This is a genomic window from Curtobacterium sp. NPDC090223, from assembly GCF_044746585.1.
GTDB lineage: Bacteria > Actinomycetota > Actinomycetes > Actinomycetales > Microbacteriaceae > Curtobacterium.
Genome location: NZ_JBIVCN010000007.1, coordinates 1 through 56,382, shown reverse-complemented (window position 1 = coordinate 56,382; position 56,382 = coordinate 1). Strand labels below are relative to the sequence as shown.

Genomic DNA, 56,382 nt, shown 5'->3' with positions numbered 1-56,382 from the left:
CAGTTCCTGCACGACGCGTCCGAGCTGCACTTCCGCGAGATCCCGCCGGGGACCCGCGCGCAGAACACCGGGCTCGGCGGACAGCCCGCCGGGACGCTGACGCTGACGCTCCCGGTGGTGCGGCCGGACGTGGCGGTGCCCGTCGTCGAGCTGTTCCTCCGCGACTGATGCAGCGGATCCTCTCTCGCACCAGGCTGCGGGCGGGTCGCGAGGCCGCCTACGAAGAGGCGCACGCTGCGATCCCGCCCGAGCTCGTCGCGCGCCTCCGCGACGCCGGGGTGACGAACTGGAGCATCTGGCGGGACGGGCAGGACCTCATCCACCTCATCGAGGTGACGGACTACCGGGCGATGCGCCGCTCCCTGGCGGACGACCCGGTGAACGCCGCCTGGCAGGAGGTCATCAACCCGCTGCTCGAGGCGGACGACGACTACTCCGGGAACGACGACGGGGTGCCGCTCGTGTGGACGCTGTCGGGGCAGACGTCGTGACCGCGCCGTTCGACCTGGACACCGGTCCGTTCTGGTTCGGCGGCGCCGGCATCGGGAACCTGCTCCACCCGGTGACGGACGACGACGCCCGCGCCACCGTCGACGCCGCGTGGGACGCGGGCGTGCGCGGGTTCGACACGGCGCCGCACTACGGGCTCGGGTTGTCCGAACGGCGACTCGGTGCGGCGCTCGTCGACCGCCCACGATCCTCGTACCGGGTGTCGACGAAGGTCGGACGGCTGCTCGTGCCCGGCACCGGCGACGGCACCGACCTCGCCTCCGGCGGGTTCGCGGTACCGAACGACCTGGTGCGGCAGTGGGACCCGTCGCCGTCCGGGGTCCGTCGGTCGCTCGACGAGTCCCTCGAGCGCCTCGGGCTCGACCACGTCGACATCGCGTACCTGCACGACCCGGACGTGTACTCGCTGACGGACGGCCTGACCCAGGCTCTGCCGGCGCTCGCCGCGCTCCGGGACGAGGGAGTCGTGCAGGCCGTCGGGGTCGGGTCGAACTCGGTGTCCGCACTGTCGGCTGCCGTGGACACCGGGCTCTGCGACGTGGTCATGCTCGCCGGGCGGTACACGCTGCTCGAACAGCCCGCGGCCGAGCTCGTCGCCCGCTGCGCCGCGGTCGGGGTCGACGTCGTCGCGGTCGGCGTCTACAACTCGGGGCTGCTCAGCAACCCGCTGCCGGCGCCGGACACCACGTACGACTACGCCCCGGCGCCGGCATCGGTGCTGGAGCGGGCCCGGGCGCTCGCCGCGGTCTGTTCGCGACACGGGGTCACGCTGCCCGAGGCCGCACTGGCCTTCCCGCGCCGGGCTCCGGCGGTGCGCACGGTCGCGGTCGGCGCCCAGTCCGCGTCGCAGGTGCGGGAGAACGCGGCACGCGCTGCCGTGACCATCCCCGAGGACCTGTGGGCCGACCTGCGCGCCGAGGGCCTGCTCCCCGCCTGACGGCGAGGCGACGGCCCCTGCCGCGTCCGCGCTGCCAGCCGCGCGCCTGGTGTCAGACGGACCCGCACAACGAAAAGCGGCTCGCGCCACGGAGAACCGTGGTGCGAGCCGCTTCCGGTGGTGCGGCGCCGATCGGCACCGCTGCGCTGGTGTCAGCGGCGCGCGGCGCTCCGGCCGGCGAAGCGGGTGTAGATGAAGAGCACGATGACCGCGCCGATCACCGAGCCGATGATGCCGGCCGGCTGGAAGAAGCCGTCCATCGGGTCGTGCTGGAAGATCAGGAACCCGAGGAAGCCGCCGACGAACGAGCCGACGATGCCGAGCACGATGGTCATGAGGATCGAGATGTGCTGCTTCCCCGGGATGATCAGGCGCGCGAGCGCACCGGCGATCAGTCCGATGATGATCAAGCTGATGATGAGACCGAGCACGGTGTCCTCCTGGTGGAACGAACGAATCGGCACCGACGGGTTCGCCGGTGCCGAGGTCAGCCCCTGAGTGAACACGTGATCAACGGCGAGCGCGCACATGTGCGCAGAACGGATCAGTCCAGGGAGCGGCGGAGCCAGCGTTCGACACCCTCGACGTGCGCCACGACGAGGGCCTGCACGAGCTGGGGGTCGCGACGACGGATGGCGTCCACGATGGCGGCGTGCTCGTCGAGCGTGCGCTGGACGGATCCGTTCTGGGTGAGTCCGCGCCAGACCCGCACGCGGACGGTCTTGCTCGACAGGGCGTCGAGGAGTCCGGACAGGTACTGGTTCCCACCGATGCCGGCGATGGTGGAGTGGAAGAGCAGGTCGTGGGCGACGAGGTCCTCGACGCCGGTGTCGTCGTCGACGGTCGCCATCAGCGTCGCGAGCTCGTCGATCTGCTGCTCCGAGGCGCGGGCGGTGGCGAGCACGGCGGACGCTGGCTCCAGGATGCGGCGGACCTCGAGCAGGTCGACCAGGGAGCGGTCGTGGTGCATGTCGACGACGAACGAGACCGCTTCGAGCAGGACCGAGGGTTCGAGGCTCGTCACGTACGTCCCGTCCCCGCGGCGGACGTCGAGCACACGGATCAGCTCGAGTGCCTTCACCGCTTCGCGGAGGCTGTTCCGGGACAGCCCGAGGGACTCGCTCAGCTCCTTCTCCGGCGGCAGGCGCTGCCCGGGAGCGAGCTCGCCGGAGACGATCATCTGCTGGATGCGCGCGATCGCGTCGTCGGTCAGCGAAGCCATGGGGTGCCCTCTTCCTGAGCCGGCTGGGACGGGACCTCCCGACGATACCCGTGCCCAGCCTCCCGGCCGGTACGCCGGATGCGGCGGTGCCGCGAACCGGGCATCAGGCGGGCCGGAGCCGGAGCGCCTGCATGCCGCCGTCGACCGCCAGGTCGACGCCCGTCGTCGAGCGGGCGAGGGGGCTGGTCAGGTACGCGACGGCTTCGGCGACCTCCTCCGGCGCGACCAGCCGGCCGTGCGGCTGACGTGCTTCGAGGGCCAAGCGCTCGGCGGCCGGGTCGTCGGCGGTGGCGAGCAGCCGTCCGACCCACGGGGTGTCCGCGGTGCCCGGGTTCACGGCGTTGACGCGGATGCCCTCCCGGACGTGGTCGGCGGCCATGGCCCGGGTGAGCGCGGCGATGGCCCCCTTCGTCGCGGAGTAGAGCGCCCGCTGTGGCAGGCCGGCGGTCGCGGCGATCGAGCACGTGTTGACGATGCTCGCGTTGCTCGATCCGCGGAGGTGGGGGAGTGCAGCGCGGGAGAGCCGGACGGCGCCGAGGACGTTGACCTCGTACACGCGCCGCCACTCGTCGTCGGGGTTGTCCTCGACCGTGCCCTGGGCGCCGATGCCGGCGTTGTTGACGAGCACGTCGAGCCCACCGAGGGCCTCGACGGCGCTGGCGACCGCGGCGCGGACGCTCTCGTCGTCCCCGACGTCGCACGGGACGGCGATCGTGCCGTCGGTGACGCCGGACGTCTGCAGGTCGAGCACGGCCACCGTCGCCCCGCGCTCCTGGAGTGCCGCGGTGATCGCCGCGCCGATCCCGGAGGCGCCGCCCGTGACGATCGCCCGGAGACCGGCGTGCGTGCCGGGCATCAGGCTGCCCCGACCGTCTGGCGCTGCGAACCGAGGCCCTCCGCCGTCAGCTCGACGACGTCGCCCGGCTGCAGGTACGGGGCGTTGCCGGCGAGCGCGACGCCCGCCGGGGTGCCCGTGCTGATCACGTCGCCCGGGTAGAGGACCATGAACTGGGACAGGTAGCGGACGATCTCCGCCGGTCGGAAGACCATGTCGGCGGTCGTGCCGTCCTGCCGGACCTCGCCGTTCACGCTGAGGCGCAGCGGCAGCGCTGCCGGGTCGACCTCGTCCGGGGTCACGAGCCACGGGCCGAGCGGGTTGAACGTCTCGCAGGACTTGCCCTTGTCCCACTGCCCGCCCCGCTCCAGCTGGAACTCGCGCTCGGAGACGTCGTTCGCGATGGCGTAGCCGGCGATGTGGGTCGCGGCCTCGTCCTCGGACTCGCAGTACTTCGCGACCGACCCGATCACGACGGCGAGCTCGATCTCCCAGTCGGTCTTCGTGCTGGCGCGGGGCACGAGCACCTCGTCGTCCGGGCCGATCACGGTCATCGGGTCCTTCATGAACACGATGGGCTCGGTGGGGATGTCGGCGCCGGTCTCGGCCGCGTGGTCGCGGTAGTTCAGGCCGATGCAGACGACCTTGCCGGGGCGGGCGACCGGGGCGCCGCGGCGCAGGGCGTCGGCGTCCGGGACGGGCTTGAGGTCGCCGGCTTCGCGGGCGTGCCGGACGCGGCCGACGGGGTCGGACGCCAGGAACGCCCCGCTGATGTCGCTGGTGATCGGGCGGAGGTCCCATGCCTGCCCGTCGGTGTCGATGGCCACGGGGACCTCGCGTCCCAGGGGGCCGAGTCGTGCGAACTTCATCGTTCCTCGCTCTCTGTGCTGCTCAGTGCAGCTGTGCTGCACCGGTGCAGCGGAAACATCCTATGTCTGCGGATGGCCGCCAGCAAGGTAGACCCGGGCGGCCGTGCGGTGGAACACGGCGTCGCGCTCGTCGTCGCCGAGGTCCGCGAGGCCGTCCTGCATCGTGGCCAGCACGGTGCCGTAGTCCGCCGCCAGCGTCGACACCGGCCAGTCCGAGCCGTACATCGACCGCTCCGGGCCGAAGAGCTCGACGGCTTCGCGGGCGTAGTGGGCGACCGGACGGTGCTGCCAGTGGGGACCGGCCTCGGTGAGCAGCCCGGACACCTTGCAGCAGACGTTCGGGCGCGCTGCGAGGTCCTGCATGCGGGCACGCCACGCGGTGCGGACGGCGTCGTCGGGCTCGTGGGCGATCGCAGGCTTGCCGGCGTGGTCGAGCACGAACCGGCCCTCCGGGACGGCGTCGACGAGGGCCACGGCAGCGGCGTGCTCCCGGGCGCCGCGGACGAGCAGGTCGAACGCCAGGCCCGCGGCGGCGACCGTACGGACGCCGCGGACCACGGCGGGCCGCGCGAGCCAGTCCGGGTCAGGTTCGTCCTGCGCCTGGTGCCGGATGCCCACCAGTCGCGGGTGCTGCCGGAGCGCGGCGAGCCGGTCGGCCACGTCCGGGGCGGTGAGGTCCACCCACCCGACGACGCCGGCGACGGGAGCGGGCTGGGCGAGGAGCCACGTGGTCTCGCCGGGGTCGTGCACGGCCTGGACGACGATCGTGGCGGTGACGCCGTTGCGGGGGCTGCTGCCTGCGACACCGTCGACGGGTCCGCTGCCGGCGACGTCCCCGGTCGCCACCCCGGTCGCCGCCCCGGTCGCCGCGCGCAGGTCGTCCACGTCGAACCGCCGCCGGAGCGGGGCGACCGAGTCGTCCATCCAGGGGTACGGCCGGTCGGCGGGGTCCCAGAGGTGGTGGTGAGCATCGATGATCACGCGGCCATCATGCCCGATTCATCCGATGTCCGTCGGTCGGAGCATGGCGCCGCTCCGAGGGGTGGCCAGCCGACGAGAGCGACACCGTGCGGTCAGATGCGCCGCGCATTCGGCCGTTCGGTGTCGCTTTCCTCGCGAGCACCGCCGAAAGCAGCGCCCCGCGCCGCTCAGACCACGCCGGACGACTCCAGCTCCGCCTGCAGCTCGGCGTCCGAGGGCTCCACGAAGTGCTTGCCGTTCGGCAGCACCACGACGGGGATGTTCTTGCGCCCGCTGATCGCCTCGGCGCGGGACGCCCCCGACGCCTCTGCCTCGACGTCGACGTAGGTGTACTCCACGCCGAGCTTGTCGAGCAGCGCCTTGGAGCGCCGGCAGTCGCGGCACCAGTCCGCGCCGAACATGGTCACCTGGTCGAAGGTCTCGTCGCTCATGCTCACCAGTACAACAGCGGACCCCCGGACATTCCCGTGAGCAGTCGAGCGGCAGTCGCGGCACGATGGGCCCATGGCCGTGACCAGCGACGCACCCGTGGACCACCCGCACCACCGGCACGGCTGGTGGTGGAAGACGCTCGTCGTCGGATTCGTGCTCTGGGTGGTGACGATCGTGGTCACGGTGCTCACGAGCAACACCAACCTGGTGCCGACGATCATCCTGCTCGGCAGCTTCCTGGTGCCGTTCACCGTCGTCCTGTTCGTGATCGAGCGGGTGACCGGCACCGTGAGCACGATGCAGCTGATCACGGCCTTCTTCGTCGGCGGGATCCTCGGCGTGCTCGGGGCGTCCCTGCTCGAGTCGGACCTGCGGCAGGGCGCTGCGCTCTACCTGTTGGTCGGCTTCGTCGAGGAGTTCGTGAAGGGCGTGCTGCTCGTGGTCGTCGGCTGGCGGGTCCGCCCGAAGACCGCGAGACAGGGGGCGCTCCTCGGGGCGACGGTCGGTGCGGGCTTCGCCGCGTTCGAGTCCGCCGGGTATGCCTTCAACGCCGCCATCACCTCGCGTGGCATCGACCTGGTGTCGCTGCTGCAGACCGAGGTCCTCCGCGCGATCCTCTCCCCGGTCGGGCACGTGCTCTGGACGGCGATCCTGGGTGCCGTGCTGTTCGGCGTCGCGCACGGCCGGCCCCGGTTCCGGTGGACTTGGACCGTCCTGCTCACGTACGTCGTCGTCTCGCTGCTGCACGGGCTCTACGACTCGAACTCGACGATCTCCACGGTCCTGGCGTTCGTCCTCACCGGGACGCCGCTGTCCGCCGCGCAGAACGGGGTGGTGCCGATGTCGATCGCCGGGCTCGCGACGACGCTCTACCTGGTCGGGCTCGCGGTGGTGTCGGCGATCGGCGTCGCCGTGCTGATCGGCGTGCAGGTGCACTTCCGGCGTCGTGCCCGCCGCGAGACGACGGACACCCCCGCGCACACCGCCGGCTGGGACGACGCACCGCCGCCGCACGCGCTCGGCTGAACGCCGCAGCGGGACGCCGGGCCCTTCCTCGTGCGGCCCTACGCTGGGACCATGCCCCCAGGACCCGACGCCGCCACGCGAGCCTGGGCATCCGCGGCCGTCCGGCACTTCGCCAGGACCACGAACCTGCTCGTGGCTGCCCGGCGGTTCCGGATCGTCGGCGGCGAGCGCACGGACGCAGCCGTTCTCCGCGAGCTGCTCACGGGGCTCGGAGCACGGCAGGCAGCCGAACACGAGCACCCCGACCAGCTCTGGTGCCTCGGGACCCCCGAGGACAGCACCCCGGCGATCGAGCACGCGGCCGACCGCCCCCGCGGCAGCACCCTGGTCGTCGTCGACGCCGGACGACACGAACCCGCGGTCGACGAGGACGCCTTCGGCCCGGTCGCCCCGGCCCGCCCCGGCGTGCTCGCCGTCCCGATGCTCTCCGACGACGTCTTCCTCGTCTCCACGGGCCGCGACCCCGAGGACGACCCGGCAGCCGGAGCGCGCCTGCGCTGGGCACGCCGCTCGATGCCGGTCTCGCGCGCGGTCGCCGCGGAACTCCGCGACGGAGGGCTGCTCCGCGGCACCCGCATCGGCGTCGCGATGGTCCTGGAGCCGAAGACCGCCGTGCTCTCGCTGCTCCTCCGCGAGGCCGGTGCCGACGTCGTCGTCTACGCCCACGCCGACGAGACCGACGACGCCGTCGCGGACGCGCTGCGCGATGCCGGCCTGACCGTGCACGCGAGCAGCACGGCGACCATCACGCAGCAGAAGGAGCTCGCGCTGGCGATGCTCGACACGCGTCCGCACCTGCTGCTCGACGACGGCTCGCACCTGATCCGGCTCGCACATCAGGAACGGCCCGACCTGCTCGGGTCGATGCTCGGCGCGGCCGAGGAGACGACGAGCGGCCTCCGCCCGCTGCGGGTCCTCGCCGAACGCGGGCAGCTCGGCATCCCCGTGGTCGCCGTGAACGACGCCCGCACCAAGACGTTCTTCGACAACCGGTACGGCACCGGGCAGTCGACGGTGTTCGCCACGCTCGACCTGGTCGACGCGCTGCCGTCCGGCACGCACACGGTCCGGCCTGGAGGCCCGGCTGTCGTCGCCGGGTTCGGTCACGTCGGCGAGGGGGTCGCGCTGGTGCTCCGCGCGCTCGGCTTCCGGGTGACGGTCGCCGAGACGGACCCCGTCCGCGCCCTGCAGGCGCGCTTCGCCGGGTACGCCGTGGCGCCGCTGGTCGAGGCTGTGCGCGACGCCGCCCTGGTGATGAGTGCGACCGGCGTCCGCGACACGATCTCGGTCGCGGTGCTGCGCGCCTGCGCTCCCGACGCCGTCGTCGCGGTCGCCGGCGGGGTCGACCAGGAGATCGCGATCCACGACGCCCTGGCCGCCGGTGCCACCCGCACCACGGTGGGTCCGCAGACGGAGCGGTTCACGTTCCCCGGAGCCGACCACGGCGTCCTCGTGCTCGACGACGGCGGGTGCATCAACATCACCGCGGCCGAGGGCAACCCGATCGAGATCATGGACCTCTCGTTCGCCGTGCAGCTCGGCGCCGTCCGGATGCTGCTCGAGCACGGTGACGAGCTGCCGCGCGCCGTCGTGCCCATCGACCCGGAGGTGGACGAGGTGACCGCCCGGGCGGCGCTCGCCGCGTTCGGGAGCCGAGCCGAGCCTCCCGTCGGTCCGGCCGAGCACCCTGCGGACCGTGAGCCGGACGTCCGGACCCACCGCTTCGGAGACCCGTCGTGAGCGACCACCAGACGACCGTGCACTCGGCCCGCATCGTCGTCCCGATGACCGCGCCGCCGATCGCCGACGGCGCCGTCGCGGTGCGCGACGGACGGATCCTGCACGTCGGCGAACGCTCCTGGGTCGTGGACCAGCTGGACGGCACGCCGTTCACCGAGCGACGCTGGCGAGGTGCCCTGCTGCCCGGCCTGGTCAACGCGCACTCGCACCTGCAGTACACCGGCATGGCCAGTGTTGGACGAGGCCAGTACACCGGGTTCGAGGACTGGGCCGCCGCGTTCAACGCCGTGTACGCCGAACCGCACGACTGGCACGCCGAGGCGGCCGACGGTGCCGCGCGGTCGATCGCCGCCGGCGTGACGAGCATCGCGGACATCGTCACCGACATCGAGGCGGCGACCGCGCTCGAGGACGCCGGGCTCGGTGGCATCGCCTACTGGGAGGTGATGGACTGGGAGAACGCGGCCTGGCAGGAGCACGGCCGCGACCAGGTGCTCGACGAGCTCGCGCGCATCCCGACGTCACCGGGTGCCGGGCTCTCGCCGCACGCGCCGTACTCGCTCGACGTGGCCCCGCTCCTGGAGCTCCCCGACATCGTCCGGCAGCGCGGGCTGCGGCTGCACCTGCACCTCGGCGAAGCCGCCTTCGAGGGGGAGCGTCTCGCGACCTCGCTCGAACACGGCACCGACTGGCACCTGGCGAACGTGCCCTCGTTCCGGGCCATGCGCGCGCTCGGGTTCGGCGCGAGCGCGACCGTGTTCGTGGACCGGCTCGGGGTGCTCGGGCCGGACTGCCACATCGCGCACGGCGTGTACATGACCGTGGCGGACCGAGCCCTGCTCCGGGCGCGCGGCACCGCGGTCGCACTCTGCCCGCGCTCGAACGCCGTGATCGGACTCGACCCGCCGCCCGTCGCCGACTACCTGCGCGAGGGCAGTCCCATCGCGATCGGCACGGACTCACTGTCCTCGTCGCCGTCGCTCGACCTGATGGCCGACGTGACCGCGCTGCACCGGATCGCCCGGGCACAGGGCTACGGCGACCGGGACCTGCACGAGCGCCTGCTCGCCGCGGCGACGCTCGGCGGGGCGCACGCGATGGGGCTCGCGGTCGGACCGGACCGGATCGGACACCTCGCCGTCGGCGCACGGGCGGACCTGGCCGTGTTCGACGTCGACGCCCGGACCGTGCCCGACGCGCTCGCCGAACTGGTCGAGGACGGAGCCGGGCGGGCGGCGGCCACGGTCATCCGCGGCACGGTGCGGGCGATCGACGGTCAGCCGGAGCGTCTCGGCGCGGGATGATGGTCCGATGAACGATCAGGTGGCACGACGAACGGTCGACGGCGAGGTCATCGAGTGGCTCGACGTCCCGCGCAGGGCGGCGGCACTCGGCATGGAGCCGCACCCGGAGGGCGGTTGGTACGTCCGGACGTGGACCTCGCCGGCCACCGTCACGACGCCGGCGGGCGACCGTCCGGCCGCGACGCTCATCCACTTCCTGCTGCCCCCGGGCGAAGCATCCGCGTGGCACCGGGTCACGAGCGACGAGATCTGGATGTGGCACGGGCCGGACTCGGTCGTGCTCGAGCTCGGCGGCGACGGCGACCAGCCGGAGCCCGGGCAGCAGATCACGCTCGGGCCCGACGCCGGGCGCGACCGGGTGAACGACGCCCAGGCGTTCGTGCGCGGCGGCGTGTGGCAGCGGACCCTGCCCGGTGCGGGCGAGGTGCTCGTGAGCTGCCTGGTGTCGCCGGGCTTCTCGTTCGAGGACTTCTCCCTGGCCTGAGCGCGTCGCTCGTCGCTGGTCGCTGGTCGCTCGTCGCTCGTCGGTCGCTCCGTGACGGCCGGGTCGCGGTGGTGTACCAGTTCCCCGTACGATTCTCCCTGCCCCCTCGACCCCCTCACGAAGGCCCGACCGTGACCCGTTCCCTGCGTCTCTCCCTCGCCGTCGCGACCGCTGCGGTCGCCGCGCTCGCCCTGTCCTCATGCGCCTCGGGGAGCGGTGACAGCGCCGACGGCACGGTGACCGACGGCAAGCTCACGATCGCGACCGGGCAGCCCGCGTACTCGCCCTGGGTCGAGGACAACAAGCCGCAGTCCGGCAAGGGCTTCGAGGCCGCGGTGGCCTACGCCGTCGCGAAGGAGATGGGCTACGACAAGTCCGACGTCGTCTGGAAGCGCAGCACCTTCGACAGCGCGATCGCCCCGGGCCCGAAGGACTGGGACCTCAACGTGCAGCAGTTCTCGATCGACGCCAAGCGCAAGAAGGCCGTCGACATGTCCTCGCCGTACTACACGACCACGCAGGCGGTCGTGACGACGACGAAGTCCGACGCGGCGGACGACACCACCGTGGCGGCGCTCAAGAAGGACGCCATCGGCGTGGCGACCGGTTCGACCAGCATCGCCAGCGTGAAGAACACGCTCGGGGTCACCCCGCAGGTCTTCAACTCGAACGACGATGCCGTCCTCGCCCTGAAGTCCGGTCAGATCGACGCGATCGTCACCGACCTGCCGACGGCGTTCTACATGGCCGCCTCGCAGCTCGACGACGGCACCGTGTCCGCGCAGTTCCCGGCCGACGGCAAGGGCGACCAGTTCGGCTTCGTCCTGCCGAAGGACTCGGCGCTCACGAGCAAGGTCGACAAGGCCCTGAAGACGCTCGACGACGACGGCACGCTGCAGGACCTGCAGACCAAGTGGCTGTCGTCGGAGACGAACACCCCGGTCCTGAAGTAGCGTGACCCTCCCAGCAGGAGCGGGCGCGCCCGTCACGGCGCCCGCGCCGAGTCAGATCGAGCTCGAACGGCAGATCTACCGGCGGCAGCGCGGACGCCGGGCGATCCTGGTGTCCATCGCGTCGACGCTCGTCGTCCTGGCCATCGTGTACTTCGGCGTCGTGAACACCCCGGGCTGGGCCGCCGTCCAGCAGTCGTTCTTCGACCCGGGCGTCGCGGCGTCGACGTTCCCGGACATCCTGCTCGGCCTCTGGCTGAACATCCGGATCCTGTTCTTCGCCGCCATCGGGGTCGCCGTCTTCGGCACCCTGCTCGCGGTCGTCCGGGGGCTGACGAACCCGGTGTTCTTCCCGCTGCGGATGCTCGCAACCGGGTACACCGACCTGTTCCGCGGGCTGCCGCTGATCATCGTCCTGTACCTGGTCGGGTACGGGATCCCGGGGCTCGGGATCTTCCCGCGCCTGCCCGCCGAGGTGTGGGGCACCGTGGCGATCATCCTGACCTACTCGTCGTACATCGCCGAGGTGCTCCGCGCCGGCATGGAAGCCGTGCACCCCTCGCAGCGCCTCGCCGCCCGGTCGCTCGGACTCTCCCACGTGCAGACGCTCCGGCTCGTCGTGATGCCGCAGGCCATCCGCAAGGTGACGCCGGCGCTCATGAACGACTTCGTGTCGATGCAGAAGGACGTCGGGCTCGTGTCGATCCTCGGCGCGGTCGACGCCGTCCGCTCGGCCCAGATCGCCCAGGCGGAGACGTACAACTTCACGCCGTACTTCGTCGCCGGGCTGCTCTTCGTCGTGATCAGCCTGCCGCTGATCCGCGTCACGGACGCCATCGCCCGCCGGCAGCAGCGGCGCGAACAGATCGGGGGAGCCGTATGAGCACCGCACCCGTGCTCGAACTGCGGGGCCTCCGGAAGTCGTTCGGCGACCAGGAGGTCCTGCGTGGCATCGACCTGACCGTCGACCGCCACGAGGTCATCTGCGTGATCGGGGCGTCGGGCTCCGGCAAGTCGACGTTGCTCAAGACGGTGAACCTGCTCGAGGGCATCGACGACGGGCAGGTCTTCCTGCAGGGGGCGGACATCTCGGACCCCCGCGTGGACGTCGACGCCACCCGGGCCCGCATCGGCGTGGTGTTCCAGCAGTTCAACCTGTTCCCGCACATCACGGTGCTCGACAACGTGACGCTGGCGTCGCGGAAGGTGCACGGCGTCGACCGAGCCACCGCCGAGGCCACCGCCCGTCGGCTGCTCGACCGGATCGGCCTCGGCGCGTTCGCGGGCGCGTACCCGGACCGGCTCTCCGGCGGGCAGCAGCAGCGCGTGGCCATCGTCCGGGCGATCGCGTCCGACCCGGAGCTGCTCCTGCTCGACGAGGTCACGAGTGCGCTCGACCCGATGCTCGTCGGCGAGGTGCTCGACCTGGTGACCGAGCTCAAGCGGCAGGGCTCCACGATCCTGATGACCACGCACGAGATGCACTTCGCGCGGAACGTCGCCGACCGCATCGTGTTCCTGCACCGCGGCGAGGTCGTCGAGCAGGGCGCTCCCGCCGAGCTCCTCGACGCCCCGAAGCACCCCGCCCTCGTGGAGTTCCTCTCGCGCGTGGGCGCGTAGCGCGCCGCGGGCGCGCCGCCCGCGCGCCGCGCGCCGGCGGTTCCGTTCGCATCCGCACAACGGAAACCGGCTCGCACCACGTGATCCCGTGGTGCGAGCCGGTTTCGGTTGTGCGGCGTGCCGCTACGCGGCGGGCGCGGGCGCGGGCGCCGGCGCGGGCGCGCCGGGCGCGGCCGCGCCCGCGGCGCCCGCCGCGCCGGCGGCGCCGGCCGCGGGCGCGGCCGCGGCGACCCCGCGCCCCGCCGGCAGGAACAGCGCGACCAGCGCGGACACCGCGACGACACCCGCCCCGACGAGCACGGCGGGCTGCGCCGCGTCGACGTAGCCGGTCGGGGTCAGCTGCCCGCCCGCACCCGTGAAGACCGCGGTCAGCACGGCGATGCCGAGCGCGACGCCGATCTCCCGGAGCGTCGAGTTCGCGCCGGAGGCCTTCGCGTGGTCCTCCTGCGGCATCCGGGCGAGCACCGCGGTCGAGATCGGCGCGAACACCGCACCCATCCCGACACCGGCGAGCAGGAACCCGGGGAGCAGTCCGGCGAAGGTCACGTCCGCGGCCATCGAGCCCGCGATCCAGAACAGCCCGGCGGAGAGGAACGCCATCCCGCCGACGATCAGCACGCGGGTGCCGATCCGTGGTGCGACCATGCCGGCCAGCGGTGCGATCACCATCGGTGCGAGGGTCCACGGCATCGTCCAGACGCCGGCCTCGAGCGGGGAACGACCCTGCACCACCTGCAGGAACTGGATGAGGATGAACACGGCCCCGAAGGCCCCGAACGAGAACGTCATCGCGACGACGTTGGCGAGCGTGAAGCTCCGGTCGCGGAAGAAGCGCAGCGGCAGCAGGGGAGCGGCGGTCGTGGCCTGCCGGACGACGAACGCCACGAGGAGCAGGCCGCCGCCGACCAGTCCCACGAGGACCTCGGCCGAACCCCAGCCGGCGTCGTTGCCCCGGACGATCCCGAACACCACGCCCAGGACTCCGAGCCCGGCGAGCACCACGCCGAGCAGGTCCGCCCGGACGCGGGCGCCGAGCGTGTTCGGCAGTGCGGCGAGGGCGAGGGGGACCGCCACGACACCGACCGGGACGTTGAGCCAGAAGATCGCCTCCCAGCTCCAGTTCTCGACGACCGCGCCGCCGATCAGCGGGCCGAGTGCGACCCCGAGGCCGGAGACGCCGCTCCAGATGCCGATCGCCATCGCCCGGGCGCGGTCCGGCACGCTGCCGACCAGCAGCGTCAGGGACAGGGGCATGATCGCGGCGGCTCCGGCCCCCTCGACCGCGCGCCAGACGATCAGCGCGGTCGGGTCGGTGCTCATCGCGGCGAACGCCGAGGAGATCGTGAAGACGCCGATGCCGGCGATGAAGAGGTGGCGGCGGCCGAAGCGGTCGCCGAGTCCGACGGCCAGCAGCATCAGCGCGGCGAAGGACAGCGTGTAGGCGTTGGTGATCCACTGCAGTTCCTCGACGGAGGCGCCGAGGTGCGCGTGCACGGCGGGCAGGGCGCTCGTCACGACGAGGTTGTCGAGGGTCGCCATGAACATCGGGAGGGACGCGGCTGCGATGGCGAGCCAGACCGGGATGCGTCGCTTCATGGGAGAGGGTTCCGTTCTGTTGGTAATCGGATGATTACTACACTGGTGGACTGTAGTAATCGACTGATAACCTGTCAACCATGAGTTCCGGATCCGCACGGATGCCCGCCGCCGAACGTCGGGCGATGATCCTCGAGGCCGCGCGCGACCTCTTCGGCCGCCAGGGCTACAACGGCACCACCACCGACCAGATCGCGACCGCCGCAGGGATCAGCCAGCCCTACGTCGTCCGGATGTTCGGCACGAAGGAGGCGCTCTTCCTCGAGGTCTTCCACGCCACGCTCGGCGCACTCGTCGACGCCTGGCGCGCCACGCTCGCCGCGCTCCCGGCCGACGCCGACGAGCACGACCGGGCGCTGGCGATCGGTGAGCAGTTCATCGACCTGTCCGCCACGCGGGGTCTGCACACGATGCTGCTGCAGGCGTTCGTCTCCGGCGCGGAACCGGGGATCGGCCAGGCCGCGCGCGACGGCTTCCTCGCGATCTACCGCTTCCTCCGCGACGAGGCAGGGGTCCCCGACGACCAGGTGCAGGGGTTCCTCGGCAGCGGGATGATCTTCAGCGTCATGCTCGCCATCGACATGCCGTCCCGGTTCGACGACGACCCGGACGCCGCGTCGCTCCTCCGCGCCACCTTCGGTGAGAAGTGCATGCAGGTGGTCGCCCTCGCACGCGCGGCCGCGTGACGCGCAGGCCCTGACGGCGACCGCCTGGAGGCCCGGTGCCGGTCCGACGGACCGGCACCGGGCCTCCAGGCGGCGTGGGCCCGGACGGCCGCTTCGTCAGGGCGTGAGCAGCAGCTTCCCGATCACGTCGCCGGCGGCGAGCCGCCGGTGCGCCTCGCCCGCCTCGGCGAGCGGCAGCACGGCGTCGACCACGGGGCGGACCCGGCCGTCCGCGACGAACGGCCAGACGTTGTACCGGACCGCCTCGACGATCTCCGCCTTCTCCGCGAGCGGCCGGGCACGGAGCGTCGTGCCGCTGATCGTCGCCCGCTTCTGCATGAGCAGGCCGAACGGCAGGGTGGCCTCGGTGCCGCTGCCGGACGCGATCACCGCGACGTGCCCGTTCGGAGCGAGGACCTCGAGGTTCCGCGACAGGTAGGACGGCCCGACGACGTCGAGGACCACGTCGACGCCGACGCCGTCCGTGAAGTCCCGCGAGCGTGCGACGAAGTCCTCGGTGCGGTGGTCGACGACCAGGTCCGCTCCGAGCTCCCGCGAGGCGGCGACCTTCCGTGCCCCACCGGAGGTCGCGATCACGCGCGCACCGAGGGCCTTCGCCCACAGCACCGCGTGCGAGCCCATCCCGCCGGTCCCGCCGTGCACGAGCAGCGTCTGCCCCGGCCGGAGCCCGGCGAGCATGCCGATGTTCGAGTACACGGTGCAGGCGGCCTCGGGCAGGGCCGCTGCGCTGACGAGGTCGAGGGCGTCCGGCACCGGGAGCAGCTGCGTCGCGGGGACCACGGCGAGCGAGGCGTACCCGCCGCCGGCGAGCAGCGCGCAAACGCGGTCGCCGACGGCCCAGCCGGTCACCCCGGGCCCGAGGGCGCGGATCGTCCCGGAGACCTCGAGGCCGAGGACGTCGGACGCCCCCGGCGGCGGCGGGTAGTTCCCCTGGCGCTGCTGCAGGTCGGCGTTGTTGACCCCGGCTGCGGCGACCTCGACGAGGACCTCGCCGTCGGACGGGGTCGGGTCGGGGAGCTCGGTGCGGGAGAGGACGCTCTCGTCCCCGGGGTGGTCGAAGGTGATGGCCTGCATGGCCTCGACGGTACGCGCGGGCGGCTCGTCGGCGTCCGTCCACCTGCGCGTCGCCGTCGTCAGGCCGCTGCGGCCTCGGAACGGTCGAGTCGGTCGATCTCCTCGGGGCGGAGCTTGACGGTCGCCGCGGTCACCGAGTCGAGGATCGACTGCGGTCGTGACGCCCCCGGGATCGGGATGACGACGTCGCTCTTCGCGAGCTCCCAGGCCAGTGCGACGACCTGCGGGGTGACCCCGTGTGCGCGGGCGACCGTGGCGAAGTCCTGGTAGGTGGTGCCGAGGTCCGACGCTCCGGCGATGCCGCCGAGCGGGCTCCACGGCAGGAACGCGATGCTCAGTTCGTCGCAGAGCTCGAGCTCGACCTCGCTCGACCGGAACTTCGGCGAGTACTGGTTCTGCACCGACACCAGACGCCCGTCCAGGACCTCGTTCGCCTGCCGGATCTGGTCGACGTCCGCGTTCGAGATGCCGGCCATCCGGATGACACCCTCGTCGAGGAGCTCCGCGAGCGCGCCGATCGAGTCCGCGTACGGCACGGCGGGGTCCGGGCGGTGGAACTGGTACAGGTCGATCGTCTCGACGCCGAGCCGCTTCGCGGAGGCCTTCGCCGCTTCCTTGAGGTACGCGGGGTCGCCGTTCTGCGCCCATGGACCCGGGGTGGGGCGCAGGTGGCCGCCCTTCGTCGCGATGAGGACCGAACCCGCGTCGCCGTGGTACTCCCGGACCGCGCGGCCGATGAGCTCCTCGTTGTGCCCCACCTCGTCGTGGGCGGCGAGGTGGTACGCGTCCGCGGTGTCGATCAGGGTCACGCCGGCCTCGAGCGCCGCGTGGATCGTCGCGATCGCCCGTCGCTCGTCGGGTCGTCCCTCGATGGACATCGGCATGCCGCCGAGGCCGATCGCGCTGACGTTGGTGTCGCCGATGGTTCGCTGCTTCATGGGCCCAGCATGCGCCCGTGCCGGCCCGACCCGTTCAGGCTCCGGGTCCGGCTCCAGCGCTGGTGGGGGCAGGCCGTGCCCAGGCCGGAGCGTGCTCGGGCAGCGGTCCGAACGCGATGCCCCGTGCGTACAACCCCCTGGCCGGCGGCACGTACTTCGCGAGCACCACGGGCAGCATCGGCGGTCCGTCCTGCAGCCGACCGGAGAACGCCCGCTCGAAGACCACGCGGTGCAGCAGCCGTTGGGCGGCCTGCACGACGACGGCCGGCGGGGTCCGGCGACGCTCCACCGCGGCGAGCGCGTGGTTCAGCGAACGGCCGCGCACCCCGCCGACGATCGCCGGCGCCAGGATCGCGGCGGCCGCGACGGCGTCCTGCACGGCCAGGTTGATGCCGACCCCGCCCGCCGGCGACATCGCGTGCGCCGCGTCCCCGATGCACAGGAGCCCGGGTCGCCACCACCGCCGCAGCCGGTCCATCCGGACGTCGAGCACGTGCACGTCGTCCATCGAGCGGATCGCGTCGACCCGGTCCGCGAACGCCGGCCGGATCCGGGCGACCCGGGCCCGGAAGTCCTCGACGCCGAGCGCGCGCAGCCGGGCGTCCGACCCCTTCGGCGCGAAGTAGGCCACCTGGTGGTAGTCGCCGCGCGGGAAGCTCAGGAGCACGTCCCGCCCGTCGAACGCGGGGACGAGCGCGGTGTCGGCGTCCCCGTCCTCCTTCGGCAGCCGGAACCACCACGTGTCGAACGGCACCGGGAACTCCCGCGGACGGAGTCCGGCGGCCGCTCGGAGCACCGAGTCCCGGCCGTCGCACGCGACGACCAGGTCCGCGCGGAGCTCCCGGTGCGCACCGTCCGGATCGTCGGAGGGGTGCAGGTGCACGCCGACGACCAGGCCGTTCTCGACGATCAGGTCCGGTGCGGCCTGGCCCATGACGATGTCGAACGACGGTTCCTCGCGGGCGGCGCCGACGAGCATGTCGAGGAGGTCCCACTGCGGCACCATCGCGACGTGGTCGTACGGCGGCCGGAGCCGGGAGAAGTCCCCGAGCAGGAGTTCGGACCCGTCCGGGGTCGGCAGCGAGAAGTCGTCGAGGCGGGACTGGGGGAGTGCTCGGAACCGGTCCCCGAGGCCGAGCTCGTCGAGCAGCCGGATCGTGGATGCGTGCACGGTGTCGCCGCGGAAGTCCCGGTTGAAGTCGTCGTGCTTCTCGACCACCTTCACCGCGATGCCGGCGCGGGCCAGGAGCAGTCCGAGGACCACGCCGGCGGGCCCACCGCCGACGACGGCCACCGTCGTCCGGCTCACCTCGACCATGCGCGCGAGGCTACGCCCCGACGCTTCGACACGGCAGAGGACGATCGACCTGTGCCGTGTCGAACTCGTCGCGCGACCGCGTCAGATCGTGCTGCTGCTCGAGGACGTGGGGCCGCCGTCGGCTGCGCCCGCGAACACCACCCCGCCCCACGTGATGCACCCGACGGCCAGCACGAAGCCCACCGCGGCGATCCACCACGACGTGCGTCGGCGGATCCACGCGCCGATCGCCAGGACGACGGTCGCCACCCCGATCACGAACGCCCCGCCCACCGCGATCGAGGCGCCGCCGATGTAGGCGCCCGGAGTGCAGCCGGATGCGGCGTCGCACGTGGCGGTCGCGGAGATCGTCGCGATGAGCGCCACGATCGCGACGACGATCACCAGGATCGCGCCGAACGCCAGGAGCAGCACGGTCGAGATGCGGTCGGCGAGCTTGCCGGGCGGGAAGAGCGTCGATCCGCCGCGCTCCCACTGCGCGGACGTCGGGCCGGGCGTCGAGCCCGGGGTCGGGCCGGGTTCGGGAGCTGACCAGGTCATGCGGGACCCCTAACGTGCTTCGACGCCGAAGGCCTCGGCGAGTCGTTGGATCTTCTGGGCACGACCGAGCCGCGGCAGGTCGGAGCCGTCCCGGATCACACGGCCGCGCGCCTCGAAGTCGTCGAGGAAGTCCTGCGCCCAGGCGACGTCGGTCGACGTGGGCGAGATCACCTCGTTGATGACGGGCAGCTGGTCGGTGTCCAGGCACAGCTTGCCGGTGAGCCCGAGCGACACCGCGACCTGGGACTGCTCGCGGAGGATCGGGTGCGACGACCCCACCGTGGGGCCGTCGATCGGGCCGGGGAGGTCCCCGACGCGGGACGCCACGACGAGCCGCGACCGCGGGTACGCCATCGCGAGGGTGTCCGAGGACGTGCCGGTGTCGCGGCGGTAGTCGCCGCTGCCGAACGCCAGGCGGAACGCGCCCTGCGCCCGGGCGATGGACGTCGCCTCCTCGATGCCGAGCGCCGACTCGACCAGGGCGATCACCGGGGTCTGCCCGCCGAGCCGGTGCCACGTGTCCGTGACCTGCGCCGGGCTCTCGGTCTTCGCGAGCATCACGCCGAGCAGGCCCGGCAGCCCGCGGAGTTCCTCGACGTCGTCGGCCCAGAAGTCCGTCGTGACGTCGTTGATCCGGACCCAGGCGTCACCGCCACCCGTCAGCCAGTCGGCCACGGTGGTGCGTGCGGCGGGCTTCGCGGCGGGGTCGACAGCGTCCTCGATGTCCAGGATGATCTGGTCGGCACGGGACCGGGACGCCGACTCGAAGCGGTCCGATGCGGTGCCCGCGACGAGGAGCCACGAGCGGGAGATCTCGGCAGGGACCGACCGGCGCCGTGACGGAGCGGCGGTGGGGGGAGCGGTTCGGTCGTCGATGGCCATGCCACGTTGGTACCACAGACGGGGTCCGGGGACCGCCTCCGGACCGCCCGGATCTCCCGAAACCTCGGTTCATTGCCAGAGTGCCGCGGTGCTTCCGCCTACAGTGGGCGTGTGTGGCGTGCGGACAGGGTGACCGACGGCGAGGACGACGTGAACGGCGACGTCCCCGCTGAGGACGCGCGCGCCGCCGGGGGAGCACGGCCCGACGACCAGCAGCACCGCGACGAGCAGGACGACACGACGAGCACTCCCGACGCCACCGGCCGCGACGACGCCGGCCGCGCAGACGAGAACGACACCGACGGCGACGAGCTGGACCGCTCGCTCCGCCCCGAACTCCAGGTGACGAGCCCGCACGCCATCAGCCTGGGCGACCCGCGGCTCACCGCCACCAACGCGGCCGAGCCCGTCTGGGACGCCTGGCGCGCACAGCTCGCCGGCGTCGGCGGCTCCAGCCCGCTCGTGCACTTCGCGGACCACCCCCGCGCCCGGATCGAGCTCTCGACGACCCACCCCGGTGGCCTCGCACAGTTCATCACCGGCAAGACCACGCTGCTCTCGAGCCTGATCCGCGACGAAGTGGCACTGCGTGCCGCCCGGATCGCGGCGAACCACGTCGAGGCGAAGGGCACCGAGCTCGCCACCGTGCGCGGCATCGACGCCGTGAACCTCGGCATCGGCATGGCCGACTGGCAGCGCGGCGACGAGCAGTTCCGCGGCCCGGTGCTGCTCCGTCCGCTCGCGATCCGTCGCCACGGCCGTGACTTCGAGGTCCGCCTGCTCGGCGAACCCGTACTGAACCCGGCCCTCGCCGACGCCCTCCGCGAGCAGTTCGGCGTCACCCTCGACGCCCAGGCGTTCGTGGCACTCGCGCAGCAGGACGGCTCCTTCACCCCGAACCCGGTGATCGACCGGCTCCGCGGCCTGACGGCGCACATCCCCGGCTTCTCGGTGCACGCCCGACTCGTCGTGTCGACCTTCGCCGAGGTCGCGACCGGCCTGGTCGAGGACACGAAGGACCTCTCGCATCCGGTGCTCGACGCCCTCGCCGGCAACCCGAGCGCCAAGTGGCAGGTCGAGCAGTCGTACCGCCCGGTCGAGCAGACCCCGTCGGACGAGCGCAGCCCGGACACCGACACGCTGTTGCTCGACGCCGACGACGAGCAGGAGAACGTGATCGCGCAGATCACGGCCGGCAACTCGATCGTCGTGAAGACCCTGCCCGGCACCGGTGGCACGCAGACGATCGTGAACGCGCTGGGCGGCCTCGTCGCCGCGAACAAGCGCGTCCTCGTGGTCAGCCCGCGTCGCGCGACCCTCCGCGGCATCGCGGCCCGCTTCGGCGAGGTGCACCTGCCCGGGGTCGCCGTGACGCCCGCGACCCTCCGCCGCGACGTCGTCCGCGCCATCGCCCGCAACGAGAAGGCGACCCGGCCGAACCTGCGCGAGGTGGACGACGCCCTCGTCCGCCTCCGCAAGGTCCTCACCGACTACCGCGGCGGGCTGTCCCGCACCGACGCCGACTTCGGCGTGAGCGTGCTCGACTGCCTCGTCGAGCTCTCCCGGCTGTCCCTGCTGCCCGTCCCGCCGTCGACGACCGCGCGCCTGTCGAAGCAGTCGGTCAGCGCGATGGTCACCGGCCGGTCCCGGGTCGCGGAGACGATGGTCAGTGCGGCGAACCTCGGTGAGTTCCGCTACGGCCCGGACGACTCGCCCTGGTACGGCGCGAAGTTCTCCTCGAGCGACGGTGCGCAGCGCGCGCACAAGATCGCGAAGGACCTGCACGGCGGTGCCCTGCCGGCACTGCTCCAGCGGGCGCACGAGCTCGTCGCGACCACGCACATGCGGCAGTTCACGACGATCAACGAGCTCGGCATCTACCTCCGTCTGCTCACCGAGATCCGGGACACCCTCGACCGCTTCCTCCCCGTCGTGTTCGACCGCTCCGTGTCCGAACTCGTCGCCGCCACCGCCCCGCGCGGTGAGGGCGCCCCGATGTCGAGCACCAACCGCCGCCGGCTCAAGAAGCTCGCGCGGGAGTACGTCCGCCCCGGTGTGCACGTGTCCGACCTGCACGAGGCACTGACCCGCGTGCAGCAGCAGCGCGTGCTCTGGCAGCGCTACGTCGCCGCCGGCGTGAACCCCGAGGTCCCGACGGGCATCGCAGACGTCCAGGTGCTGTTCTCGAACGTCGTCGAGGACCTCGCACGCCTCGACGAGCCGCTCGGTCGCACCAGCCGCGACGAACAGCTCGCGAACGTGCCCGTCGACCAGCTCCTGCCCTACATCGGCACCCTCGCCGAGGAGTCCGACGTCCTGCACAACCTGCAGGAGCGCACCGAGCTCATGCAGACCCTGCGCGACCTGCAGCTCGAACCCCTCATCACGGACCTGGCGAACCGGCACGTCCCGGACACGCAGGTGCCCGCCGAGCTCGAGCTCGCCTGGTGGCAGTCCGCGCTCGAGACGATGCTCGAGTCCGACCGGGCACTGCTCGGCGCGAACACCGACATGCTCGACCGCGTCGAGGCCGACTTCCGCCTGGTCGACGACGCGCACGCCGCCGGCGTCTCGCAGGGCCTGGCGTGGCAGCTCGCCGAGAACTGGAAGGTCGGCCTCGTCGACTGGCCGGAAGAAGCCGCCGCGCTGAAGTCCCAGCTCAAGGAGGGCGCGATCACCTCGCGCCTGCTGCAGGACTCCGCCCCGCACCTGTCGCGCTCGATCGCCCCGGTCTGGCTGGCGTCCCCGTACGAGGTCCCGCAGATCGCCGACACGATGCCCTTCGACACGGTGATCCTCGTCGACGCCGGTGCCGTGACGATCGCCGAGACCGTCGACGCCGTCCGCCGTGCCCGCCAGACCGTCGTGTTCGGCGACCCGGTGACGCAGACCCCGTCGCCGTTCCGGATCGCCGTCGACCCCGCCCACCGCGCACTGCAGGTGGACGAGGAGACGCTCGACGCCCTGCACGCGGACTCCGCGCTCGCGAAGCTCTCGACGCTGCTGCCGACGCTGTCCCTGACCCGGTCGTACCGTGCCGGCGGCGAGGACCTCGCCGAACTCGTGAACCGTCGCTTCTACGGCGGCCGAATCGAGTCGCTGCCGTGGGCCGGCTCGTTCCTCGGGCACGGCTCGATCGCGCTCGACTACGTCAGCGACGGCAAGGCGGTCCCAGACCCCGAGTCCGGCGCCGTGGAGAGCGTCGACGCCGAGGTGGACCGCGTGGTCCGGCTCGTCATCGACCACGCCCGCACCCGCCCGACCGAGTCGCTCATGGTCATCACCGCGTCGGCGAAGCACGCCGTCCGCGTCGAGCAGGCCGTGCTCACCGCCGCTGCCGGGCACAAGGACCTCACCGAGTTCGTTATCGGCGACCGGTCCGAACCGTTCATCGTCGCCACGCTCGAGCAGTCGGTCGCACAGAGCCGCGACCGCGTCGTGTTCTCGATCGGCTACGGCCGCACCCCGCACGGCCGTGTCCTCCGCGACTTCGGCCCGCTCGGCAAGCCCGGCGGGGAGCGTCTGCTCGCCGTCGCCATGACCCGTGCGCGCCGGTCGATGGTGATCGTCACCTGCTTCCAGCCCTCCGACATCGAGGCCGAGCGGATGGGCCACGGCACCGTCGCACTCGCCGAGATCCTCGCCGAGGTCCGGGCCCGCACCACCGCCGAGTACGTGCCGGACGACTCCGACCCGCTGCTCGTCGACCTGGCTCGCCGTCTCGAGATGCGCGGCATCCCGGTCGCGCTCGGCCACCGCGGCAAGCTCGGCCTGGTCGCGGCGCACGGCGGGGTCTGCGTCACGATCGAGACCGACGCGTCGCTGGTGCAGGGATCGCTGCGCGAGTCGCTGCGCCTCCGACCCGAGGTCCTCCGTCGACTCGGCTGGCACTACGTGCGCGTCCACGCCTTCCAGCTGTTCTCCGACCCGGACCGGGTGGCGAACACGGTCGCGGCCGTCCTCGGCGTCGACCGCGGGGCCACACAGGAGATCAGCATCCCACCGGTTCCCGCACGCCGATGAGCGAGCGCAGGCGGGCCTCCCGGCCCGCCGGTCCGGTGACGCCCGGCACGGACCAGCTGGTGGGCACGTGGTCGCGAGCCGACGACGCGGCCGCACCCCAGCCTCCCGTTCGCCTCGTGGCGACCACGGACAAGGGTGGGCCGACCGCACCGGAGACGGGAGGCCGTGCTCGCGTGAGCAGGCGAGTCACCACCCAGCCGGTGCCGGGATCCGACCCCGCTCCGGCGCCGGAACCGCCCCGCCACGGGCGTGGCGAGAACGACGCCCGGTTGCTCGGCGACCGACCTCCCCACTGGGGATAGGTACCCTGGAGGTCCGACCCCGAAGAAAGCACGTGATGACCGACTCCGCAGCGCGCCAGCGTCCCGACTGGCAGACCTGGCCGAACCTCATCACGCTGTTCCGGTTCCTGCTCATCCCGGTGTTCGTGGTCCTGGTCGTGACGGAGCACCCCGGATGGGCGCTGTTCTCGCTCGTGGTGCTCGGCGTCTCGGACTGGGCGGACGGCTTCATCGCGCGGAAGTTCGACCAGACCTCGAAGCTGGGCAAGGCGCTCGACCCGGTCGCCGACCGTCTCGCCATCATCGCGATCGTGCTGTCGCTCGTGCTCGTCGGACTGCTGCCGTGGATCGTCGTCGTGATCATCGTGGTCGTGGACGCCGTGCTCGCACTGCTGTCGAGCGTCTGGTTCGGGGGCGACCCGGACCTCGACGTGTCCTGGACCGGGAAGATCCGCTCGGCCCTGCTCTTCGTCGGGCTGCCCGTGCTGCTGTTCTCGGCGACCTCGTGGGCGTCGGAGCACTCCTGGATCCGGATCACCGCGCTCGTGTTCGTGTGGCTCGGGACCGCCGGCCACCTGCTCGCCGGCGCGCAGTACTTCGTCGCCCTGCGCGCGAAGCGTCGCGCCGAGCGCACGCGCGTCGCGTAGCGGCCGCGGCCGCCGCGGGCGGGCGGGCGCCCGCCTGGTGCGTTCCGCACCCGCACAACGAAAACCCGTTCGCACCACGGACTTCCGTGGTGCGAACGGGTTTCGGTTGTGCGGCGCCGATCCGCGCCGCCGCGCGCCGCGCGCCGCGCCCCGCTAGAGCTTCGTCGTGCCGCCGATGCCGGGGCCCTCCGGCGCGGTCGACGGTGCGACGTGCGCACCGCTGCCCGTGCTCGTGGGCACGCCGTTCTGCGACCGGAGCAGGTCGCGGATCTCGAGCAGCACCTCGACGTCGGTCGGCGGGACGTCCTGCGGCGTCTGCTCCTCGTCGTTCTTCACCCGCTCGAACGCCACCTTCTTGAGGTGGTTCACCGGCAGGACGAGCGCGAAGTACACGACCGCCGCGACGATGATGAAGTTCAGCGCGGCGCCGATGATGGCACCGAAGAGGATCTCCGCGTGCCCACCGGACACGGTCGGGATCTTCCAGATGAGCGCCTTGTCCAGGCTCGACGCGTTGAACACGGCGCCGATCAGGGGGTTGATGAGCGCGTTCACGATGGCGGTGACGATCGCGGTGAACGCTGCACCGATGACGACTGCGACGGCCAGGTCGATGACGTTTCCGCGGAGCAGGAACTCCTTGAAGCCCTTCACGGGACTCCTTCCGGGTCGGGGACGGCCGCCGGGCGGCGACACCTCAACCTATCGAGGAGTGAGAACGCAGGTCAGGAGGCCGCGGGCTTGGCGGGCGTCGCGGGCTTCGACTCCGTCTTCGCCGGCGTCGAGCTCGAGCTCGACGGTGACGACGACGTCGTGCTCGACCCCTCGGACTTCGGCGCGGGACGCGAGTCGGTCCGGTAGAAGCCGCCGCCGTTGAAGGTCACGCCGACGGGGGAGAACACCTTGCGGAGCACACCGCCGCACGTCGGGCACTCCGTCAGCGTGGCGTCGGAGAACGACTGCTTGATGTCGAACGCGGTGTCGCACTCGGTGCAGCGGTACGAGTAGGTGGGCACGTCAGCTCCGGAACGTGATGATGCGTGACGGCGTGATGATGCCGTCGACGGGTTCGTCGTGGGGTTCGCGCGGGACCTCGTCGAGGTACTCCGAGTCGAAGATCACAGCATAGACGGGCGGACGCTTCGCCATGGACCCGAGGGTCTTGTCGTAGTAGCCGCGGCCCCAGCCCATGCGGACCCCGTCGTGCCCGACCGCGGCGGCCGGGGTGAGGATGGCGTCGACGTGGTTGATCGCGATCGGGGAGAGGACCTCACCGACGACCTCCGGCATGCCGGAGATGCCCTCGGTCTCCGACGACCCGTCGCCCACCGCCCAGTCGAGGAGCCCGTCCTCGCGGGTGATCGGCAGGAGCACCCGCAGCCCGGTGTCGAACGCCCAGTTCAGGAACGGCCGGACGTTGGGCTCGTCGGAGGCGGACAGGTACAGCGCGACGGACTCGAGCTGCCGCTCCTCGGCGAACCGCTGCAGGATCGCGGTGAGCGCCTCGGTGTCGGCGTCGCGTTCGGTGGTGGTCCTGGTGCGTCGCCGCTGCCGGAGCTCGGCTCGCAGCGCGCGCTTCTCGTTGCCGAGATCGGGGATCATGCGAGGAAGTCTAACGATCGCGTTCCTGCGGGAACCCGCGCTCCTGTCCGCAAAGCCCGTGTCCTCCGTTCCGTTGACATGACCGCGCAGGGGCCATCGGATACGGTCATGAGCATGGGCTTCCAGATTTCCAAGGCGGTGATCCCAGCGGCAGGGCTGGGCACCCGCTTCCTCCCCGCGACCAAGGCGATGCCGAAGGAGATGCTCCCCGTCGTCGACAAGCCGGCCATCCAGTACGTGGTGGAAGAGGCTGTCGGCGCAGGACTCACCGACGTGCTGATGATCACCGGGCGCAACAAGAACGCGCTCGAGAACCACTTCGACCACGTGTCGGAGCTCGAGGAGACCCTCAAGAAGAAGGGCGACCACGAGAAGCTCCAGAAGGTCAACCAGTCGACCGACCTCGCGGACATGCACTACGTCCGTCAGGGCGACCCGCTCGGACTCGGCCACGCCGTGCTCCGCGCGAAGATGCACGTCGGTCGTGAACCCTTCGCGGTCCTCCTCGGCGACGACATCATCGACGCGCGTGACCCGCTGCTCAAGCGCATGATCGAGGTCCAGGGCGAGAAGAACGCGACCGTTGTCGCACTGCTCGAGGTCCCCGAGTCCCAGACCCACCTCTACGGCATCGCCACGGTCGAGCCGACCGACACCGACGACGTCGTGAAGATCACCGGCCTCGTCGAGAAGCCGGCACAGGGCGAAGCGCCCTCGAACCTGGCCATCATCGGCCGGTACGTCATCCGCCCCGAGGTCTTCGACGTCCTCGAGAAGCAGGAGCCGGGCAAGGGCGGCGAGATCCAGCTGACCGACGCGCTCATGAAGATGGCGAGCGCGGAGGAGTGGACCGGCGGCGTGTACGGCGTCGTGTTCCGTGGACGCCGGTACGACACCGGTGACAAACTCGACTACATCAAGGCGATCGTGCAGCTCGCCTCGGACCGCGAAGACCTCGGCCCCGACCTCAAGTCGTGGCTCAAGGAGTTCAACGCGGGCGAATGAGTCGACCCATCCCATCCGGGGCCGGTACCGCCGGCCCCGGATGGGACACCCGCTCCGGGGTCCCCCGGGGCACCGGAGGAACCGCCCGATGACGACCATCCCGACCCTGTCCCACGGACGGGTCACGATCCGCCCCCTCCGGCTCCGCGACGCGCGCGACCTCGACGCCGCGCTCGCGATGAACCGCTCCTGGCTCCGCACCTGGGAGGCGACGAACCCCTCCGGGCACGTCTCCACCGACGTCCGTGGCAGCATCCGCGCGCTCCAGGCCAATGCCCGCGCGGGTCTCGGACTGCCCTTCGCGATGGAGCTCGACGGCCGCTTCGTCGGCCAGCTCAACGTCTCCGGCGTCACGTACGGATCGCTCGCCAGTGCCTCGATCGGCTACTGGGTGGTCGAGAACGCCGCCGGTCACAACGTCACGCCGATCGCCGTCGCCCTGGCGACCGACCACTGCTTCCGCCAGGTCGGCATCCACCGCATCGAGGTCTGCATCCGCCCGGAGAACGCCCCGTCGCTCCGGGTCGTCGAGAAGCTCGGCTTCCGGTACGAGGGCCTCCGCCGCCGGTACATCCACATCAACGGCGACTGGCGCGACCACTTCTGCTTCGCCCTCGTCGCCGAAGAGGTCCGCGAGGGCGTCCTCGAGCGCTGGGTCGCGGGACGGGTGCCGCCCGGCGTCGGGAGCGTGCCACTGGCCGCCCGTGACGAAGCGGCGCTGCCGATCGTCCCCGGCCCGCGCCGGTAGCGCAACACGCACCAGACCGGCCCCCGCCGAGCGCAACACACACCAGACCGGGCCGCGCCGATAGCGCAACACACGCCGGACAATGACGAGTGCGAGGAACGCCCGCCCCTAGCCTCTCCCCATGGCAGGTATCGGGTCGTGGGGCGGCGGCGTCGTGCTGCTCGTCGCCGCTGTGCTCTGGCTCGTGTACCTGATGCCCGCGTGGGCCGCCCGACGGCAGTACCTCGCCACCGAACGGAACGCGATCCGGCTGCAGCAGACCCTGCGGATCCTCGCGCAGACGGCCGAGCTGCCGGACGAGATCCGCATCGAGATGAACGCGAAGTCCCTCGCCGAGGCGCAGAAGGTCGCGCGGTCCGAAGAGGCCAAGCGCGCCGCGATCGTCCGGGCGCACGAGGCTGCCCGGCAGCGGGAGATCACCCGTCGACTCGCGGAGCAGGCCCCGGCGCTCGAGCGGGCCGGCGCCGTCCCCGCACTCACCGCGATGCGGATGCGCCGCTCCCGGCTCGGGGCGACGCTCCTCGGCGTCGCCGGGCTCGTCGTCGCGCTCGTGGTCCTCGTCGCAGCGCCCGCAGCCTGGCTCGTCGCCGTCGCGGGGCTCGTCGCCGCGTGCGGGTCCGCAGCCGTCCTCGCCCAGCTCCACCAGGTCGCCCAGGCGCGGAAGGCGCGTGCCGCAGCGTCCGCGCCGGAGGTGCGCCGGGCCTCCAGGCCGACCGCTGCGTGGACGGACCCGGCGCCGCCACTGACCACCGAGCAGCCCGCCGAGCCGCAGGCGGACCGCACCTGGACGCCCGCGCGCGTGCCGAAGCCGCTGTACGTGGAGCGCCCGGCTGCTCCCGCCGCGTCCCCGGAGTCGTCCGCCGAGCTCGCGGCGCGGCTCAGGGAGCGCGTCGCCGAGGCCAAGGCCGAGGCGGACGCCGAGGCCGCCGCGATCCGGGCGGGGGAGTCGGACCCGTCGCTCGCCACGGTGTCCCGGATGCGTCCGGACGTCGAAGAAGCCGTCGCCGCACTCTCCGCGCACGACCAGGGCCGACTCGCCGAGCGGCTCGGGCTGCGGGCCCCTGCAGGGGCCGTTGCGCCTGCTTCGGCCGCTGCGCCCGCTGCGCCCGCTACGCCCGCTGCGCCCGAAGCCGCGGCTGCCCCGGCTGCGCCCGTTGCGCCGAGCAAGTGGGCCGGCATGGGTGTCATCGGCGACGACGACTACCAGCAGGCCGACCTCGACGCGATCATGCGTCGCCGCCGCGCGGTCTGACCCGCGGCACGCCCGGCGGGTGCCGGGCGATTTCGGTGAGCGGCGGCCGGGTGCTAGTGTGGTCGAGCACTTGGGGCTATGGCGCAGTTGGTAGCGCGTCTCGTTCGCAATGAGAAGGTCAGGGGTTCGAATCCCCTTAGCTCCACCACGTGCAACAGGCCCGGACCGCATGGTCCGGGCCTGTTGCTTTTCGGGCCTGTTGCGTTTCGAGCCCGCTCAGCCCCCGTACTGCGCGTCGGCCACGATCGAGGACCCGGCGTCGCGGCACGCCGTCACGAGCGTCCGCCCGACCAGGTCCCAGTCGGCCGTGGTCTCGTCGAGCGCCGGCCCGGAAGCCGGTGCCGGGTGGTCCTCGAGGAAGCGCTGCGTGTAGTCCACCGCCGTCGCCATCTTCGGGTCGGTGCTCACCAGGTGCTCGTACCCGAAGCGCACGGCTTGGACGAGCGCCTCGTACTGCGCGTCGGAGAGCTCCCCGCGGCGGTGTCCGTCCGTGGCGTTCAGGGACATCGTGGCCAGCGTGCTGAGCCGCCCGCAGACCGCCGGCGCGCTCGTGTCGACGTCGTCCATCACCGGCTCGTCGGTACCGGTGGTGCTCGCGGCGGTCGTCGGCGTGGCCGACGGCGTCGTCGCGTCGGCGTCGGCGTCGGACGAGCAGCCGGTGAGCGCGAGCGCGACGCACGCGAGCACCGCGGCACCGATGGCGGACATGCGGACGGATCGGAGGTTCCCCATGTGCCGATCCTCTCGGACCGGCGGACGTGGACCCGCGGTGGTTACGGAATCGAGATCGGCTCGAGACTGATCCGTGACGGACGGGAGGCCGGGGCCCGGTCCGCCGCACGCCTCCCGCCCGGCGCGGGGTCCGGACCCACACGATGGTGCCGTTCCGGAACGATCGTTGCGCAGCCCCCGCGGCGGTGCCACCATCACGGTGAGTGCCCGGGCACCACCCTCGGGCGGGACGAAGGAGACCGTCATGACCTCGCGACTGAACCCCTACCTCGGCTTCCGTGACGACGCCCGGCAGGCGATGGAGTTCTACCAGTCGGTGTTCGGCGGCGAGCTCACGCTGAGCACGTTCGGCGAGATGCACGCGTCCGACGACCCCGCCGAGGCGGACAAGATCATGCACGGCCAGCTCGAGACCCCGAACGGCTACCTGATCATGGGCGCCGACACCCCGAACAGCATGCAGTACAGCGGCGGCAGCAGCATCTCGGTGTCCCTGTCCGGCGACGACGCCGAGGACATGCGCCGCTTCTTCGCCGGGCTCACCGAGGGCGGCACCGTCATCGAGCCGCTGACGAAGGCCCCGTGGGGCGACGAGTTCGGCATGGTGACCGATCGCTTCGGCGTGACCTGGCTGGTGAACGTCACGGGAGCCTGACCCGCCGCGCCGCCACGGTGGTGTCGGGGGCCGTCACGTACCCTGGTGGGGTCATGACTGCCTCCTTCACGCGCCGCTCCCTCCTGTCCCTCGCCGGGATCACGGGCGTCGGCCTCGCCGTCGCGGCGTGCTCGTCCGACGGCGACAGTTCGGGTCGCAGCACCGGGAAGGCGACGTCCGGGTCCACGCCGTCCGCGAAGCCCGTCGCCTCCGGGCTGACGCCGGCCAAGGTCCCGCTCGCCGGCGGGGTGACCGTCACGGTGACGGGGACCGGGCTCGCGGCGGTCCGCGGCGTCACCGTCGGTGGCATCGCCGCGCGCGACGTCAAGGCCACCGCGTCGAAGGTCACCTTCACCGCGCCGCACCAGGCGATGTACACGGCGGGGTCCGCCGACGTCGCGCTGTTCGACTCGGAGCTGACCCCCGTCGCCTCGGCGAACCAGAGCTCCGACGGCAACGGCAGCGCCGCGAACGACGGCCAGAGCGGGGCCACGCAGGACTCGGCCACCGCGACGCCGACGCCGACGGCTGCCCCGGTGCCGGACGCCTCGAGCGCCCTCGCGACGAGTTCGCTCGCGTACGCCGCCCTCACCGACGTCGACCGGCAGCTCGAGTACGCGATGCGCTACTGGAAGGACTACAACCTCGCCGAGTACGGCACCATGAACCCGATCGGCGGCGACTGCGCGAACTACGTCAGCCAGACGCTCATCGCCCGCGGGTGGCAGCAGCGCGACGACTGGTACAGCCGATCGGCTGGCGCAGCGCACTCCGCGACGTGGACGTACTGCCCGTCGATGGACCCGTGGCTCTCGGCGAACGCGGCGACGTTCGGGCTCACCCGCCGGTCGAGCGACGAGCGCGACAAGGTGAAGGTCGGGGACATCGTGTTCTTCGACTGGAACGCCAACGACTCCCCGGACCACACCACGATCGTGTCCGAGGTCTTCACCGAGGCCGACGGCACCATCCGCATCAAGTCGGCGAGCCACAACCAGGACGGCCCGTACCGCGACCTCGACGAGATGATCACGGTGCAGCACCCCGGCGGCACGGCCTGGTTCCACACGTTCGACGCGTAGCGCGCCGCGCGGGCCGCCGCGCGGGCCGTTGCACTTCGCACAACCGGAACCACTTCGAACCACGGGATCACGTGGTTCGGGGTGGTTTCCGTTGTGCGACACCGAACGGCACCACCGAGCGCAGCGCGCAGCGCCGCGCGCAGCGCAGCACCGCGCGCAGCACCGCGCGCAGCACCGCGCGCCGCGGCAGCGCGCGCCTCAGGGGTACCCGAGGAACCAGAGCAGGACGACCGCGACCGGCTGCAGGCACACGCCGACGAGCAGCCACGTCACGGCCCGCCGCCGCGTCCGCACGAACACGTCCGACCCGAGCAGCGGCGCCATCGGCATGAGCAGCCGCGGCAGGCTCTGCTGCGGCAGGAACACCGCGACCAGGTACAGCCCGTAGGACGCCGTGAACCCGAGCACCTCCGGCCCGAGCGCCCGCACGGACCGCCGCGTCCAGAACCACACCGCCCCCGCGAGGACCGCGACCACCAGCACGATCCCGACCGGCCCGAGCCACCGCCCCGCCATCACGAACCACGGTGTCAGCGGCGCGAAGTGCTGCCGTCCCACGAAACCGACCCACCAGGACAGCTCGGTGTCGAGGTACGCGTTCGGCGTCCCGGTCACCGTCGAGGCGATCACCGGCCACGCCAGCCCCGCCGCGGCGACGACGAGCCCGGCGACGACGATCGCGACGGCGTCCCGCACCGGGAGCGCCCGGCGCTCCCGGCGCCACCGCACGACCAGGTGCACCGCGAGCGCGACGGCCAGGGCCAGCACCCCCGGCTTCGTGAACGCCGCGACCACCCCGAGCACCCCGACGAGCCAGTACCGACGCCGGACGAGCGCGAGCATCCCGCCGAAGAGCAGGAGCAGCAGCGTCGACTCGGCGTAGGCCACCTGCAGCAGGAACGCCGTCGGACCGAACGCGAACAGCGCCGTCGCCCACCGCGCACGGTGCGAGCACCCCACGGCGAGCACCAGCCGGTACAGCACCACGCAGGCACCGGCCCCGGCGACCGTCGCGACGACCACGCCGACGACCCAGAACGACCCGCCCGTGACGGCCGTCACGGCCCGGACGAGTGCCGGGAACACCGGCAGGAACGCCCACGGGTTCGGCAGCACGTGGCCGTCGCCGTCGGTGGGCAGCGTCGAGGGGTACCCGTGCTCCGCGATGGTCCGGTAGAAGGACGCGTCCCACGAGCCGGAGAACGTGAAGAACGACGGGTCGCGTCGGTACGAGGCGAAGTCCCACCCGTTCGCGGTCGCGAGCAGGAACACACCCAGCAGCAGCGCCGTGCTCACGATCCGCGAGCCGGCCCAGATCACGAGCGGCGCGGTCCAGTGACTCCGCGGCCCGTCCAGCAGGGCACGGAACCCCGGCCTGGAGGCTCGGCTCGTCTCCGCCACGCTCGTCACCGCCCGATCCTCCCAGACCGCGGCCCCTGTCCGGTCCGCGAAGACGCTCACGGCCCCGCAAGGCGACCGGAGCAGTGTCGGGGACTGACCCTGGAACCCGCGACACGCACTGGAGGAAAGCAATGCCGTTCATCACCGTCGGAGCCGAGAACGGGCACGACATCGATCTGCACTACGACGACTTCGGAACGGGCGACCCCATCGTCCTCATCCACGGGTGGCCGCTCTCCGGTCGCTCGTGGGAGGGGCAGATCCCGGCGCTCGTCGAGGCCGGCCACCGAGTCATCGCCTACGACCGCCGCGGCTTCGGACAGTCGTCGCAACCGTGGAACGGGTACGACTACGACACCTTCGCCGCGGACCTCGACACGCTGATCGACCAGCTGGGCCTGACGAACGTCACGCTCATCGGCTTCTCGATGGGCGGCGGCGAGCTCGCGCGGTACGTGTCGACCTACGGCACGGGCAAGGTCGCCAAGCTCGTCTTCGCCAGCGCCGTCCCGCCCTACCTCTGGAAGTCCGACGACAACCCCGAGGGCGGTGTCGACCAGGACCTGGCCGACTGGTTCACGAACGGCATCACGGGGGACCGTCCGGCGTTCCTCCACGAGTTCGTCGACCTGTTCTACACGGCGGGCAAGCCGTCCCTGGTGAACAAGCCGCTCGTCAGCGGTGACCAGCGGGCGTACGACCTGGCGATCGCCGAGCTGGCGTCACCGAAGGGCACCCTGGACTGCACCGCGGCGTTCGCGACGACCGACTTCCGCGACGACCTGACGAAGGTGGACGTCCCGACGCTCGTCATCCACGGCGACTCGGACGGCATCGTGCCGTTCGAGGTCTCCGGCAAGTGGACCGCGGCGGCGATCCCGAACGCCCAGACCCACGTCATCGAGGGCGGCCCGCACGGTGTCCTCGCGTCGCACCGCGACGAGTGGAACACTGCGGTCCTGCGCTTCCTGGCGTCCTGACCGCGTGGTGACCAGCGGCGCACGTCCCGGACGGGAGGTGCGCCGCTGGTCTGTGTCGGGCCTCCTGGTCAGTGCCCGGTGACCGCCCGCCGGATCTGCTCGATCGCGACCTTCGGAGAGCGGTCCGCGTTCAGCAGGCCGTTCGTCTCCTGCATGGTGTCCGTGAGCTGCGTGTAGCAGGACCCGGCCAGGAACGAACTCGCGCGGATCGCGTCGTACAACGCGGTGACGCGGGCGACGTAGTCGTCCCCGTCCGCTGCCGAGGTGTAGCCCCACCCGTCCTCGCGCGCCCCGCCGGGCTGGTAGTCGACGCCGCCGAACTCGGTCAGCATCACCGGCTGACCGAGGTCCTCGGCACCGCCGACGAGCACCCACCGGTCCGCCGGGCCCAGGCCGGCCAGGAGCGCGGTCCGTGCGGCGTCGTCGGCGTACGTGCGCGCGAGCCGTTCCCCGACGCCTTCGTAGTCGTGGATCGTGACGATGTCGGAGTTCGTGTGCTCCCAGCCGTCGTTCGAGATCACCGGACGGGTGGGATCGAGGGCCCGGGTCACGTCGGCGAGCGCGCGTGCGTAGGCCTGCTGTGCGGGGTCGGTGCTGATGTGCTGCACGCCCCAGCTCTCGTTCGCCGGGACCCACGTCACGATCGACGGGTGCGAGGCGTCCCGCTCGACGGCGTCCATCCACTCCCGCATCAGCCGCTGCACCGCGCGGGGGGAGAACGCGTAGGCACCGGGTGCCTCACCCCAGACCAGCAGGCCGAGCCGGTCCGCCCAGTACAGGAACCGCGGGTCCTCGATCTTCTGGTGGTTGCGGGCGGCGTTGAACCCGAGCTCCTTGATGAGCTCGACCTCACGGCGGAGGGCCGCACGGGACGGCGCGGCGATGTGCGACTCCGGCCAGTAGCCCTGGTTCAGGACGCTGCGGACGTCGTAGCGCCGGTCGTTCAGCTGGAACGCGCCGCCGCCGACACCGACGGTGCGGATGCCGAAGTAGCTCGCGACGGTGTCCACCGGCGCACCGGACGGGCCGAGCAGCGCGACCGTGGCGTCCACCAGGTGCGGGGCCTCCGGTGTCCAGTGCAGTTCGTCCTCGGCCTGCCCGTTGGCCTGGCGGGCGATCGGGACGACGACGTCGAACTCGGCGGCGGTGTCGCCGAGCGTGGTCTCGATCGTGGCGAGGTGCTCGTCGCGCTCGTCCCAGCGGGCCTCGACGCGCAGGCGCTCGCCGCCGGCGCGGACCCCGGCGATCCGGACCGTCAGGCGCATCGTGGCGTGGTCGACGTTCGTCCAGCGGAGGTACTCGATCGAGGCGGTGGGCACGGCCTCGAGCCAGACGGTCTGCCAGATCCCGGTCGTCCGGCGGTACCAGATGGCGTGCGGGTCCTCGTGCCAGTCCTGTTTGCCGCGCGGCTGGGTCAGGTCGTGGGGGTCGTCCTCGGCCCGGACGACCAGGGTGTGCACCGCATCGGGGTCGGCGGTCAGCACGTCGGTGACGTCGAACCGGAAGGGCGTGTGCCCGCCCTCGTGCGAGCCGACGAACGCGCCGTCGATCCACACGCTGGCTCGGTGGTCGACCGCGCCGAAGTGCAGGACGAGGCGCGGGGCGGCGGTGCCGAGCCCGGCCGCGTCGAGGTCTGCACGGGAGATGGTCCGGGAGTACCAGACGACGGGGTGGAAGCCCGGCTCGTCGATGCCCGAGGCGACCGACTCGGGCGGGAACGGCACCACGATGTCCCGCGCGTCGGGGAAGCCCGAGCGCCAGGTGGGGTCGTCGCCCTCGTTCCGGAACGACCACGTCCCGTCGAGGTCGGCCCAGTGCTCGCGGAGCATCTGCGGGCGGGGGTACGAGCCGTCCTGCCGACTGGCGAGCGGGAGGCCGGTTGCGGGGGCGCTGGTGGATGCGGCGACGGTGCCGTCGAGCGTGCTCATGACTCCATGCTGACGTGTTGGTACATCGTTGTACAGGGGCTTGATGACATCGGTCGACGACGCTGCGGCGGGGTCTGGCGGGCTCAGCCGATCGCGGCGTCGCGGGTGAGCACCATGACGTCCATCCGGCCCTGCTGCACGACGTCGCCGTGCTGGTTCCGGAGCGTGACGGTGCGCTCGACGATCCCGGTCTTCCCCGAGCTGGTCAGGCGCGTCGACAGGATCTCGACCTCGCAGGTGAGGGTGTCCCCGATGAACACCGGCGCCGTGAACCGCCACTGGTCGATCCCGAGCAGCGCCACCGCAGAGCCCTCGAACACGCCGGTGCGCGCGATCAGGCCGAGGCAGAGCGACGCACCGAGCATCCCGTGCACGATCCGCTGCCCGTACCGGGTGCGGGACGCGAACTCGACGTCGGTGTGCACCTGGTTGTTGTCGTTCGTCCACGAGGCGAACGACACCACGTCCGCCTCGGTGATGGTGCGACCCGGGGTCGTGAAGGTCTGCCCGGCGCTGAGGTCCTCGAGGTAGTGCGGCACCCGTTCATCCTCGCAGAACACCCCCGCTGCCGGTCGCCGCACCGGCGCGAGCGTCGGGACGGGGTCGTCGACGGCGTGCCCGTCGTCGTCGGCGGCCTCCGTCAGGGCCGAGCGGGCCGCCGTGGCCGCTGCCGAACCCGCCGCCCCGCCGTCAGAGAGCGCCCACCACCGTGCGCTGCGGAGCAGTGTCGTGTCCGTGTCGCCCTCGTCGATCCGCACGTCGGCCACCTCGGCGCGGACCCGGCGGTCCCGGTCGCGCAGTTCCACCAGGGTCGTCGCGGTCACCCGCACCCGGACCGGCCGGAGTTCCGCGCCGCCGAGCAGGACGCCGACGGGGTCGTCGGCGGCGAGCGTCTCCGGTCCGTCACCGCGGTCGACGGTCCACGCGCCCGAGTCCCCGCGGAGGAGCTCGGTGCCCGCGAACGCCAGGGTCCGCTCCGCCGTGTCCCAGAGGGTCTCCCGCTCGGTGACCGTGGGAAGACGCCGGACGTCGTCGGCGCAGGTGCCGAGCGCCGGGAGCGGTCGGTCGTCCGGGATGCGCCAGTGGTGCCGGGGGTCGCCGAGCGGCCCCGAGGTGGTGTCGTGTCGTGCGTGGGATGTCCGCATGCGGATCAGTGTCGTGCGGCCACCGGCTCGGTCGACGGGGTCCGGCGCGAGGTGTGGAGAACGGCCGGTCGGCACCGCGTTGTGGAGGACCTGAGTCCGCCACGGCGCCCGACGCGTAGCCTCCTGACGCATGAGCGACGTCGCGCAGTGGATGGCCCGGCAACGCTGGTACGCGGCGAAGGGCGGTGTCCCGAGCCTCCGCACGATCGCGGAGATCGACGAGACCACCGACGAGGCACGGGTCCGCACCCGCTTCGTCATCGACGACGCCCCGACCGGCCCGGTCCTCTACCAGGTCCCCGTCACCGAACACGGCACGGAGGTGGCCGGTCTCGAGTCCGACGTCATCGACCAGGACCCCGGTCCATCGGCACCGTCGGCCCCGGCGACCGTCGTCTACGACGGCCCGCACGACCCCGCCTACGCCCGCTGGCTCCTGGCCCGGATCGACGCCGGTGACGAATCGCTGACGCCCATCGGCGCGGTCCGGGGTGCCAGGGTCCTCCGCGGTGAGCAGTCGAACACCTCGATCATCTGCGAGACCGCGGACAACGGCACCGTGATCGTGAAGGTCTTCCGTGTCCTGCACCACGGCGACAACCCGGACGTGACCACCCAGCAGGCGCTCTCCGCTGCCGGCTCCGCCCGCGTCCCCAGGGTCTTCGGCGCCCTCCGCGGTGCCTGGCCGGACACCGGGCGCGAGGACGGCGTCGCGAGCGGCCACCTCGCGTTCGCGCAGGAGTTCCTGCCAGGGCTCGACGACGCCTGGCGCGTGGCGCTCGACGACGCACGACGCGGCGAGTCCTTCGCCGCCGGGGCCGACCGGCTCGGGGCGGCGCTCGCCGAGGTGCACGTCACCCTGGCCGGCGTGATGCCGACGGAACCCGCGACCGCCGACCGGATCGCCCAGGCGCACGCCACGATGCTGCAGCGACTCGAGACCGCAGCGGCGGAGGTCCCGGAGATCGCCGAGCACGCCGACGCCGTCCGGGCCGTGTACGCCCGGGCCGCAGCGGTGCCGTGGCCCGACCTGCAGCGGATCCACGGCGACCTGCACCTCGGGCAGGTCCTCGCGGCTCCGGAGCCCCGCGGATGGGTGTTCCTCGACTTCGAGGGCGAACCGCTCCGCCCGCTCCACGAGCGCTCGCTGCCGGACGTCCCGCTCCGCGACGTCGCCGGCATGCTGCGGTCCTTCGACTACGTCGCCGGAGCGCTCGCCCACGACGACGACCCGGTCGACGCCGGGGCGTGGGCGCACGAGGCGCGTGACGCGTTCCTCGGCGGGTACGAACGGGGTCTCGACGTCGACGTGCGCGCGCACCGCGAGGTCCTCGACGCGTTCGAGATCGACAAGGCCGTCTACGAGGTCGTGTACGAAGCGCGGAACCGGCCGACCTGGGTCGGCATCCCGGTCGCCGCCGTCGCGCGGCTGGCCGCGCGCTCCGCGCACTGATCAGGACCGACGGTCGGACGGGAGGCCCGTGGCGGCGCCGCCACGGGCCTCCCGTCCGTCGCCCCGTCACGATCCCGGGGACGGGACCCGGTGTCAGTTGACGGGACCCGGTGTCAGTTGACGGGACCCGTGTACTTCTCGCCCGGACCGGCGCCCGGCGCGTCCGGGATGGCCGACGCCTCGCGGAACGCGAGCTGCACCGAGCGCAGCCCGTCCCGCAGGGGGCGGGCGTGGTGGTCGCCGATCTCGGTCGCGGCAGCGGTGACCAGGCCCGCGAGGGCCGTGATGAGCTTCCGCGCCTCGTCGAGGTCGGTCTGTTCCTGCGGGTCGTCCGCGAGCCCGACCTTGACGGCCGCTGCGCTCAGCAGGTGCACCGCCACGGTGTTGATGAGCTCGACGGCGGGAACCTCGGAGATGTCGCGGGCGGCGTCGTCCGCTCCGTCGTCGAGGGGGAGGTTGGGCGGGGTGTCGGTCACGGTGCTCCTCTGCTAGACTCGTCGCGGCAGATGCTGCCCGTGTGTCTGGTTGGTTCTCACGAACTCATCCGGACCGGCGGGCGACATCACGAAGAGGAGTCACTCCCACCCGCGGCCACGAACCACCAGGCTACCGGGTCACCACCGCTCCGCCGAGCGCCAGCGTTCGGCAGTCCTGCACAGCTGACAGCGTCAGCCGCACAGGAGTCGGGCGGCTGCCGAACGGGTCCCGATCCGTGCGTCAGATCTCCTCTCGTGCCGTCGTCCAGGCAAACGCCCCGGACGGCCACCACTGATTGAAGGAGCTCCGCATTCCCGATCCCCGTACCAACGACCGAATCCGCGTCCCCGAGGTCCGTCTTGTCGGACCCCAGGGCGAGCAGGTCGGCGTTGTCCCCATCGCCGTCGCACTGCGCCTCGCGCAGGAAGCCGAGCTGGATCTGGTCGAGGTCGCGCCGAACTCGAAGCCGCCCGTGGCCAAGATCATGGACTACGGCAAGTTCAAGTACGAGGCCGCTCAGAAGGCCAAGGAAGCGCGTCGCAACCAGGTGAACACGGACCTGAAAGAGGTCCGTTTCCGCCTGAAGATCGACGTGCACGACTACGAGACGAAGCGCAAGCGCGCCGAGGGGTTCCTCCTCGGTGGCGACAAGGTGAAGGCGATGATCCTCTTCCGCGGTCGCGAGCAGTCGCGTCCGGAGCAGGGTGTCCGACTCCTGCAGAAGTTCGCCGAGGAGATCGCCGAGTTCGGCGTCGTCGAATCGCGTCCCACGCAGGACGGCCGCAACATGACGATGATCATCGCGCCGCTCAAGAACAAGTCCGACGTCAAGGGCGAGCAGAACGCCAAGCGCGCAGCCGAGAAGGCCGAGCGCCGGGCGACCGAGCACGCCTCCAAGGCGAAGCCGGAAGACGAGGCAGCAGCCCCGTCGAAGGAATCGGCCAGCGCCGACTCCACGGCCGAATAGGTCCAGGGCCCAGGCCCACCAGACCGACTCCGCGCAGTTTCCCAACCGCAATGGCGCGGCCCCCATCCACCCCACGGAAAGGCACCACCATGCCCAAGCAGAAGACCCACTCCGGGTCGAAGAAGCGCTTCAAGGTCACCGGCACCGGCAAGATCATGAAGCAGCAGGCCGGTATGCGTCACAACCTCGAGGTCAAGTCTGCCAAGCGCAAGGCCCGCCTCAACGAGGACCAGGTCCTCTCGAAGGCCGACGCGAAGAACGTCAAGAAGCTCCTCGGCCACTGAGCCCCCGGAACGTAAAGGAATAGTGCAATGGCACGAGTAAAGAGAGCGGTCAACGCCGCCAAGAAGCGTCGCGTCATCCTCGAGCGCGCCGAGGGTTACCGCGGCCAGCGTTCGCGTCTGTACCGCAAGGCCAAGGAGCAGGTCACCCACTCCCTCGTCTACGCGTACCGCGACCGTCACGCGAAGAAGGGCGAGTTCCGTCGCCTCTGGATCCAGCGCATCAACGCTGCGTCCCGCGCCAACGGCCTGACCTACAACCGCCTCATCCAGGGTCTCAACCTGGCCGGCGTCGAGGTCGACCGTCGCATCCTCGCGGACCTCGCCGTGAACAACGCCGACACCTTCGCCGCGCTCGTCGAGACGGCCAAGAAGGCGCTGCCGGCCGACACCTCGGCCCCGAAGGCCGCGTAGTCAGCTCCGCTTCCCCACGAAGCCCCCGTTCCGTCCGCGGACCGGGGGCTTCGTGCATGCTGCGACACTGGTGACGTGACTGATCTCCTCGAGAACCCCCGTGCCGGCCGCGTCAAGGCCGTCGCCGCCCTGACGAAGAAGGACGTGCGCGCCGACACCGGCCTGTTCCTGCTCGAGGGGCCGCAAGCCGTGCGCGAGGCGATCGAGTACGCGCCCGAGCTGCTCCGCGAGCTCTACGTCACGCCGACCGCCGCGGAGCGCTACGGGCTCGCGGACGCACCGGTGGACACCTGGTTCGTCACCGAGCAGGTCCTCGCCGCGATGGCCGACACGGTCACCCCGCAGGGCGTGGTCGCGGTGTGCCAGCAGTTCCCGACGTCGGTGCGGCAGGTCTTCCCGGACCCCGGCGCGGCCGGTCTGGAGGCCCGGATCGACCCCGCCTCGGACCGCACCCTGCCCGGACTGGTCGCCATCCTCGAAGAGGTGCGGGACCCGGGCAACGCCGGCACCATCATCCGCGCCGCCGACTCCGCCGGCGCGGACGCCGTCGTCCTCACCGGGCGGAGCGTCGACCCGTACAACCCGAAGGTCGTCCGCTCCACCACCGGGTCGCTGTTCCACGTGCCGGTGTCGGTCGGCGTCTCGCTGGCCGACGCGGTCTCGCGGGCCAAGTCGCTCGGCTACACGATCCTGGCCGCGGACGTCTCGGGCGACGACCTGCCGCAGGTCCGCGCCGAGGGGCTCCTCGACGGACCGACCGCCTGGGTCTTCGGGAACGAGGCCCGCGGACTCACCGCGGAGGACCTGGCGCTCGTCGACCGCGCCGTGAAGGTGCCGATCTACGGCAAGGCCGAGTCGATGAACCTGGCGACGGCGGCCTCGGTCTGCCTGTACGAGTCGGCGTTCGCACACCGCACCGCCTGACCCGCGTGTTCCACAGTCCACCTGGTGCACCTCGGCGGTATCCCAGGGGCCGGTAGGCTTGGCTACCGTGTCAGAACCTCTCGAGATCAGCGAATCGGCCGTCGCCGACGCGGTCGACGCAGCCCTCGCGGCCGTCCGTGCCGCAACGACGGTCGCCGAGCTCAAGCAGGCCAGGGCCGAGCACACCGGAGAGCAGTCGCCGCTCGCGCGGATGAACGCCTCGATGCGCAGCGTGCCGCCGGAGCAGAAGGCCCAGGCGGGCAAGCTCGTCGGACAGGCCCGCGGCCGGGTCAACGGTGCGATCGCCGAACAAGAGTCGGTGCTCGCCGAGGCCGAGGAACGCGCGCGTCTCGACGCCGAGCGCGTCGACGTCACGGCGCTGCCGTCGACCCGCACGCCCGGGTCGCGGCACCCGCTGTCGCTCCTCAACGAGACCGTCGCGGACATCTTCGTCGGCATGGGGTGGGAAGTCGCGGAGGGGCCGGAGCTCGAGCACGAGTGGTTCAACTTCGACGCGCTGAACTTCGACCAGGACCACCCAGCGCGGGCCATGGCCGACACGATCTTCGTCGAGCCCGTCGACCGCCACATGGTGATGCGCACCCACACCTCCCCGGTGCAGGTCCGCTCGCTGCTGTCGCGCGACCTCCCGCTCTACGTCATCGCTCCCGGCCGCGTCTACCGCGCCGACGAGCTCGACGCCACGCACCTGCCGGTCTTCACCCAGGTCGAGGGCATCGCGATCGACAAGGGCCTGACGATGGCGCACCTGCGCGGCACGCTCGAGCACTTCGCGCGGCAGATGTTCGGCGCCGAGGCGCAGATCCGGCTGCGCCCGAACTACTTCCCGTTCACCGAGCCCTCCGCCGAGATGGACGTCTGGCAGCCGAACGCCAAGGGCGGCGCCCGGTGGGTCGAGTGGGGTGGCTGCGGCATGGTGAACCCGAACGTGCTCCGCTCCGCCGGCATCGACCCGGACGAGTACCAGGGCTTCGCCTTCGGCATGGGCATCGAGCGGACGCTGCAGTTCCGCAACGGCCTGAACGACATGCGTGACTTCCTCGAGGGCGACATCCGCTTCTCGCAGCAGTTCGGAACGGTGGTCTGATGCGCGTCCCACTCCGCTGGCTCGGTGAGTCGGTCGACCTCCCCGAGGACGTCACCCTCGAGCACGTCCACGCGGCGCTCGTGTCGGTGGGCTTCGAGGAAGAAGCCGTCCACACCTACGACCTGACCGGACCCGTCGTGGTCGGCCGGGTGCTCGAGCGCGTCCCGGAGCCGCAGAAGAACGGCAAGACGATCAACTGGTGCCAGGTGGACGTCGGCGAGCCCGAGCCCCGCGGCATCGTCTGCGGTGCGCACAACTTCGACGTCGGTGACCTCGTCGTGGTGACGCTCCCCGGTGCCGTCCTGCCCGGGCCGTTCCCGATCGCCGCGCGCAAGACCTACGGGCACGTGTCCGACGGCATGATCGCCTCCGCGCGGGAGCTCGGACTCGGCGACGAGCACGACGGCATCCTGCGCTTCGCCGACCTCGGCATGGAGCCCGCCGTCGGGCAGGACGCCATCGCGCTCCTCGGCCTCGACGACGCCGCGGTCGAGATCAACGTCACCCCGGACCGCGGCTACGCGCTGAGCACGCGCGGTGTCGCCCGTGAGTACGCCCACGCCACGGGCGCCTCGTTCCACGACCCGGTGGACCGCGTCGTGCCGCGCGCCGGTGAGGGCTTCCCGGTGACGATCACCGACGACGCCCCGATCCGTGGCCGTGTCGGGTCCACCACGTTCGTCACCCGCGTCGTCCGCGGCATCGACGCCACCAAGCCGACACCGGCCTGGATGGTGTCGCGCCTGTCGCTCGTGGGTGTCCGCTCGATCTCGCTGCCGGTCGACATCACGAACTACGTCATGTTCGAGCTCGGCCAGCCCCTGCACGGCTACGACCTCGCGAAGGTCGTCGGCGGCCTCGGCGTCCGTCGCGCCGCCGCGGGGGAGACCCTGACCACCCTCGACGACGTCACCCGGAAGCTCGACCCCGAGGACCTCGTCATCACCGACGACGACGGTCCCGTCGGGCTCGCCGGGGTGATGGGCGGCGCCCGGACCGAGCTCTCCGGCACCACGACGGACGTCCTCATCGAGGCCGCGGGCTTCGACCAGGTCTCCATCGCGCGCACCGCCCGTCGGCACAAGCTCCCGAGCGAGGCATCGCGGCGGTTCGAACGCGGCGTCGACCCGCTCGTCGCCGAGGCCGCGGCGAACCGTGCGGTCGAGCTCCTCGTCGAACTCGCCGGCGGCACCGCGGACGCACTCGGCTCAACGCTCGTCGACGACGCACCGCGACCCGTCGTGCCGATGCGTCTGAGCCGTCCGTCCGAGCTGATCGGCGTCGAGTACACCGACGCCGAGGTCATCGACACCCTGCGTGCGATCGGCGCGACGGTGGACGTCGACGGCGAGCAGCTGGCGGTCAGCCCGCCGACCTGGCGCCCCGACCTCACCGACGACACGACCCTGGTGGAAGAGGTCGCCCGCATCGTCGGCTACGACCGCATCCCGAGCGTGCTCCCGGTCGCCCCGCCCGGGCGCGGCCTCTCGACGCACCAGCGGGCGCTCCGCCGGGTGTCGGCAGCCCTGGCTGCCGACGGTCTGGTCGAGGTCGTGACCGCGCCGTTCGTCTCCGCGGCGACCACCGCGGCGTACCCGGGCATCGACCCGGCCGGCGGACCGAGCGTCGTGCTCGCGAACGCCCTCGACAGCGAGCAGAACCTGCTGCGACGCAGCGGCGTCCCGGCCCTCGTCGACGTCGCGCGGCGCAACGTGTCCCGCGGGCTCGTCGACGTCGCTGTGTACGAGACGTCGCGGGTGTTCCTGCCGACGGACGACGCGGAACTCGGCACCACCGAGGTCCCGGCTGGCGCAGCACACCCGGGCGCGGACACGCTCCGTGCCCTCGACGCCTCACTCCCCGCGCAGCCCTTCCACGTGTCGGCGCTCCTCACCGGTCACCGCGTCGTGAAGCAGCCCGGCACCCAGCCGGAGTCGTTCGGCATCGCGGACGCCCTCGACGTCGCACGGACCGTCGCGTGGGCGGCCGGCGCCGAGCTCACCGTCGCGCAGACGTCGCACCCGTCGCTGCACCCGGGCCGCGCCGCGTCGCTGCTCGTCGGCGACGTCGTCGTCGGCGTCGCGGGCGAGCTCCTGCCGGAGCTGACGGCCGCGGCGGACCTCCCGCGCGTCGTCGCCGTCGTCGAGATCGACCTCGACGCCGTGGTGGCGGCCGTGCCGGACGTCGTGTCCGTGGCGCCGATCATGTCCTACCCCGCAGCCACCCAGGACCTCTCCCTGGTGGTCGGAGCCGATGTCCCGGCGGGCGAAGTACTGGATGTCGTCCGGACTGGTGCCGGAGCGCTTCTGGAGTATGCTCGCCTCGTGGATGACTACCGGGGCTCCGGCGTGGACGAGGGACAGAAGTCCCTGACGTTCGCGCTGCGCTTCCGTGCCACGGACCGCACCCTGACCGCTGCCGAGGCCTCTGAGGCCCGTGACGGCGCAGTCCGACGTGCCGGCGAGCGATTCGGGGCGACCCTGCGCGACTGATCCCACTGGGACAGCACCGCCCGGGGCCGCCGCCTCCGATCTCTCGACGAACAGTCCGACCAAAGGTGGAATCCCATGTCCGTATCCGTCGCCGTGGCGGGAGCCAGCGGCTACGCGGGCGGTGAGCTGCTGCGCATCCTCTCCGCCCATCCCGAGTTCGACGTCAGGACGGTGACCGCGTTCTCGAACGCGGGGCAGCCGCTCATCGCGACCCAGCCGCACCTGCGCTCGCTGTCGCACCTGACCCTGGTCGAGACGACGGCGGCGAACCTCCGCGGACACGACGTGGTGTTCCTGGCACTGCCGCACGGACAGTCCGGTGCGATCACGGCGGAGCTCGACGAGGACACCCTGGTGGTGGACTGCGGCGCCGACCACCGGCTGACGGACCCGGCGGCCTGGGAGTCCTTCTACGGCGGCGAGTACTTCGGCGCGTGGACCTACGGCCTGCCCGAGCTCCTGCACGCGGCGCCGGCTCCGGGCTCGGCGGACGAGTGGCGGGACGTCGACGACATCGTCGCGCAGAGCCGTCAGCGCACCGAGCTCGCGAGCACGAAGCGGATCGCCGTCCCGGGGTGCAACGTCACCGCGGTGACGCTCGGCATCCAGCCCGGGATCCAGGCCGGGCTCGTCCAGGCCGACGACATCGTGGCCGTCCTGAGCGTCGGGCCCTCCGGTGCCGGCAAGAAGCTCGCCCCGACCTACCTGGCGTCCGAGATCATGGGCAGCGCCAGTGCCTACGCGGTCGGTGGGACGCACCGGCACATCCCGGAGATCCAGCAGAACCTGCGGGCCGCCGGCGCCTCGGACGTGACGATATCGTTCACGCCGGTGCTCGTGCCGATGTCGCGGGGGATCCTCGCGACGACGACGGCCAAGCTGGCGCCGGGCGTCAGCGCACGCGACGTCCGCCTCGCCTGGGAGCAGGCCTACGCGGACGAGCCGTTCGTGCACCTGCTGCCCGAGGGCGAGTTTCCCCGCGTCGCGGACACGATCGGCGCGAACACGGCGCTCGTCGGGATCGCCGTGGACGAAGCCGCCGGCCGCGTCATCGCGGTCAGCGCGCTCGACAACCTCGCCAAGGGGACCGGCGGCGCCGCGGTGCAGTCGGCCAACATCGCACTCGGGTTCCCCGAGACCCTCGGCCTCAGCGTGGACGGAGTCGCACCGTGACCGACGCAGGCAAGCAGGACCAGGCCGCACCGAGCCTCCAGACCGGAGCAGACCAGCAGGGCGTGACCGCGGCCGCCGGCTTCCGCGCTGCCGGCGCGACCGCCGGGCTCAAGGCGAGCGGAACGCCCGACGTGGCCCTCGTCGTGAACGACGGTCCGGAGTCGGCCGTCGCCGCGGTCTTCACGAGCAACCGCGCGCAGGCCCACCCGGTCCTCTGGTCGCGCCAGGTCGTCGGGGACGGCATCGCGAAGGCCGTGTTCCTGAACTCCGGCGGCGCGAACTGCTTCACCGGACCGTTCGGGTTCCAGACCACGCACATGACGGCCGAGGCCGTCGGCGAGTCCCTCGGCATCGGTGCGGGCGACGTCGTCGTCTGCTCGACCGGTCTGATCGGCCGCGGTGACCAGACGTTCCGCGACCACGTGCTGCACGGGGTCGCGTTGACGAAGGACGCACTGACCGAGACCGGCGGCCCGGATGCCGCCAGGGCGATCATGACGACCGACACCAAGCCGAAGCAGGCGGTCGCGACGGAGGACGGCTGGACCGTCGGCGGCATGGCGAAGGGTGCCGGGATGCTCGCACCCGGGCTGGCCACGATGCTCGTCGTCATCACGACCGATGCACTCCTCGACTCGGACCAGCTCGACCAGGCCCTCCGCGCAGCGACCCGCGTCACGTTCGACCGGGTCGACTCCGACGGCTGCATGTCGACGAACGACACGGTGGTCCTGATGTCGTCCGGCGCCTCCGGCGTCACCCCGGAGGTCGGCGACTTCCAAGAGGCCCTGACCGCGGTGTGCGCGGACCTCGCCCGGCAGCTCCAGCAGGACGCCGAGGGCGCGAGCCACGACATCGCGATCCACGTGGTGAACGCCGCGACCGAGGACGACGCCGTCACGGTCGGCCGGAGCGTCGCCCGGAACAACCTCTTCAAGGCCGCGGTGTTCGGCAACGACCCCAACTGGGGCCGGGTCCTGGCGGCGATCGGCACCACCGACGCCGAGTTCGACCCGTACGCCGTGGACGTCTCGATGAACGGCGTCCGGGTCTGCCACGCCGGAGCGCCGGACCGCCCCATCGACGAGGTCGACCTGACGCCCCGCGACACCGACGTGCTGATCGACCTCGGGGTGGGGCCGTACGCGGCGACCATCCTGACGAACGACCTGACGCACGACTACGTCCACGAGAACAGCGCGTACTCCAGCTGATGGGCACCGGAGACGCCCTGTCGAAACAGGAAGAGCACGAGCTGGCCGCCGTCAAGGCAGCCACCCTCATCGAGTCCCTGCCGTGGCTGAAGCGGTTCTCGGGCAAGATCGTCGTCGTCAAGTTCGGCGGCAACGCGATGGTGAACGACGACCTCAAGCGGGCGTTCGCCGAGGACATGGTCTACCTGCGCTACGCGGGGCTGCACCCCGTGGTGGTGCACGGCGGCGGTCCGCAGATCTCCGCCGCGCTCAAGGAGCAGGGCATCCAGTCCGAGTTCCGGGGCGGGTACCGCGTCACGACGACCGAGGCGATCACGGTCGTCCGGGACGTCCTGGCCGGCGAGGTCAACCGGGAGATCGTCGACCTGGTGAACGAGCACGGCGCCGGCCTCGGCGTCGGGGTGTTCGGTGACGGCGGCTCGCTGTTCACCGGCGAGAAGAAGGGCGTCGTCGTGGACGGCGAGCACTTCGACCTCGGTCACGTCGGCGACATCACGCACGTCGACCCGTCCGGCGTCCTCGCGGCGATCCGGGCGAACCAGATCCCCGTCGTGTCGAGCATCGCCATCGACGACGCCCACCCCGACCAGGCGCTCAACGTGAACGCCGACGCCGCGGCCGCAGCGCTCGCGATCGCGCTCGGCGCGTCGAAGCTGATGATGCTGACCGACGTCCCCGGGCTGTACCGCAACTGGCCCGACCGGGACTCGATCATCGACCTCATCGCGGTCGAGGAACTGCGCGAGCTCCTGCCGACGCTCGAGTCCGGGATGATCCCGAAGATGACCGCGTGCCTCGACGCCGTGGTCGGCGGGGTCGGCGGCGCGACGATCATCGACGGCCGGATCCCGCACTCGATCCTCCTCGAGGTCTTCACCCTCCGCGGCGCGGGCACCGAGGTGATCCCGGACCCGAGCCGACGAACCGAGAACCAGAACACCCACGCCGAGATCGGCCGACGCGGCCCCGCGAGCCCGATCCAGCACCCAGCAGACAGCAGCCACACGAAGGGGAACGCACGGTGAGCACCGAGACGCAGACCGAGACCTGGAACGACCGGTTCGGGGCGTCGCTGATGCGATCCCTGACCCCGCCGAAGATCATGCTCGAGCGCGGCCAGGGCTGCCGCGTGTGGGACGTCGACGGCAACGAGTACCTCGACTTCCTCGCCGGCATCGCGGTGAACTCCCTCGGGCACGCCCACCCGGCGCTCGTCGAGGCGATCGCCGACCAGGCCGCGAAGCTCGTGCACGTCTCGAACTACTTCGCGACGCCGCCGCAGCTGGAACTCGCCGAGCGGCTCAAGCGCATCTCCGGCGCGGGTGACGCCGGCCGCGTCTACTTCGGCAACTCCGGCGCCGAGGCGAACGAGGCCGCGTTCAAGCTCGCCCGCCTGAACACCGGTGCTGACGGCCGGAAGACCCGGATCCTCGCGCTGCAGCAGGCCTTCCACGGCCGGACGATGGGCGCACTCGCGCTCACCGGCAAGCCGGCCCTGCAAGAGGACTTCCTGCCGATGATCCCCGGCGTCGAGCACATCGAGACCTCGATCGCGGCCCTCGAGCACGCGATCGACGACACCGTCGCCGCGCTCTTCATCGAGCCGATCAAGGGCGAGGCCGGCGTGGTCGACCTGCCCGAGGGCTTCCTCCTCGCCGCCCGGAAGCTGACGGAGGAGCACGGCGCACTGCTGATCCTCGACGAGATCCAGACCGGTGTCGGCCGCACCGGCTCGTGGTTCGCCTTCCAGCACCTCGGCGTCGTGCCCGATGCCATCACCGTCGCGAAGGGCATCGCGGGTGGCTTCCCGATCGGCGCCCTCGTGACGTTCGGCCACGCCTCCGACCTCTTCTCGGCGGGGCAGCACGGCTCGACGTTCGGCGGCAACCCACTCGGGACCCGCGTCGCCAACGCGGTGCTCAGCGAGATCGAGTCGGCCGGGCTGGTCGACGCCGCGGTGACCAAGGGCGAGCGCATCCGTGCCGGCATCGCCGCGATCGGGTCGCCGCTCGTGGACGAGGTCCGCGGGCAGGGGCTGCTCATCGGTGTCGGGCTGCACCTGCCGGTCGCCGCCGCGATCGCCGCCGCCGCACTCGAGCGCGGCCTGATCGTGAACGCCCCGAACGAGTCGAGCCTGCGCATCGCGCCGCCCCTCATCGTGTCCGATGCCGAGATCGACGAGTTCCTGTCGATCCTGGCCACGAGCATGACCGCAGTCCAGGAGACCTCCGCATGACCCGCCACTTCCTCCGCGACGACGACCTCTCCCAGGCCGAGCAGTCCGCCATCCTCGACCTCGCGGTCGAGATGAAGCGCGACCGCTGGGCCGCGAAGCCGCTTGCCGGGCCACAGAGCGTCGCCGTGATCTTCGACAAGTCGTCCACCCGCACCCGGGTGTCGTTCCACGTCGGCATCAGCGACCTCGGCGGCAGCCCGCTGATCATCTCGACGGCGAACAGCCAGCTCGGCGGCAAGGAGACCCCCTCCGACACCGCCCGGGTGCTCGAGCGCATGGTGTCCGCCATCGTCTGGCGCACCTACGGCCAGGCCGGCCTCGAGGAGATGGCGGCCGGCACCACGGTCCCCGTCGTCAACGCGCTGTCCGACGACTTCCACCCGTGCCAGCTCCTCGCCGACCTGCTGACGATCCGCGAGCACCGCGGGACGCTCGCCGGGCAGACCATCGCCTTCGTCGGCGACGGCGCGAGCAACATGGCGCAGTCCTACCTGCTCGCTGCGGCGACGGCCGGCATGCACGTCCGTGTCGGGAGCCCCGCCGAGTTCTCCCCGGCCGCCCAGGTCGTCACCGACGCCGAGCACCGCGCCGCCGAGACCGGCGGGTCCGTGCTCGTCGTGACCGACCCGGTCGCCGCGGTGGCCGGCGCGGACGTCGTGGTCACCGACACCTGGGTGTCGATGGGGAAGGAAGACGAGAAGCAGCAGCGACTCGACACCTTCAAGGACTACCGCGTCGACGACACCCTGATGGCGCACGCGGCCGACGACGCGGTGTTCATGCACTGCCTCCCGGCCGACCGCGGCTACGAGGTCACGGCCGACGTCATCGACGGTCCGCGCAGCATCATCTGGGACGAGGCGGAGAACCGTCTGCACGCCCAGAAGGCGCTCCTCGCCTGGCTCCTGGCCGCCAACACCAACTGATCCGCTACCACCCACAAGGAGAAGACCCATGGCAGACCGCGTCGTACTGGCGTACTCCGGAGGCCTCGACACCTCCGTCGGCATCGGCTGGCTCAAGGACGCCACCGGCAAGGACGTCGTCGCACTGGCGGTCGACGTCGGCCAGGGCGGCGAGGACATGGACGCGATCCGTCAGCGCGCTCTCGACTGCGGCGCGGTGGAGTCCGTCGTCATCGACGCGAAGGACGAGTTCGCGGACGACTACCTCGTGCCCGCCCTCAAGGCCAACGCGCTGTACCAGAAGCGCTACCCCCTGGTCTCCGCGCTGAGCCGCCCGCTCATCGCGAAGCACCTGGCTCTGACCGCGAAGCAGCTCGGCGCCGACAGCGTCGCGCACGGCTGCACCGGCAAGGGCAACGACCAGGTCCGCTTCGAGGCCGCCGTCGCCGCGATCGCCCCCGACCTGACGAGCGTCGCCCCGGTCCGTGACCTCGCGCTGACCCGTGACAAGGCGATCGTCTACGCGCAGGAGCACGACCTGCCGATCCTGCAGAGCAAGAAGTCGCCGTACTCGATCGACCAGAACGTCTGGGGTCGCGCGGTGGAGACCGGCTTCCTCGAGGACCCGTGGAACGCCCCGATCGAGGACCTCTACGCCTACACGCAGGACCCCTCGGTCCCGCGTGACGCCGACGAGGTCACGATCACCTTCGAGCAGGGCGTCCCGGTCGCGATCGACGGCCAGCGCTTCAGCGTCCTGCGCATCGTGCAGGAGCTCAACGCCCTCGCCGGCAAGCACGGCGTCGGCCGCATCGACGTGGTCGAGGACCGCCTCGTCGGCATCAAGTCGCGCGAGGTCTACGAGGCCCCGGCCGCGATGGCGCTCATCGCCGCGCACGAGGAGCTCGAGAGCCTGACCCTCGAGCGCGACGTGAACCGCTACAAGCGCGGTGTCGAGTCGGAGTGGGCCGACCTGGTCTACGACGGCCTGTGGTTCGGCGGGCTCAAGCGCAGCCTCGACGCCTTCATCGACGACACCCAGCAGTACGTGTCGGGCGACATCCGCCTGCAGCTGCAGGGCGGCCGCGCGACGGTCACCGGCCGCCGCAGCGAGCAGTCGCTGTACGACTTCGACCTCGCGACCTACGACACCGGCGACACGTTCGACCAGTCGCTGTCGAAGGGCTTCATCGAGATCTGGTCGCTGCCCAGCAAGATCTCGGCACGCCGCGACCTGGCGAACTGAGCCGGCCCCGGACGGCGCGACCGGCTGGTCGCGCCGTCCGGACCGACCTGGAGGCCCGACCCGCCTCCGCAACGCCGCGCGCGATGCACGACCCAGACCGACCCCGACACCACGCAGGACTCTCATGACGGACGCAAGCGGAGCCTCCCGGCCCGACCCGCAGCCCACCAAGGCCGACGCGACCAACCAGGGCGCCCTGTGGGGTGCCCGGTTCGCCGACGGGCCGAGCCCGGAGCTCGCTGCCCTGTCGAAGTCGACGCACTTCGACTGGCAGCTCGCGCCATACGACCTCGCGGGGTCCCGCGCCCACGCGCGCGCCCTGCAGGCTGCCGGGTACCTGACCGCGGACGAACTCGAGCAGATGACCGCGGGCCTGGACCGTCTCGACGCGGCGCACGCCGACGGCACGCTGCAGCCTGCGGACTCCGACGAGGACGTGCACGGCGCCCTGGAACGCCTGCTCATCGCGGACCTCGGTCCCGTCCTCGGCGGCAAGCTCCGCGCCGGACGCAGCCGCAACGACCAGATCGCGACCCTCGGTCGCATGCACATGCTCGACCACGGTCGCCGGATCGGTCGTCTCGTGATCGACCTCGTCGACGCGATCAGCCAGCAGGCGAGCGAGCACCCGACGGCGATCATGCCGGGCCGCACGCACCTGCAGCACGCGCAACCGGTCCTCCTCGCCCACCACCTCCTCGCGCACGCCTGGCCGCTCGTCCGCGACCTCGAACGCCTGCGCGACTGGTCGACCCGCGCCAGCGTCAGCCCGTACGGCGCCGGGGCCCTGGCCGGCAGCTCCCTCGGGCTCGACCCGGCCGCGATCGCCCGCGAGCTCGGGTTCGACCGCCCGGCGGAGAACTCGATCGACGCCACCGCTGCCCGTGACACCGTCGCGGAGTTCGCCTTCGTGCTGGCGCAGATCGGGATCGACGTCTCGCGGCTCGCCGAAGAGGTGATCCTCTGGAACACCAAGGAGTTCGGCTTCGTCCGGCTCCACGACGCCTTCTCCACCGGCTCGAGCATCATGCCGCAGAAGAAGAACCCGGACATCGCCGAGCTCGCACGGGGCAAGTCCGGCCGGCTCATCGGCAACCTGACCGGTCTCCTCGCGACCCTCAAGGGCCTGCCGCTGGCCTACAACCGGGACCTGCAGGAGGACAAGGAGCCCGTCTTCGACTCGGTGGCGACGCTCGAGGTCCTGCTCCCGGCCTTCACCGGCATGATCTCGACGCTCACGTTCGACACCGACCGGATGGCGGAGCTCGCACCGCAGGGCTTCTCGCTCGCGACGGACGTGGCCGAGTGGCTGGTGCGTCAGGGAGTGCCGTTCCGCGACGCCCACGAGGTCTCCGGCGCACTGGTCCAGTACTGCGAACAGCGGGGGATCGAGCTCGACGACCCCACCGACGCGGAGTACGCGTCCATCTCGGAGCACCTGACGCCGGGCGTCCGCGCGGTCCTCACGATCGAGGGCAGCGTCGCGTCCCGCAGGGGCGCCGGCGGCACCGCACCGGACCGCGTCGCCGAGCAGCTCGCCGGGCTGACCCAGCGTGTCCACGACCTCGCCTCCGGGGTGCCCTTCACGCGGTGAACGACGCCCTCCTCGCCCTGCTCGCGGAGCCGGCGCCGGTGAGCGCGCCGGCACTGCTCGGTGCGACGCTCACCGGCAAGGGCGTCACGATCCGCATCACCGAGGTCGAGGCCTACTCCGGTCCGACCGACCCCGGATCCCACGGGCACCGCGGCATGACCGAGCGCAACCGGCAGCTCTTCGGCCCACCAGGAACGCTGTACGCCTACCGGTCCTACGGCATCCACACGTGCGTCAACGTCGTGAGCGGGCCCGCCGGCACCTCGTCCGGGTCGCTGCTCCGCGGAGCAGCGGTCGTCGACGGCATCGAGGTGGCGCGTTCGCGGCGTGGTGCGTCCGTCACGGACGTCCAGCTCGCTCGCGGCCCCGGCAACCTCGGGGAGGCGCTCGGCGCGGTGCTCGGCACCGATGACGGCACGTCGGTCGTCGACGGTCGCGGCCCGTACGTGCTCGCGCTGGCACCCGCCCTGGAGGCCCGACTCGCCGCCGACGGACCGGCTGCGGTCCTCGCGGCGCTGGCCGACGAACCCCGCATCCTGCGCGGTCCGCGCACGGGGGTCGCGGGCATCGCCGGCGGACGGTCCTTCCCGTGGCGGTTCGCCCTGGCGGGCGAACCGACTGTCTCGGCGTACCGACGGCACAAGGGCGCGATCGACTGACCGGGGTCGCGCCCGTCGGGTCGGTCGTCGCCGGTACGATGGCGTGGTGTCCAGTGATACCGCTCCCGATGTCCTGACGCGCCAGCAGAACGACCCCACCTTCGCCTCGGTGTGGGACGAACTGCGCTGGCGTGGTCTGGTGCAGGTCTCGACCGACGAGACCGCACTGCAAGAGGCCCTCGACGGTGAGCCGATCACGTACTACTGCGGCTTCGACCCCACGGCGCCGTCGCTGCACTGCGGCAACCTCCTGCAACTCCTGACCATGCGCCGGCTACAGCTCGCGGGGCACCGGCCGCTCGCCCTGGTCGGTGGTTCCACCGGGCTGATCGGCGACCCGCGCCCGACGGCGGAACGCACGCTGAACACCCGCGAGACGGTGTCGAACTGGGTGAGTCGGCTGCAGGAGCAGGTGTCCCGGTTCCTCAGCCCCGACGGCGACAACGGCGTCCGTCTGGTGAACAACCTGGACTGGACGGCACCGCTGTCCGCGATCGACTTCCTGCGGGACATCGGCAAGTACTTCCGCGTGAACTCGATGATCAAGAAGGACGCCGTCTCCGCGCGGCTGAACTCCGACGCGGGGATCAGCTACACCGAGTTCAGCTACCAGATCCTGCAGGGGCTGGACTACCGCGAGCTCTTCCTGCAGTACGGCTGCACGCTGCAGACCGGTGGCTCGGACCAGTGGGGCAACCTGACATCGGGGACGGAGCTCATCCGACGTGCCGAGGGTGCGACGGTGCACGCGCTGGGGACGCCCCTCATCACGAACTCCGACGGCACGAAGTTCGGCAAGAGCGAGGGCAACGCGATCTGGCTCGACGCCGAGATGACCTCGCCGTACGCGCTGTACCAGTTCTGGCTCAACACGACCGACGCCGACGTGATCGACCGTCTGCAGAAGTTCACGTTCCTGTCCCGCGCCGAGATCGAACGGCTCGAGCGGGCGGTGGCCGACGAACCGTTCCGGCGAGAAGCCCAGCGGACCCTCGCGTACGAGGTCACTTCCATCGTGCACGGGGTCCCCGCGACCCAGGCGGCGATCGACGCAGCGGCGGCACTGTTCGGCAACGGTGACCTCGGTGCACTCGACGGGCCGACCCTGCGCGCGGCGATCGCGGAGCTGCCGGGCTCGGTGTCGCTCGACCCGCAGGCCGACCTGGCCAGGGCACTGGTCGAGACCGAGCTGGTGAAGTCGCTCGGCGAAGCCCGGCGAGCGATCGACCAGGGCGGCGTGTACGTGAACAACGCCCGGGCGGACGATCCGTCCGCGGCGCTCTCCGGTTTGGCGCTGCCCGGCGGGGTCCTCGTGCTCCGTCGTGGCAAGAAGACCCTGGCCGGCGTGACCCTCGCCAGCTGATCCACCCCGCCCGCAGAGGCCCGGTTCCCCCAGGGGGACCGGGCCTCTCGCCGTTCGCAGCCGCGTGTTGCACGATGCGACACGCCCGGGATGTGGGCTGGCTTGGCGCTCCCGCCGACCCCTGCGTAAAGTAATCACTCGTCACCCCAAAGGTGCGGCGGAGCGGCTGGAGCGAAAGCCCAGAGCACGTCGGCCCTCAAGCGGGACCATCCTTCCACTGGAGTTCAGATCCGGCCTTGCGCTGGGCGGCTCCGACGCCTAGGATGACTACTCCACCGGTTCTCTCCCTCGGGATGAGCCACTGATCCTTCTGGATCGACGACACCGGTGGTCAAACCAAGAACGAATGCCTCTCTGGCGGAGCCTTCACGGGTCGAGCGGGGAGTGCGTCTGGTCCTTGAGAACTCAACAGCGTGCACATTGTCAATGCCAATTTATTGACCCCGTGGCG

55 protein-coding genes and 1 tRNA gene (1 of these 56 only partly in view) are annotated in these 56,382 nt (G+C 71.8%); 36 read left to right on the top strand and 20 right to left on the bottom strand.

Annotated features, from left to right (window positions below; translation table 11 throughout):
* The 3 genes in view from ACIPJY_RS16785 to ACIPJY_RS16775 are tightly spaced (each overlapping or abutting the next) and all read left to right on the top strand, a layout consistent with a single transcriptional unit that may run on beyond the window.
* Positions 1-168 carry the end of an alpha-L-fucosidase gene (locus ACIPJY_RS16785; RefSeq protein WP_400466885.1) on the top strand. The gene continues 1,158 nt to the left of window position 1, outside the view, so 168 of the gene's 1,326 nt are visible here — the last part of the coding sequence; the start codon falls outside the window, past its left edge; its stop codon occupies positions 166-168.
* Positions 168-491, top strand: coding sequence for an L-rhamnose mutarotase (locus ACIPJY_RS16780; protein ID WP_400466888.1), 324 nt, complete (start codon positions 168-170; stop codon positions 489-491). The genes ACIPJY_RS16785 and ACIPJY_RS16780 overlap by 1 nt, the downstream gene beginning before the upstream one ends.
* Positions 488-1,447 (top strand): aldo/keto reductase, encoded by a 960-nt coding sequence (locus tag ACIPJY_RS16775; RefSeq protein WP_400466890.1) that lies wholly within the window; start codon positions 488-490, stop codon positions 1,445-1,447. Before ACIPJY_RS16780 ends, ACIPJY_RS16775 begins: the two co-directional genes overlap by 4 nt.
* Positions 1,448-1,599: 152 nt before the next feature.
* Here the strand turns inward: ACIPJY_RS16775 and ACIPJY_RS16770 are convergent, their stop codons facing one another.
* The 6 genes from ACIPJY_RS16770 to ACIPJY_RS16745 all read right to left on the bottom strand — a co-directional run bounded on the left by ACIPJY_RS16770 (position 1,600) and on the right by ACIPJY_RS16745 (position 5,785).
* Positions 1,600-1,878, bottom strand: coding sequence for a GlsB/YeaQ/YmgE family stress response membrane protein (locus tag ACIPJY_RS16770; protein WP_400466893.1), 279 nt, complete (start codon positions 1,876-1,878; stop codon positions 1,600-1,602).
* 113 nt (positions 1,879-1,991) lie between these two features.
* Positions 1,992-2,669, bottom strand: coding sequence for a FadR/GntR family transcriptional regulator (locus tag ACIPJY_RS16765; protein ID WP_400466896.1), 678 nt, complete (start codon positions 2,667-2,669; stop codon positions 1,992-1,994).
* A gap of 103 nt (positions 2,670-2,772) precedes the next feature.
* The gene (locus ACIPJY_RS16760; RefSeq protein WP_400466899.1) at positions 2,773-3,525 is read right to left on the bottom strand and encodes an SDR family NAD(P)-dependent oxidoreductase; all 753 of its coding nucleotides are present in this window, start codon (positions 3,523-3,525) and stop codon (positions 2,773-2,775) included.
* Positions 3,525-4,373, bottom strand: a complete 849-nt coding sequence (locus ACIPJY_RS16755) for a fumarylacetoacetate hydrolase family protein (protein ID WP_400466902.1) — start codon at positions 4,371-4,373, stop codon at positions 3,525-3,527. Before ACIPJY_RS16755 ends, ACIPJY_RS16760 begins: the two co-directional genes overlap by 1 nt.
* A 60-nt stretch (positions 4,374-4,433) precedes the next feature.
* Positions 4,434-5,354: an amidohydrolase family protein gene (locus ACIPJY_RS16750; protein WP_400466904.1), complete on the bottom strand. Its 921-nt coding sequence runs from the start codon at positions 5,352-5,354 to the stop codon at positions 4,434-4,436.
* Between the two features lie 167 nt (positions 5,355-5,521).
* Positions 5,522-5,785 (bottom strand): glutaredoxin family protein, encoded by a 264-nt coding sequence (locus tag ACIPJY_RS16745; protein ID WP_400466905.1) that lies wholly within the window; start codon positions 5,783-5,785, stop codon positions 5,522-5,524.
* Between the two features lie 73 nt (positions 5,786-5,858).
* Between ACIPJY_RS16745 and ACIPJY_RS16740 the strand changes: the two genes are divergently transcribed.
* The 7 genes from ACIPJY_RS16740 (at position 5,859) to ACIPJY_RS16710 (ending at position 12,910) form a co-directional block, all read left to right on the top strand.
* The gene (locus tag ACIPJY_RS16740) at positions 5,859-6,812 is read left to right on the top strand and encodes a PrsW family intramembrane metalloprotease (RefSeq protein ID WP_400466908.1); all 954 of its coding nucleotides are present in this window, start codon (positions 5,859-5,861) and stop codon (positions 6,810-6,812) included.
* Positions 6,813-6,863: 51 nt separating this feature from the next.
* Positions 6,864-8,552, top strand: coding sequence for an adenosylhomocysteinase (locus tag ACIPJY_RS16735; RefSeq protein WP_400466911.1), 1,689 nt, complete (start codon positions 6,864-6,866; stop codon positions 8,550-8,552).
* Entirely contained in the window at positions 8,549-9,856 is a 1,308-nt protein-coding gene (locus tag ACIPJY_RS16730; protein WP_400466914.1) for an amidohydrolase family protein, read from the top strand. The genes ACIPJY_RS16735 and ACIPJY_RS16730 overlap by 4 nt, the downstream gene beginning before the upstream one ends.
* A gap of 7 nt (positions 9,857-9,863) precedes the next feature.
* Positions 9,864-10,340, top strand: a complete 477-nt coding sequence (locus ACIPJY_RS16725) for a cupin domain-containing protein (RefSeq protein WP_400466917.1) — start codon at positions 9,864-9,866, stop codon at positions 10,338-10,340.
* A 131-nt stretch (positions 10,341-10,471) separates the two neighbouring features.
* Positions 10,472-11,293 (top strand): ABC transporter substrate-binding protein, encoded by an 822-nt coding sequence (locus ACIPJY_RS16720; protein WP_400466920.1) that lies wholly within the window; start codon positions 10,472-10,474, stop codon positions 11,291-11,293.
* 1 nt (position 11,294) lies between these two features.
* Entirely contained in the window at positions 11,295-12,173 is an 879-nt protein-coding gene (locus ACIPJY_RS16715) for an amino acid ABC transporter permease (protein WP_400466922.1), read from the top strand.
* Positions 12,170-12,910 (top strand): amino acid ABC transporter ATP-binding protein, encoded by a 741-nt coding sequence (locus ACIPJY_RS16710; protein ID WP_400466924.1) that lies wholly within the window; start codon positions 12,170-12,172, stop codon positions 12,908-12,910. The genes ACIPJY_RS16715 and ACIPJY_RS16710 overlap by 4 nt, the downstream gene beginning before the upstream one ends.
* A 123-nt stretch (positions 12,911-13,033) precedes the next feature.
* On the opposite strand, the gene ACIPJY_RS16705 is transcribed toward ACIPJY_RS16710, so the two are convergent.
* Positions 13,034-14,506, bottom strand: coding sequence for a DHA2 family efflux MFS transporter permease subunit (locus ACIPJY_RS16705; protein ID WP_400466927.1), 1,473 nt, complete (start codon positions 14,504-14,506; stop codon positions 13,034-13,036).
* Between the two features lie 80 nt (positions 14,507-14,586).
* Between ACIPJY_RS16705 and ACIPJY_RS16700 the strand changes: the two genes are divergently transcribed.
* A complete protein-coding gene (locus tag ACIPJY_RS16700; RefSeq protein WP_400466930.1) occupies positions 14,587-15,192 on the top strand; it encodes a TetR/AcrR family transcriptional regulator in 606 nt (201 codons plus the stop codon).
* A 96-nt stretch (positions 15,193-15,288) separates the two neighbouring features.
* On the opposite strand, the gene ACIPJY_RS16695 is transcribed toward ACIPJY_RS16700, so the two are convergent.
* The 5 genes from ACIPJY_RS16695 to ACIPJY_RS16675 form a co-directional block, all read right to left on the bottom strand.
* Positions 15,289-16,266, bottom strand: coding sequence for an NAD(P)H-quinone oxidoreductase (locus tag ACIPJY_RS16695; protein ID WP_400466933.1), 978 nt, complete (start codon positions 16,264-16,266; stop codon positions 15,289-15,291).
* Between the two features lie 59 nt (positions 16,267-16,325).
* Positions 16,326-17,204, bottom strand: a complete 879-nt coding sequence (locus ACIPJY_RS16690) for an aldo/keto reductase (protein ID WP_400466935.1) — start codon at positions 17,202-17,204, stop codon at positions 16,326-16,328.
* A gap of 34 nt (positions 17,205-17,238) precedes the next feature.
* A complete protein-coding gene (locus ACIPJY_RS16685) occupies positions 17,239-18,522 on the bottom strand; it encodes an FAD-dependent oxidoreductase (RefSeq protein ID WP_400466938.1) in 1,284 nt (427 codons plus the stop codon).
* 81 nt (positions 18,523-18,603) lie between these two features.
* The gene (locus ACIPJY_RS16680) at positions 18,604-19,062 is read right to left on the bottom strand and encodes a DUF6264 family protein (protein ID WP_400466941.1); all 459 of its coding nucleotides are present in this window, start codon (positions 19,060-19,062) and stop codon (positions 18,604-18,606) included.
* A gap of 9 nt (positions 19,063-19,071) precedes the next feature.
* Positions 19,072-19,944, bottom strand: coding sequence for an HpcH/HpaI aldolase/citrate lyase family protein (locus tag ACIPJY_RS16675; RefSeq protein ID WP_400466944.1), 873 nt, complete (start codon positions 19,942-19,944; stop codon positions 19,072-19,074).
* Between the two features lie 312 nt (positions 19,945-20,256).
* Here ACIPJY_RS16675 and ACIPJY_RS16670 point away from each other — a divergent pair, with 312 nt between their 5' ends.
* Together ACIPJY_RS16670 and ACIPJY_RS16665 are read left to right on the top strand one after the other, a co-directional pair.
* Positions 20,257-23,967, top strand: coding sequence for an AAA family ATPase (locus ACIPJY_RS16670; RefSeq protein ID WP_400467027.1), 3,711 nt, complete (start codon positions 20,257-20,259; stop codon positions 23,965-23,967).
* Positions 23,968-24,304: 337 nt separating this feature from the next.
* Positions 24,305-24,895, top strand: coding sequence for a CDP-alcohol phosphatidyltransferase family protein (locus ACIPJY_RS16665; RefSeq protein ID WP_400466947.1), 591 nt, complete (start codon positions 24,305-24,307; stop codon positions 24,893-24,895).
* A 153-nt stretch (positions 24,896-25,048) separates the two neighbouring features.
* Here ACIPJY_RS16665 and mscL read toward each other — a convergent pair whose 3' ends face one another.
* The 3 genes from mscL to ACIPJY_RS16650 all read right to left on the bottom strand — a co-directional run bounded on the left by mscL (position 25,049) and on the right by ACIPJY_RS16650 (position 26,497).
* Positions 25,049-25,549: a large conductance mechanosensitive channel protein MscL gene (gene mscL / locus ACIPJY_RS16660; RefSeq protein WP_400466948.1), complete on the bottom strand. Its 501-nt coding sequence runs from the start codon at positions 25,547-25,549 to the stop codon at positions 25,049-25,051.
* Between the two features lie 71 nt (positions 25,550-25,620).
* The gene (locus tag ACIPJY_RS16655) at positions 25,621-25,911 is read right to left on the bottom strand and encodes an FmdB family zinc ribbon protein (protein WP_400466951.1); all 291 of its coding nucleotides are present in this window, start codon (positions 25,909-25,911) and stop codon (positions 25,621-25,623) included.
* 1 nt (position 25,912) lies between these two features.
* On the bottom strand, positions 25,913-26,497 hold the full coding sequence (locus tag ACIPJY_RS16650) for a 5-formyltetrahydrofolate cyclo-ligase (RefSeq protein WP_400466954.1): 585 nt from the start codon (positions 26,495-26,497) through the stop codon (positions 25,913-25,915).
* A 114-nt stretch (positions 26,498-26,611) separates the two neighbouring features.
* Here ACIPJY_RS16650 and galU point away from each other — a divergent pair, with 114 nt between their 5' ends.
* The 4 genes from galU (at position 26,612) to ACIPJY_RS16630 (ending at position 29,650) form a co-directional block, all read left to right on the top strand.
* Positions 26,612-27,502, top strand: coding sequence for a UTP--glucose-1-phosphate uridylyltransferase GalU (galU, locus tag ACIPJY_RS16645; RefSeq protein WP_400466957.1), 891 nt, complete (start codon positions 26,612-26,614; stop codon positions 27,500-27,502).
* 88 nt (positions 27,503-27,590) lie between these two features.
* On the top strand, positions 27,591-28,250 hold the full coding sequence (locus ACIPJY_RS16640; RefSeq protein ID WP_400466959.1) for a GNAT family N-acetyltransferase: 660 nt from the start codon (positions 27,591-27,593) through the stop codon (positions 28,248-28,250).
* A 121-nt stretch (positions 28,251-28,371) separates the two neighbouring features.
* On the top strand, positions 28,372-29,502 hold the full coding sequence (locus tag ACIPJY_RS16635) for a hypothetical protein (RefSeq protein WP_400466962.1): 1,131 nt from the start codon (positions 28,372-28,374) through the stop codon (positions 29,500-29,502).
* Positions 29,503-29,574: 72 nt separating this feature from the next.
* Positions 29,575-29,650: transfer RNA gene (locus tag ACIPJY_RS16630), tRNA-Ala, on the top strand.
* 68 nt (positions 29,651-29,718) lie between these two features.
* On the opposite strand, the gene ACIPJY_RS16625 is transcribed toward ACIPJY_RS16630, so the two are convergent.
* The gene (locus ACIPJY_RS16625; protein WP_400466965.1) at positions 29,719-30,234 is read right to left on the bottom strand and encodes a hypothetical protein; all 516 of its coding nucleotides are present in this window, start codon (positions 30,232-30,234) and stop codon (positions 29,719-29,721) included.
* Positions 30,235-30,478: 244 nt separating this feature from the next.
* Here ACIPJY_RS16625 and ACIPJY_RS16620 point away from each other — a divergent pair, with 244 nt between their 5' ends.
* The gene (locus ACIPJY_RS16620) at positions 30,479-30,889 is read left to right on the top strand and encodes a VOC family protein (RefSeq protein WP_400466968.1); all 411 of its coding nucleotides are present in this window, start codon (positions 30,479-30,481) and stop codon (positions 30,887-30,889) included.
* A gap of 53 nt (positions 30,890-30,942) precedes the next feature.
* On the top strand, positions 30,943-31,971 hold the full coding sequence (locus tag ACIPJY_RS16615; protein WP_400466970.1) for an amidase domain-containing protein: 1,029 nt from the start codon (positions 30,943-30,945) through the stop codon (positions 31,969-31,971).
* A 198-nt stretch (positions 31,972-32,169) separates the two neighbouring features.
* On the opposite strand, the gene ACIPJY_RS16610 is transcribed toward ACIPJY_RS16615, so the two are convergent.
* On the bottom strand, positions 32,170-33,381 hold the full coding sequence (locus ACIPJY_RS16610; protein WP_400466972.1) for a hypothetical protein: 1,212 nt from the start codon (positions 33,379-33,381) through the stop codon (positions 32,170-32,172).
* 122 nt (positions 33,382-33,503) lie between these two features.
* Between ACIPJY_RS16610 and ACIPJY_RS16605 the strand changes: the two genes are divergently transcribed.
* Positions 33,504-34,352 (top strand): alpha/beta fold hydrolase, encoded by an 849-nt coding sequence (locus ACIPJY_RS16605; protein WP_400466975.1) that lies wholly within the window; start codon positions 33,504-33,506, stop codon positions 34,350-34,352.
* A gap of 68 nt (positions 34,353-34,420) precedes the next feature.
* Here the strand turns inward: ACIPJY_RS16605 and ACIPJY_RS16600 are convergent, their stop codons facing one another.
* Together ACIPJY_RS16600 and ACIPJY_RS16595 are read right to left on the bottom strand one after the other, a co-directional pair.
* Positions 34,421-36,280, bottom strand: coding sequence for a glycoside hydrolase family 2 protein (locus ACIPJY_RS16600; protein WP_400466978.1), 1,860 nt, complete (start codon positions 36,278-36,280; stop codon positions 34,421-34,423).
* Positions 36,281-36,363: 83 nt separating this feature from the next.
* Positions 36,364-37,425 carry a MaoC/PaaZ C-terminal domain-containing protein gene (locus tag ACIPJY_RS16595; protein WP_400466981.1) on the bottom strand — a complete coding sequence of 354 codons (1,062 nt, stop codon included), beginning with the start codon at positions 37,423-37,425 and terminating at the stop codon, positions 36,364-36,366.
* Positions 37,426-37,555: 130 nt separating this feature from the next.
* Here ACIPJY_RS16595 and ACIPJY_RS16590 point away from each other — a divergent pair, with 130 nt between their 5' ends.
* Positions 37,556-38,878 carry a phosphotransferase gene (locus ACIPJY_RS16590; RefSeq protein ID WP_400466984.1) on the top strand — a complete coding sequence of 441 codons (1,323 nt, stop codon included), beginning with the start codon at positions 37,556-37,558 and terminating at the stop codon, positions 38,876-38,878.
* A 113-nt stretch (positions 38,879-38,991) separates the two neighbouring features.
* On the opposite strand, the gene ACIPJY_RS16585 is transcribed toward ACIPJY_RS16590, so the two are convergent.
* Positions 38,992-39,354, bottom strand: a complete 363-nt coding sequence (locus ACIPJY_RS16585) for a DUF1844 domain-containing protein (protein ID WP_123656229.1) — start codon at positions 39,352-39,354, stop codon at positions 38,992-38,994.
* A 296-nt stretch (positions 39,355-39,650) separates the two neighbouring features.
* Here ACIPJY_RS16585 and infC point away from each other — a divergent pair, with 296 nt between their 5' ends.
* The 15 genes from infC (at position 39,651) to tyrS (ending at position 55,931) form a co-directional block, all read left to right on the top strand.
* Positions 39,651-40,322: a translation initiation factor IF-3 gene (gene infC, locus ACIPJY_RS16580; protein ID WP_400466987.1), complete on the top strand. Its 672-nt coding sequence runs from the start codon at positions 39,651-39,653 to the stop codon at positions 40,320-40,322.
* Between the two features lie 89 nt (positions 40,323-40,411).
* On the top strand, positions 40,412-40,606 hold the full coding sequence (rpmI, locus tag ACIPJY_RS16575) for a 50S ribosomal protein L35 (protein WP_056120818.1): 195 nt from the start codon (positions 40,412-40,414) through the stop codon (positions 40,604-40,606).
* 27 nt (positions 40,607-40,633) lie between these two features.
* Entirely contained in the window at positions 40,634-41,017 is a 384-nt protein-coding gene (gene rplT, locus ACIPJY_RS16570) for a 50S ribosomal protein L20 (RefSeq protein ID WP_400466991.1), read from the top strand.
* Positions 41,018-41,092: 75 nt separating this feature from the next.
* Positions 41,093-41,941, top strand: a complete 849-nt coding sequence (locus tag ACIPJY_RS16565; protein ID WP_400466994.1) for a TrmH family RNA methyltransferase — start codon at positions 41,093-41,095, stop codon at positions 41,939-41,941.
* A 67-nt stretch (positions 41,942-42,008) separates the two neighbouring features.
* A complete protein-coding gene (gene pheS, locus ACIPJY_RS16560) occupies positions 42,009-43,049 on the top strand; it encodes a phenylalanine--tRNA ligase subunit alpha (protein ID WP_400466997.1) in 1,041 nt (346 codons plus the stop codon).
* Positions 43,049-45,541 carry a phenylalanine--tRNA ligase subunit beta gene (pheT, locus tag ACIPJY_RS16555; RefSeq protein ID WP_400467000.1) on the top strand — a complete coding sequence of 831 codons (2,493 nt, stop codon included), beginning with the start codon at positions 43,049-43,051 and terminating at the stop codon, positions 45,539-45,541. Before pheS ends, pheT begins: the two co-directional genes overlap by 1 nt.
* 75 nt (positions 45,542-45,616) lie before the next feature.
* Positions 45,617-46,714, top strand: a complete 1,098-nt coding sequence (locus ACIPJY_RS16550) for an N-acetyl-gamma-glutamyl-phosphate reductase (RefSeq protein WP_400467002.1) — start codon at positions 45,617-45,619, stop codon at positions 46,712-46,714.
* A 62-nt stretch (positions 46,715-46,776) separates the two neighbouring features.
* Complete coding sequence (gene argJ / locus ACIPJY_RS16545) at positions 46,777-47,928, top strand: bifunctional glutamate N-acetyltransferase/amino-acid acetyltransferase ArgJ (protein ID WP_400467030.1); 1,152 nt, start codon at positions 46,777-46,779, stop codon at positions 47,926-47,928.
* The gene (argB, locus tag ACIPJY_RS16540) at positions 47,928-48,953 is read left to right on the top strand and encodes an acetylglutamate kinase (protein ID WP_400467004.1); all 1,026 of its coding nucleotides are present in this window, start codon (positions 47,928-47,930) and stop codon (positions 48,951-48,953) included. The genes argJ and argB overlap by 1 nt, the downstream gene beginning before the upstream one ends.
* A 50-nt stretch (positions 48,954-49,003) precedes the next feature.
* Positions 49,004-50,164, top strand: a complete 1,161-nt coding sequence (locus ACIPJY_RS16535; protein ID WP_400467033.1) for an acetylornithine transaminase — start codon at positions 49,004-49,006, stop codon at positions 50,162-50,164.
* Entirely contained in the window at positions 50,161-51,090 is a 930-nt protein-coding gene (gene argF, locus ACIPJY_RS16530; RefSeq protein WP_400467007.1) for an ornithine carbamoyltransferase, read from the top strand. Before ACIPJY_RS16535 ends, argF begins: the two co-directional genes overlap by 4 nt.
* Before the next feature lie 28 nt (positions 51,091-51,118).
* Positions 51,119-52,315, top strand: a complete 1,197-nt coding sequence (locus ACIPJY_RS16525; protein ID WP_400467010.1) for an argininosuccinate synthase — start codon at positions 51,119-51,121, stop codon at positions 52,313-52,315.
* A gap of 124 nt (positions 52,316-52,439) precedes the next feature.
* A complete protein-coding gene (argH, locus tag ACIPJY_RS16520; protein ID WP_400467013.1) occupies positions 52,440-53,909 on the top strand; it encodes an argininosuccinate lyase in 1,470 nt (489 codons plus the stop codon).
* Positions 53,906-54,568 (top strand): DNA-3-methyladenine glycosylase, encoded by a 663-nt coding sequence (locus ACIPJY_RS16515; RefSeq protein WP_400467016.1) that lies wholly within the window; start codon positions 53,906-53,908, stop codon positions 54,566-54,568. Before argH ends, ACIPJY_RS16515 begins: the two co-directional genes overlap by 4 nt.
* A gap of 46 nt (positions 54,569-54,614) precedes the next feature.
* Complete coding sequence (gene tyrS / locus ACIPJY_RS16510) at positions 54,615-55,931, top strand: tyrosine--tRNA ligase (protein WP_400467019.1); 1,317 nt, start codon at positions 54,615-54,617, stop codon at positions 55,929-55,931.
* Positions 55,932-56,382 lie beyond the last annotated feature (451 nt).

Bases quoted from the DNA above. Each gene is read 5' to 3' on its own strand.
- ACIPJY_RS16780 (WP_400466888.1), top strand. From the start codon at position 168: ATGCAGCGGATCCTCTCTCGCACCAGGCTGCGGGCGGGTCGCGAGGCC.
- ACIPJY_RS16765 (WP_400466896.1), bottom strand. From the start codon at position 2,669: ATGGCTTCGCTGACCGACGACGCGATCGCGCGCATCCAGCAGATGATC.
- ACIPJY_RS16760 (WP_400466899.1), bottom strand. From the start codon at position 3,525: ATGCCCGGCACGCACGCCGGTCTCCGGGCGATCGTCACGGGCGGCGCC.
- ACIPJY_RS16755 (WP_400466902.1), bottom strand. From the start codon at position 4,373: ATGAAGTTCGCACGACTCGGCCCCCTGGGACGCGAGGTCCCCGTGGCC.
- ACIPJY_RS16745 (WP_400466905.1), bottom strand. From the start codon at position 5,785: ATGAGCGACGAGACCTTCGACCAGGTGACCATGTTCGGCGCGGACTGG.
- ACIPJY_RS16740 (WP_400466908.1), top strand. From the start codon at position 5,859: ATGGCCGTGACCAGCGACGCACCCGTGGACCACCCGCACCACCGGCAC.
- ACIPJY_RS16735 (WP_400466911.1), top strand. From the start codon at position 6,864: ATGCCCCCAGGACCCGACGCCGCCACGCGAGCCTGGGCATCCGCGGCC.
- ACIPJY_RS16725 (WP_400466917.1), top strand. From the start codon at position 9,864: ATGAACGATCAGGTGGCACGACGAACGGTCGACGGCGAGGTCATCGAG.
- ACIPJY_RS16710 (WP_400466924.1), top strand. From the start codon at position 12,170: ATGAGCACCGCACCCGTGCTCGAACTGCGGGGCCTCCGGAAGTCGTTC.
- ACIPJY_RS16705 (WP_400466927.1), bottom strand. From the start codon at position 14,506: ATGAAGCGACGCATCCCGGTCTGGCTCGCCATCGCAGCCGCGTCCCTC.
- ACIPJY_RS16700 (WP_400466930.1), top strand. From the start codon at position 14,587: ATGAGTTCCGGATCCGCACGGATGCCCGCCGCCGAACGTCGGGCGATG.
- ACIPJY_RS16695 (WP_400466933.1), bottom strand. From the start codon at position 16,266: ATGCAGGCCATCACCTTCGACCACCCCGGGGACGAGAGCGTCCTCTCC.
- ACIPJY_RS16690 (WP_400466935.1), bottom strand. From the start codon at position 17,204: ATGAAGCAGCGAACCATCGGCGACACCAACGTCAGCGCGATCGGCCTC.
- ACIPJY_RS16685 (WP_400466938.1), bottom strand. From the start codon at position 18,522: ATGGTCGAGGTGAGCCGGACGACGGTGGCCGTCGTCGGCGGTGGGCCC.
- ACIPJY_RS16680 (WP_400466941.1), bottom strand. From the start codon at position 19,062: ATGACCTGGTCAGCTCCCGAACCCGGCCCGACCCCGGGCTCGACGCCC.
- ACIPJY_RS16675 (WP_400466944.1), bottom strand. From the start codon at position 19,944: ATGGCCATCGACGACCGAACCGCTCCCCCCACCGCCGCTCCGTCACGG.
- ACIPJY_RS16665 (WP_400466947.1), top strand. From the start codon at position 24,305: ATGACCGACTCCGCAGCGCGCCAGCGTCCCGACTGGCAGACCTGGCCG.
- ACIPJY_RS16650 (WP_400466954.1), bottom strand. From the start codon at position 26,497: ATGATCCCCGATCTCGGCAACGAGAAGCGCGCGCTGCGAGCCGAGCTC.
- galU (WP_400466957.1), top strand. From the start codon at position 26,612: ATGGGCTTCCAGATTTCCAAGGCGGTGATCCCAGCGGCAGGGCTGGGC.
- ACIPJY_RS16640 (WP_400466959.1), top strand. From the start codon at position 27,591: ATGACGACCATCCCGACCCTGTCCCACGGACGGGTCACGATCCGCCCC.
- ACIPJY_RS16635 (WP_400466962.1), top strand. From the start codon at position 28,372: ATGGCAGGTATCGGGTCGTGGGGCGGCGGCGTCGTGCTGCTCGTCGCC.
- ACIPJY_RS16625 (WP_400466965.1), bottom strand. From the start codon at position 30,234: ATGGGGAACCTCCGATCCGTCCGCATGTCCGCCATCGGTGCCGCGGTG.
- ACIPJY_RS16620 (WP_400466968.1), top strand. From the start codon at position 30,479: ATGACCTCGCGACTGAACCCCTACCTCGGCTTCCGTGACGACGCCCGG.
- ACIPJY_RS16615 (WP_400466970.1), top strand. From the start codon at position 30,943: ATGACTGCCTCCTTCACGCGCCGCTCCCTCCTGTCCCTCGCCGGGATC.
- ACIPJY_RS16605 (WP_400466975.1), top strand. From the start codon at position 33,504: ATGCCGTTCATCACCGTCGGAGCCGAGAACGGGCACGACATCGATCTG.
- ACIPJY_RS16600 (WP_400466978.1), bottom strand. From the start codon at position 36,280: ATGAGCACGCTCGACGGCACCGTCGCCGCATCCACCAGCGCCCCCGCA.
- ACIPJY_RS16595 (WP_400466981.1), bottom strand. From the start codon at position 37,425: ATGCGGACATCCCACGCACGACACGACACCACCTCGGGGCCGCTCGGC.
- ACIPJY_RS16590 (WP_400466984.1), top strand. From the start codon at position 37,556: ATGAGCGACGTCGCGCAGTGGATGGCCCGGCAACGCTGGTACGCGGCG.
- rpmI (WP_056120818.1), top strand. From the start codon at position 40,412: ATGCCCAAGCAGAAGACCCACTCCGGGTCGAAGAAGCGCTTCAAGGTC.
- rplT (WP_400466991.1), top strand. From the start codon at position 40,634: ATGGCACGAGTAAAGAGAGCGGTCAACGCCGCCAAGAAGCGTCGCGTC.
- pheT (WP_400467000.1), top strand. From the start codon at position 43,049: ATGCGCGTCCCACTCCGCTGGCTCGGTGAGTCGGTCGACCTCCCCGAG.
- ACIPJY_RS16550 (WP_400467002.1), top strand. From the start codon at position 45,617: ATGTCCGTATCCGTCGCCGTGGCGGGAGCCAGCGGCTACGCGGGCGGT.
- argB (WP_400467004.1), top strand. From the start codon at position 47,928: ATGGGCACCGGAGACGCCCTGTCGAAACAGGAAGAGCACGAGCTGGCC.
- ACIPJY_RS16535 (WP_400467033.1), top strand. From the start codon at position 49,004: ATGCGATCCCTGACCCCGCCGAAGATCATGCTCGAGCGCGGCCAGGGC.
- argF (WP_400467007.1), top strand. From the start codon at position 50,161: ATGACCCGCCACTTCCTCCGCGACGACGACCTCTCCCAGGCCGAGCAG.
- ACIPJY_RS16525 (WP_400467010.1), top strand. From the start codon at position 51,119: ATGGCAGACCGCGTCGTACTGGCGTACTCCGGAGGCCTCGACACCTCC.
- argH (WP_400467013.1), top strand. From the start codon at position 52,440: ATGACGGACGCAAGCGGAGCCTCCCGGCCCGACCCGCAGCCCACCAAG.